The following is a 57671-nucleotide window of genomic DNA, read 5'->3' as shown; positions in this document are numbered from 1 at the left end:
AAAGCCCGGAACCAGACTCAGTTCTTGTCTTTATCGACGATCTTGTTCGCAGCGATCCACGGCATCATCGAGCGCAGTTGCTCGCCAATGATTTCGATACCGTGAGCAGCGTTGTTGCGGCGCTTGGCGGTCATCGATGGATAGCCAGTAGCACCTTCGCTGATGAACATCTTGGCGTATTCACCATCCTGGATGCGCTTCAGAGCGTTGCGCATGGCCTGGCGGGATTCAGCGTTGATAACTTCAGGGCCGGTCACGTACTCACCGTATTCGGCGTTGTTGGAGATCGAGTAGTTCATGTTGGCGATGCCGCCTTCGTACATGAGGTCAACGATCAGCTTCAGCTCGTGCAAGCACTCGAAGTAAGCCATTTCTGGCGCGTAGCCTGCTTCAACCAGAGTCTCGAAACCAGCTTTGACCAACTCGACAGTACCACCGCACAGTACGGCTTGCTCGCCGAACAGGTCAGTTTCGGTTTCGTCTTTGAACGTGGTTTCGATGATGCCGGTACGACCGCCGCCAACGCCCGACGCGTAAGACAGTGCAACGTTTTTGGCGTTGCCCGACGCATCCTGGTAGATAGCGATCAGGTCAGGGATACCGCCGCCCTTCACGAACTCGGTACGTACGGTGTGGCCCGGTGCTTTAGGCGCGATCATGATCACGTCAAGGTCAGCGCGGGGAACAACCTGGTTGTAGTGAATCGCGAAGCCGTGGGAGAACGCCAGTGTTGCGCCCTTCTTCAGGTTTGGCTCGACTTCGTTCTTGTAGAGGGCGGACTGGAATTCGTCCGGGGTCAGAATCATGACCAGGTCAGCAGCAGCGACAGCGGAAGCAACGTCAGTCACTTTCAAGCCATGAGCTTCAGCCTTGGCGACAGTGGCAGAACCTTTGCGCAGGCCGACAGTGACATCAACGCCGGAGTCTTTCAGGTTGCACGCCTGAGCGTGGCCTTGGGAGCCGTAACCGATGATGGCAACTTTTTTGCCTTGGATGATCGAAAGGTCGCAGTCTTTGTCGTAATAAACTTTCATGAAATACCCCTGTTATCTTGGCCATTCAGGCCATTCGCAAAATTTAAGTTAGATACTCAGCACTTTGTCGCCGCGGGCAATGCCCGTCACGCCGCTGCGGACTGTTTCCAGGATGGCAGCAGTGCCAATGGCCTGAATAAAGCTGTCGAGCTTGTCGCTTGTACCGGTCAATTGAACGGTATAGACGGTGGCGGAAACATCAACGATCTGCCCGCGGAAAATATCCGTGGTGCGTTTTATTTCCGCACGTTGCGCGCCAGTTGCTTTCACCTTGATCAGCATCAGCTCACGCTCGATATGCGCGCTCTCCGACAGGTCGACCAGCTTGACCACTTCCACCAGCTTGTTGAGGTTTTTGGTGATCTGCTCGATCACCTCATCCTGCCCCACTGTGGTCAACGTCAGGCGCGACAGGGTCGGGTCTTCGGTGGGTGCCACGGTCAGGCTTTCGATGTTGTAGTTGCGCTGCGAAAAAAGACCAACGACACGAGACAAGGCGCCCGGCTCGTTTTCCAGCAACAGCGAAATGATATGCCGCATGATTAAGTCCGCTCCGTCTTGCTCAGCCACATATCGCGCATGGAGCCGTCTTTGATCTGCATCGGGTAAACGTGCTCGGTGACATCAACCTGAATATCCAGGAACACCAGCCGATCGGTCATGGCAAAGGCCTCTTCCATCTTCGGCTTCAAGTCTTTCAGATCCGTGATCTTCATGCCGACGTGACCATACGCTTCGACCAGCTTCACGAAGTCAGGCAGCGATTCCATATAGGAATGCGAGTGACGACCGCTGTAGCTCATGTCCTGCCATTGGCGAACCATGCCAAGCACACCGTTGTTAAGCAGAATGATCTTGACCGGCAAACCGTATTGCAGACAGGTCGACAGCTCCTGGATGTTCATCTGGATGCTGCCTTCGCCGGTCACGCAGGCAACGTCAGCATTCGGGAAGCTCAACTTCACACCCATCGCAGCAGGAAAGCCGAAGCCCATCGTGCCCAGACCGCCTGAGTTGATCCAACGGTTCGGCTTGTTGAAGCGGTAATACTGCGCGGCAAACATCTGATGCTGGCCGACGTCGGAAGTGACGTATGCGTCGCCCTTGGTCACTTCGCACAAGGTTTCGATTACGGTCTGCGGCTTGATGACACTGCCATCGCCATGGTTGTACGGGAACATTTCCCGATCGCCACGCCATTCATCGATCTGCTTCCACCAGCTGGCGACCAATTCCTTATTTGGCGTCTCGCCAATCTCTTTGAGCGTGGCGACCATTTCGGTGAGTACGCTTTCCACCGGACCCACGATTGGCACGTCTGCCTTGATGGTCTTGGAGATCGAAGCAGGGTCAATGTCGATGTGAATCACTTTGGCGTTAGGGCAGAACTTCGCCGCGCCGTTGATCACTCGGTCATCGAAGCGCGCACCAACGGCCAGAATCACATCGGCATGGTGCATCGTCAGGTTGGCGGTGTAACTGCCGTGCATACCGAGCATGCCCACGAACTGGCGATCGCTGCCCGGGTAGCAACCCAGGCCCATCAGCGTGTTGGTCACGGGAGCATTCAGCGCTTGAGCCAACTCGGTCAACGGCACAGAACCATTGCCCATGATCACACCACCACCGGCGTAGATGATGGGGCGCTTTGCAGCCAGCAACATTTCCACAGCCTTGCGGATCTGGCCCGAGTGCCCACGAACGGCCGGACTGTAAGAGCGCAGTTTGGCTTTTTTGGGAAATACGTACTCGAACTTCTCGGCCGGATTGGTCATGTCTTTCGGGATATCCACCACGACAGGACCGGGGCGGCCGGACTGTGCCAGGTAGAACGCCTTTTTCAAGACGTCCGGGATCTCCGATGGATGCTTGATCATGAAGCTGTGCTTCACGATCGGACGGGAGATCCCGATCATGTCGGTCTCCTGGAACGCATCGGTGCCCACAAGTGTGCTTGCGACCTGACCGGACAGCACCACCATCGGAATGGAGTCCATGTAGGCAGTGGCAATACCGGTAATAGCGTTAGTTGCACCCGGTCCGGACGTGACCAGGACGACGCCGGCTCGACCGGTTGCGCGTGCATAACCGTCCGCCATGTGAGTAGCAGCCTGTTCATGACGAACAAGGATGTGGCTCAGTGACGGCTCTTTGTAAAGGGCATCGTAAATATGCAGGAGGGCACCACCGGGGTACCCGTAGATGTGCTCAACGCCTTCGTCACGCAAAAAGCGGACGACCATTTCTGCGCCAGATAAAAGCTCCACGTTGTTCACCTCTAAAACGCCAGAATACCGTCCACACTTGGGGAGACGGGTCTTAATAGGTTTACTGCAAAGCAGAGCATGAGCGACGGTGGTCGCCGACTACGTCAGCACTGACTGAGCAAGTATTGGGATCCCCCCATAAGTGTTTCGGGGCTTTCCCACCCAGCGCGAGGTAACGCGTTGCGGGTGTTACAGGTCGGCGCGGGTGTGCGCCTCATGATCTACCGAGATGGCCTGCTTCTGGCAGTCCCTCCACAGCGAACTTTGGATTGTTGTGATTCGACCCTCTCAAGTCAAGTCATCCGTGAGGTTTCTTATCCGCAGGCGCATGAATAAGTACCCAATGGCGACCGTTTCGGCAGGCTTGTGATAGCGTGGCCCGGCAACTCATTGACATCGAAGTTAAGGAAGCAGTATGCGCTGGATGATTTTAGCCGCCGCACTGACGCTTGGCGTCAGCCCCATGACTCAGGCTGCGCAGATCTATAAATGGGTGGATGCTCAAGGCGTCACTCACTTTGATGCCCTGCCACCGGCAGACCAGCAAGCACAGGAGATCGACACGCAAAAGCCTGTCCCGCCACCAGGACGCGAAACCGCGCCACTGCCGGACCCGAACGGTGCGCAACGCGCAATCAATGAGCGGGTAAAAAAACAGGTTGCCGACCAAGAGGAACGACGCGCCGAGTACTGCACCGCGGCGCGGACTAACCTGGCCTTGTTTCAGAACAATGCGCGCGTCCGCGAGCAGGTGAATGGCGAGTACAGGCGCTTTACCGAAGAAGAGCGCCAGGCCCGTATCATGGACCTCAAACGCGCTATTACCGACAACTGCCTTTAAAGGGTCAGGTGGTTTCAGTGATGAGCCGGTCGAACTCTGCCAGCAATGCTTGAAGGTTACGGGTTTCAGCGGCTCGGCCGGCATAGACCATCTGTGCCATCTCCAGAATGCCCGATGCATTCGGCAGTTGAAGATCATGTTCAAGAATGATTTTCATGCGGGGCAGAAAAATCCACTGCAGCCATTGATCAAAGTCCAGCGTATCGACACAAAACGGTTCACGACTGGATAAATCTTCATCGCTTGGCGGGACCGCTTTCCACAACCCCAGCAGCCGCAGCTCGCGTTCGATCAGCAACAACTGCTCAGCAATTTGAGGAAACCGTTGATCCATCAGAGGCTGACCTTGGCTTTTTGGCGTGCAGATGCAGCACCCGCTGCATCACCTTGCTTCTCGCGGGACTGTGCGATCAGGTTCCAAAGGCTGGCTTGCAAGCTGGCGCGACCATTGGCGAACGTCAGACCACGACGAGCCAACTGCTCAGCCTGAGGCGCATCGCCCTGTGCCAATCGGACCTGCGCCAGGCGGTAAAGCACCTGCGGCTCGCGGGGTGCTACACGTTGAGCACGCTCAAGGCTCGATGACGCGCCATTTAGGTCGCCGCTACTTTGCTGCTGCTGAGCGGTCGTCAACAGTGCCAGCACCGGACCGTCAAGCTGTTCATCTGCCGACAAGCCTCCCGATGAAGGGATGCCGCTTGGCGCTGTCTGAACCGGGGCGCTGTACGGGGCATTAACTGGCGCTGGCATGTTGTAACTGTTGCTCGCCGGGGCCTGATTGACCGGAGACGTATCGATCGGCGCAGTATTGATTGGCGGCGTAAACGGTTGAATCGGCGCAGCGCTGGTCGTGGCTCCGCCGCCCGGCACCATCACTACCACACCTGAGTCCTCGGTAATCGACTGCGGCTGAGCCCGATTTTGCACAGCGGCAGGATAGGTGTTGTTACGCGTCGCAGACACACGCTCCCCGTTTGAAACACGAGAGCCGGAATCCACCACCGGAATCGAACTGCGCGTCTGACTTGCGCAACCGTTGAGCAAAGCCAGAGCCGTTAAAGCTGGAATCCACCACTTGTTCACTTCACTTCCTCTTCGCTTAGTTCAACCAGCCCTTGACCCAATCCATCACTTCGGCCGGCGCAGAATTACCGCCACACGCAGGACCGGGCTGGGGCTCACTGCCGCGAATATACGGCATCTGCACCGCATTCGGGCATCCAGCATCACTGCCCTGCCCGGTACTGGCATCAACCCACGCCTGCACCACATTGTCAGGCAGCGCCATGTCCAGCGGCAGCGGATCGGCTTTCTTCATGAAGCTGGTCCATACCTGCAACGCGCCGGTTGCGCCGGTGAACGGCGTTTTGCCGTTATCGTCGCGCCCCAACCACACCACCGCCAACAGATCCTGACTGAAACCTGCAAACCAGCTGTCGCGCGAATCATTGGTAGTCCCGGACTTGCCCGCAAGATTCAAATTGGCCGAAAGCGTGTTGTAAACCGACTTGCCTGTGCCTTCACGCATCACGCGCTGCATGGCGTTTTGCAACAGATAGATGGAGCCCGGATCGAAGCGCTGCTGAATCTGAAACGGATACCGCTTGAGCGGCTCGCCTTCAGCGGTCAGTACGCTGCGAATACCGCGCATTGGCGTGTTGAAACCGCCATTGGCGATGGTCTGGTACATCACGGCGACTTCCATGGGGCTGAGCGCGCCGGCCCCCAATAACATCGAAGGATAGGCTGGCCATTCGCGCGTGACCCCAAGTTTGTTCAGGGTTTTGAAAACCGTTGGCACGCCCAGGTCCAGCCCCAGTTTGGCGCTGGAAAGGTTGTAGGAATGCGCCAGTCCCTGGTAAAGGAAAATATTGCCATGGGCCTTGTGATCGAAGTTCTGTGGTTTCCAGATCTGGCCATCAGCACCCTTTACCGAGAACGGCTCGTCAGCCACCCAACTGGTCAGCGTGTACTTGTTGGGCTGTTCGAGCGCCGTCAGATAAATAGCTGGCTTGACCAGTGAACCAATAGGCCGAACGGCGTCGATTGCACGGTTGAAGCCAGCAAAGCCAGCCTGACGACTGCCAATAAGCGCCTGAACCTCGCCAGTCTCCGGGTTGGTCACGACCATGGCGCCTTCCATCTCGTCCGAGCCTTTTCGCCCTGCGAGCCGACTGAAGGTTTCTTTCATCGCCGACTCTGACTTCATCTGCAGGATCGGATCGAAACTGGTGAAAATCCTCAGCCCCTCTTCGGTCAAATCCTCATCGCGATAGTCTTCGCGCAACTGACGTTTGACCAGATCAAGAAACCCGGGGAACGAGCTGTCAGCAAGCGAACCTGTTTTGGTCACACCCAGTGGCATCTTCTTGGCTGCCGCAACAGCTTCGGGTGTGGCGACCCCTTGCTGCTCAAGCAGATCGAGCACCAGATTTCGGCGCTCAAGCGAGCGCTCCGGGTTTCGGCGCGGGTTGTAATAGGAAGGCCCCTTTACAAGTCCGACCAGCAATGCGACTTGGTGCAGCTTGAGTTCAGACAAAGGCTGGCTGAAGAAATACTGACTCGCCAGGCCGAAACCATGAACGGCGCGCTGCCCGTCTTGGCCGACGAATACCTCATTGAGGTAAGCCTCCAGGATTTCCTGCTTGCTGTAATGGATCTCCAGCAGGACAGCCATCATCGCTTCAGTCAGTTTGCGGGTAAGACTGCGCTCGTTGGTCAGGTAGAAGTTTTTGACCAGCTGTTGCGTGAGGGTACTGCCGCCCTGGCGCATTTGCCCAGCCGATGCGTTTACCCAGAAGGCCCGCGCAATCGACTTCGGCGAAACACCAAAGTGGTGATAGAAGTCGCGGTCTTCGACGGTGACCAATGTATCCAGCAAGTAAGGCGGCGCCTGATCGAGCTTGATCAGAATGCGGTCTTCGAGATTTTTAGGATACAGGCCGCCAATGAGTAGCGGCTCAAGCCGTGCGACTGCCAGCTTGGAACCGTTGGCGGCTGTCAGGTCGGCGACGTAATCGCCAGAAAATCGAACGCGAATTTGCTGGGCAGGATCGGCGCCCTCGTAAAACTGAAAGCCACGGGTGTTCAGGTCGACCGTGTTGCCGCTTACCGCAGCAGCACCAGGACCATTGGCTACGGCTTCACGGCGATAGCCCAGCGCATCGAGTTCAACGAGAAAGTCATCGCGGGACAGTTTTTGACCGACGAACAGTTCAAGTGGCCGCGCGTAAACCTTCGCCGGGATGGTCCAGCGCTTGCCGGAGAACTTCTCCTGGACAATGGAATCCAGGTAGACGGCAAAACAGGCGAGTATCACCAGGCCGACGAGACTGAGCTTCAGCGCCCAGCCCAGTAAGGAGCGGAGGCGGCCGTTGGCGGGTTTGGGGGATTTCTTGGGGGTGCGGGTACGAGTCATGGCGGCGGATTATACGCACTTTCCCCTGGTTCGGCAGACCGCCCTCATAGCGGTTTGCAGTGCTGCGCCGAGCGGCCATAATGACCCTCTTTTTTTAGCCGTTCGTAATCGACTTTTACTCTTTGAAGGATCGCCCGTGAGCCAGTCACTGATCGCCGCTCTGCAGAACCCTGCCCTTTTTCCTCATCCAGTCGAGCATTTTCAGGTCATCGAAACGCATATTTCATGGGTATTGCTGACGGGCGCCTATGTTTACAAAATGAAAAAGCCTGTCAATTTCGGCTTTCTGGACTTCACCAGTTTGCCGGCGCGCGAACACTTTTGTAACGAGGAGCTGCGCCTTAACCAGCGTCTGACCCAGGATTTGTATCTGGAAGTACTCCCCATCACCGGCAGCGTCGAGGCGCCGCAGATAGGCGGCACCGGTGAGGCGATCGAATATGTGCTGAAGATGCGCCAGTTCCCGCAGGACGGTTTGCTGAGCACGCTCCAGGCCAATGGCGAGCTGACCACGGCACAAATTGATGAAATGGCCAGGCAAATCGCGGAGTTTCATCTTCATGCTCCGCGCGTGCCTGTCGATCATCCACTGGGCACGCCCGACGCAGTAATGGCCCCGGTGACGCAAAACTTCGAGCAGATCAGTCCCTTCCTCACTGAAAAAACCGACATTATTCAGCTCGAAGCCCTCCAGGCCTGGGCCGACGCCAGCTTCGAGCGCCTCAAGCCACTGCTCGAAGAGCGCAAAAAAGACGGATTCATTCGCGAGTGTCATGGCGATATCCACTTGGGCAACGCGACCCTGATCGATGGCAAGGTCGTTATTTTCGACTGCATCGAGTTCAACGAGCCGTTTCGCAAGACGGATGTTTACGCCGATATCGCATTCCTGGCGATGGACCTGGAAGACCGCGGCCTGAGAGTTCACTCACGTCGCCTGATCAGTCAGTACCTTGAGCAAACCGGCGACTATTCGGGCCTGGAACTGCTGAACTTCTACAAGGCTTACCGCGCATTGGTTCGCGCGAAAGTAGCGCTTTTCAGCCTGAGCCCCGACGCGGATGCCGTGCACCGCGGCACGACCATGCGTCAGTATCGCAACTACGCAAATCTGGCCGAAAGCTACAGTGCCATTCCTTCACAGTTCCTGGCGATCACTCATGGCGTGTCTGCGGTCGGCAAAAGCCATGTCGCGATGCGTCTGGTGGAAGCACTGGGCGCGATTCGTTTGCGCTCCGACGTCGAGCGCAAGCGGCAATTTGCCGACAAGGCAGATCTCTACGCAGATGATGTCAGTGTCGCGACCTACGACCGTCTTCACCAATTGGCAAGCGTGGTGCTGCATGCGGGTCTTCCAGTGGTAATCGATGCCACTTACCTCAAGCGTGCCCAGCGCGAAGGCGCTGCCAACGTTGCTGAGGCCACTGGCACACCGCTACTGATCCTGGACTGCAGCGCCCCGCAGGCCGTGATCGAAGGTTGGCTGGAACAGCGACAGGCAGAAAATCAGGACCCATCCGACGCAACGCTTGCGGTCATCGAAGCCCAGCAGACCAGTCGCGAACCGCTGACCGCTGAGGAGTTGTTGAGCAGCAAGCACGTTGAAACCAATATCAGCTCGGATCTGGATGGGTTGGTGGCGCACATACGTCAGTGCCTTCCAGGACTCTGATTCCACCGCGTTACCGGCAGTCGAGTTGTGAAGCCTTACTCTTCACAGCTCGACGATAGTGGCATCATACTGGCGCCAGAATCCCAACAACGGAGACGTGTCATGAGCCAGCCAAGACAGCTTGATTCCGCGCTTTATGCCTTGCTTCATAAAGAAGACATCGCCAGCTTCAATCTCCAGCGCCCAGCGTCAGGAACCGTCGACATGCTCAAAGGCGACTTCAGAGGGCTGGACCTGCGTGAACTTAACGCAGAAGGCATTGATTTCACGGATGCTTACTTTCGTTCTGCTGACTTGCGTGGAATCGATTTCCGGACCTCCTCGCTGGAGGGCGCCAGCATTAGCCATGCGCAGATATCAGGGGCCTACTTTCCGCCTGAACTGAGCGCAGACGAAATCCTGATGTCGGTGAACTTCGGCACTCGACTGCGCTACCGAACTCGCTAACTACCGCCTGGCATTTAAATAAGCCAGAGCCCCATGTTCACGTGGGAGTTTTCCTGCAGCCGCTACAATGAGGTCAGACTTGCTTGCGCTGTTCGTCACAAGTCTTCACGTTTACTGGAGCGTTATCCCCCATGGAAGATGAACTGCGACAAATGAAGAACCTCGGAAAAACCTCCGCCCAATGGTTACACGCCTCGGGCATCCACAACATTGCTGATCTACGCAGACTTGGCGCCGCCAACGCGTATCGTGCGGTCAAGGCACGAGGCTTCAAAGCATCCAGGTCGCTGTTGTATGCAATTGAAGGCGCACTTGAGGATCAGCACTGGAGCGACATCCCACCTGCACGCAAAAAGGTGCTCAATCTGCAGATAGAGACGTGCCAGCGGTATGCCTCGTTGAGCGCCTGAAAATAGTTTTATTCTGCCTGTTTACTTACAAATGAGAATCACTATGATTATCACATCCGGTCGCGAGACCGGCCGGTAACCTGAAAGGCTCCTTGGTTCGGACCTTCAGATTATCTCCTCATCAGGCTAATCACGGTTTTTGACCCGGCTCTTTGCCGGGTCTTTTTTTGCCCATGGAAAAGCAGCAGTATTAAACGGTGGCCCTTTCCTCACCCGCACATCCCCAATCGCAGCAACAGGTCGTCCAGCAGACTCGCGGCCCCGATTCGCACCTTGTCCGGCCCAAACCAGAGCGGGCCGAAGCGAGAAAGCGCCATGTCGAGATAGAGATTCGCCTGGGCCAACGTGTGAACCCCGCCCGCCGCTTTGAAGCCCACCTGCCCCCCCAACTCGGCAATCGCCTCAATCATGATGCGGGCGGCTTGAGGCGTGACGTTGACGCAGACCTTGCCCGTGCTGGTCTTGATGAACGCCGGCCCCACCTCAATCACCCGGCGACACACATCATGAATAATCTGGGGATCGCGCAGTACGCCTGTTTCGAGCGTGACGGTAAGTCCCGCCCGCCCCTCGCATATCGCTTTGCAGGCAGTCAACATCTGCGCCCCTGCCAGCCGGTTCCCTGCCATAAGGGCACGAAACGGATACACCAGGTCGATTTCATCGGCGCCGGCCATCAGCGCTGCCTGGGTTTGAGACTCGACCGTCTGGGTGCTCGCTGTCCCGCCAGGAAAATTCACAGCGGCTACAACCTTGATCTCACGCGCTTGCCAATCATCAAGCGTGCGCCTCGCCAGCCCGGCGAACCGGGGAGCGACACACACCGCAGCAACCGGACCGAACGGCGTCATCGCTCGGTGGCAGAGCGCAATGATGCGTTCAACTGTGTCGTCGTTGTTGAGCGATGTCAGCTCAAGCAACCCGATTGCCCGCTGCGCGAGCTCTTCATCGCTACCCGTTATCCCTGTCATCAGTCATCCCAAGGGGTTGTACATCGAAGGACGAACCTTAAACGAGCCAACGCCTTCAAGAATGGACATGCGGTTACAAAAGAAGGAGACGACAGCATTGCAGGAAATGTCCTAAGGCAACTTCCTGCAAATAGCCGCTTAACGGATAGCCAGTGAAGATGCGAGCGTCAAAGTCCGGTCGTTAAGCAACAAAACCTCAGGGGTTAGCCCCAGGCTTTTTCTAATCAGCCACCCCGCCGCAAGAGCTGCGAAACTACGCCCTCGGCGATCACCTAAAATTCGATAACTTTTTTTTGTAGTTGCGCATCACGCGCCCAGGAGACGTATCTGAGATACCTGTGCGAAAGCAGCGATATTCCCGAAGGACACAGTCGCGGATTTGAAGTCGACGGCATGAAGATGTTGGTCGTGAGGCGCGCCGGGCAGGTTTACGCGTATCAAAACCGCTGCCCGCATCGCGGCGTACCACTGGAATGGCTTCCCGATCAGTTTCTGGACACCAGCGCCAGCCTGATCCGGTGCGCGACGCACGGTGCCTTGTTTCTGATCGAAGACGGTCAATGCATCGCCGGGCCTTGTGAAGGAAAATCCCTCACCCCCGTTGCCTGTTACGAAGACGCCGAGGCTCTCTGGATCAGCTCACCGGACGTTGAATGAGCGTGGATATCTCCCCGATGTGCACTTCCAGACGCCGATCGATATGCACCTCCTCAGGGTTTAGTTGCACACCGTAAGCCAGCACCTCAACTCCGGCGGCGACAGCTTCACGCAGTGCAGCGGCGTAGGCGGCGTCTACTTCTTCAGCAGGACGTACTGCCTCAATGCCGGTCAGGTTGACGCAGTACAGCAAAACTGCACGTACGCCGTTCCGGGCCAAAGCGGCCAGTTCACGTAAATGCCTGGCTCCGCGCTGAGTAACAGCATCAGGAAAAGCCGCCACCTCCGAGCCGTCAAAGCCCAACGTGACGCTTTTGACTTCCAGGAACAAAGGGCCATCCGGGTAATCCAGCCGAAAATCAACCCGACTGTTTTCCAGCCCGTAGGCGACTTCGCGCTTGATTGAGGTGAAGCCGTTGAGCTCTGTGATGATGCCCGCAAGCAGCGCCTCCTCGACCAACCTGTTGGCTCGCCCGGTGTTGACGCACGCGAATCGGCCTTGCGGTGTTTCGCTGATTTCCCAGGTCCCTGGCAGCTTGCGCTTGGGGTCGTTGGATCGACTGAACCACACGCGCCCGCCAGGCATCATGCAATTGAACATAGACCCTGTGTTGGGGCAGTGAATGGTCAATCGCTCTCCGCTGGCGGTTTCAATATCAGCCAGAAATCGCTTGTAGCGAACCAGCAATCGACCTTCTTCGAGCTCTGGAGAAAAACGCATCAGCCTTGCCAGCTCCGCAAACCACGGCCAATACGCTCGACGGCTTCCTGCAAGCGCGGAAGGCTTTGCGTGTAAGCGAATCGCACGTGATGAGCTGATTGGTAGCGCCCAAAATCAAGCCCCGGGGTGAACGCTACGTGCTCGGTTTCCAGAAAGTGGCGACAGAATGCGAAGGCATCGCCGCCAAACGCGCTGATGTCGGCGTAAAGATAGAACGCGCCTTCAGGCTCAACTGCAATCGAGAAGCCCAGCTCACGCAGCGCCGGCAGCAGGAAGTCCCGGCGACGTCCGAATTCGGCACGGCGCGCCTCAAGAATCTCAAGCGTCTCTGGTTCAAAACAGGCCAAGGCCGCGCTCTGCGCCATGCTGGGTGCGCTGATGTAAAGGTTTTGCGCCAGCTTTTCGAGATCGCCAACGGCATCGGCTGGCGCCACCAGCCACCCGAGACGCCATCCGGTCATGCCGAAATACTTTGAAAAACTGTTGAGCACAAAAGCATCGTCATCAACTTCCAGCACACTTGAGGCATCAATTCCGTACGTCAGGCCATGATAGATCTCGTCTACCACCAGATGACCATTACGAGCTTTGAGCGATGCAGAAAGCGCTGCCAGTTCATCGCGATGCAGCAACGTGCCTGTTGGGTTTGCGGGGGAGGCGACCAGCGCACCGACGCTGTCTTCGTTCCAATGCCCTGCAACCAACTCAGGCGTCAATTGATAACGCGCCTCTGGCCCAACGGGCACCAGTTGCGCAGCACCTTCTACCAAGCGCAAAAAGTGACGATTGCACGGATACCCTGGGTCCGCGAGGAGCCAATGCTTGCCGGGGTCCACCAGCAAACTGGCGGCCAGCAGCAGCGCGCCAGAACCGCCAGGCGTGATGAGAATCCGGCCGGGGTCAACATCGACGCCATACCGCTGAGCATAAAACCCCGCAATCGCTTCGCGCAGTTCCGGCAGGCCGCGCGCAGCGGTGTAGCGGGTCTTGCCCGCAGCCAGCGCCGCCTGCCCCGCTTTTATGATGGGCTCAGCCGTAGTGAAGTCGGGTTCGCCGATCTCCAGATGGATGACGTCATGCCCCGCCGCCTGCAGCTCATTCGCCCGCGCCAGCAGCGCCATCACATGAAAGGGTTCAATCGCGCGGCTGCGTGCACTGTAGGGCTGAGGCATTGGTCTTCCTTTAAGGAGGGCGGGAGCAATGCCGGGATTCTACCCAACCGATCGCCCCGAATCAGGTTTAAAAACATTGATAGCCAGCTGACACCATTCCGTCCACAGACACAATTCCAGCGCCGTATTTAGTCTGGACTCGCCCCCACTCTACTGTTTTCGAGCCGACGCGCTCATGGCGGTGTCATAGGCACACGCACGCCGTAAAGACACGCTCGACAACCGGGAGTGGCGCGCTCTGATTTGATCTGGTAAGTTCGCCCGCTTGCAGCCGCAGGGCCGGCAGGTGTCGGCGATGGAACCAAACCCTGCGCAATGGATAGATGAGTGAGAGGCGGTCCCTTCATGCCCACCCAAGAAAAGCAAAAAAGCAGTCAACTGATCAGTGGTTTCGAACCCTACGTTGCATCGAAGGGTGAGGAATACATGGGCAAGCCCATGCGCGCGCATTTCACCAAGATCCTCAACAAGTGGAAGCATGACTTGATGCAGGAAGTTGACCGGACAGTCGACCACATGAAGGACGAAGCGGCCAACTTCCCTGACCCGGCGGATCGCGCCAGTCAGGAAGAAGAATTCAGCCTCGAACTGCGTGCCCGTGATCGCGAACGCAAGCTGATCAAGAAGATCGACAAAACGCTGCAGCTGATTGAAGACGAAGACTATGGCTGGTGCGAGTCGTGCGGCATCGAGATAGGCCTGCGTCGTCTGGAAGCCCGTCCAACAGCCGATCTGTGCATCGACTGCAAGACACTGGCTGAAATCAAGGAAAAACAGGTCGGTAAGTAATCTGACTTTTTCCCACAACAAAGGCGCTCCGGCGCCTTTTGTTTTTTCAGGCTGAGCAGTGCGCTTTTGGCCCTTTCATTTCCTGTAGCATCCGCCCCCATGAAATCCCCTTCGTATATAGGGCGCTTTGCGCCAACTCCCAGCGGTTATCTGCACTTCGGCTCATTGGTCGCGGCGTTGGCGTCCTATCTGGACGCGCGAGCGGCAGGCGGGAAATGGCTGATGCGCATCGAAGACTTAGACCCGCCGCGCGAAGTCGATGGGGCGCAATCGGCCATTCTCAACACCCTCGAACGCTATGGATTCGAGTGGGACGGGCAACTGGTCAGACAAAGCGAACGCCATGAGGCGTACCAAGAGGTGATCAACCGCTGGTTCAGCCACGGCCTCGCCTACGCCTGCACCTGCTCTCGCAAACAACTGGAAGAGTTCTGCGGCGTTTACCCAGGCTTTTGTCGTGACGCGGGCCACTCCCCGGAGAATGCCGCGATACGGATTCGCGTGCCTGAGCTGGAGTACCGTTTCACCGACCGCGTTCAGGGTCAGTTCGACCAACACTTGGGACGCGAGGTGGGCGATTTCATCATCCGTCGTCGTGATGGTCTTTACGCCTACCAACTGGCCGTGGTGCTGGATGACGCCTGGCAAGGCGTGACGGATATAGTGCGCGGCGCCGATCTGCTCGACTCCACACCCCGCCAGTTGTACCTGCAAGAACTGCTCGGCCTGCCGCAACCGCGCTACCTGCATGTCCCGCTGATTACCCAGCCCGATGGTCACAAGCTCGGAAAGTCCTACCGCTCCCCACCGCTGCCCGCCGATCAGGCCAATGCCTTGCTGCTTCGGGCACTGCGAGCGCTGGGCCAGCCTGCACCCGACGAGCTGAAATCAGCCAACGCAACCGAGGTATTGAGTTGGGGCGTCGCGCACTGGAATTCAGAATCCATCCCCAGCGTCGGCACCCTTGAAGAAGCTCGAATAGACTGATCCAGAGCGCTTGCCCCACACTGCGTAGCAACGGTGGCCGAAACGCCACTTGCAGCCTTAACGGCATCCGTTACCATGCCGCTCCTGCGCTGCTTAGTCCGCGTCATTCACTGTAGGAGGCCAAATGTACATATACCGATTGGTCCTGCTTCTGGTGGTAGGTATCTATCTCTTTTCCCCGGCGATCATGGACTGGTGGATCGATGCAACGGGCGCCTGGTACAGGCCGTACATGCTGTGGCTGATCCTCATTGTCGTGACGTTTATCCTGCAGAGCCAACGAGATGCCGATGAGCTTTAGCCTGACCCAGATGATTCTGATCAGCGCCGCGTACCTGATGGTGCTGTTCAGCGTTGCCTGGATCAGTGAGCGCGGGCTGATTCCGCGCTGGATCATCCGTCATCCGCTGACCTACACGTTATCGCTGGGCGTTTATGCCAGCGCGTGGGCTTTTTACGGCACCGTTGGCCTGGCGTATGAATATGGCTACGGGTTTCTGTCCAGCTACCTCGGTGTATCGGGCGCATTCTTGCTGGCACCCGTGCTGCTTTACCCGATCCTGAAAATAACCCGCACCTATCAGTTGTCCTCTCTGGCCGACCTGTTTGCCTTCCGATTTCGCAGCACGTGGGCCGGGGCGCTGACCACGATCTTCATGCTGATCGGCGTACTGCCGCTGCTGGCGTTACAGATCCAGGCCGTCGCCGACTCCATCGGCATTCTGACGCGCGAGCCCGTACAGAACCGTGTCGCACTAGCCTTCTGCGCCCTGATCACCTTATTCACCATTTTCTTCGGCTCCCGCCATATCGCCACGCGAGAGAAACACGAAGGCCTGGTGTTCGCGATCGCGTTTGAATCAGTCATCAAACTGATCGCCATTGGCGGTATCGGCCTCTATGCGCTGTACGGCGTATTCGACGGCCCGCAGCAACTGGAGCAATGGCTGCTGCAAAACCAGAGCGCCCTCGCTGCGCTGCATACGCCATTGCAGGAAGGCCCTTGGCGCACGCTGCTGCTGGTGTTCTTCGCCTCGGCAATCGTCATGCCGCACATGTACCACATGACGTTCACCGAAAACCTCAACCCGCGCGCGCTGGTCAGTGCCAGTTGGGGTCTGCCGTTGTTTCTGCTGCTGATGAGCCTGGCAGTGCCGCTGATTCTATGGGCCGGACTCAAGCTGGGTGCCACCACCAGCCCGGAATATTTCACTCTCGGCATTGGCATCGCCGCCAATAGCAAGACCCTGGCGCTTCTGGCTTACGTTGGCGGGCTGTCAGCGGCCAGCGGCCTGATCATCGTGACGACGCTTGCGCTGTCCGGCATGGCCCTCAACCACTTGGTGCTGCCGCTTTACCAGCCGCCCGCCGAGGGCAACATTTATCGCTGGCTGAAGTGGACACGCCGCGCGCTGATCGTCGCCATCATCATGGCCGGCTATGGCTTTTATCTGCTGCTTGGCGCGCAACAGAATCTCGCCAACCTGGGCATCGTCGCGTTCGTCGCCACCCTGCAATTTTTGCCCGGCGTACTGTCGGTCCTGTACTGGCCTGCCGCCAACCGCCGCGGCTTTATGGCCGGGCTGCTCGCAGGCATGGCGGTATGGCTGATCAGCATGTTGCTGCCGTTGATAGGCAATCTGCAGGGCTTCTACATTCCCCTGCTCAACATGATCTACGTGCTGGACGACACCAGTTGGCACATGGCCGCAATCGCATCGCTGGCTGCCAACGTACTGATGTTCACGCTGATATCACTGTTCAGCAATCCGAGCCCCGAAGAAGCGAGCGCCGCGGAGGCCTGCGCGGTAGACAACGTAAGGCGTCCGCAACGTCGCGAGCTGCACGCGGTATCTCCTCAAGAATTCGCCACGCAACTGGCAAAACCCTTGGGTGCCAAGGCGGCCCAGAAAGAAGTCGAACAGGCGCTGCGTGATTTGTACCTGCCGTTCGACGAGCGCCGCCCTTACGCGCTGCGCCGTTTGCGGGACCGCATCGAGGCCAACCTCTCCGGGCTGATGGGGCCAAGCGTTGCCCAGGACATGGTCGAAACCTTCCTGCCATATAAGTCCGGCAGTGAAAACTACGTCACCGAAGACATCCACTTCATCGAAAGCCGTCTTGAGGATTACCACTCGCGGCTGACAGGGCTTGCCGCCGAGCTCGATGCGCTGCGTCGCTACCACCGCCAGACGCTTCAAGAACTGCCGATGGGCGTCTGCTCGCTGGCCAAGGATCAGGAGATCCTGATGTGGAACAAGGCCATGGAAGAACTCACCGGGATCGGAGCACAGCGAGTCGTGGGGTCACGGCTGGAGACCATCGCCGATCCATGGAAAGAGCTGCTGCTGGGCTTCATCAATCTGCCCGACGAGCATTTACACAAACAACGCCTGGGGCTGGATGGACAGACGCGCTGGCTGAACCTGCACAAAGCCGCCATCGATGAGCCTCTTGCACCGGGCAATAGTGGCCTGGTGTTGCTGGTCGAAGACTTGACCGACACCCAGATGCTCGAAGACAAACTGGTGCATTCCGAACGGCTGGCAAGCATCGGCAGGCTGGCGGCAGGGGTTGCGCACGAGATCGGCAACCCCATTACCGGCATCGCCTGTCTGGCGCAAAACCTGCGCGAAGAGCGCGAAGACGACAGCGAGCTGACTGAAATCAGCAGCCAGATCATCGAACAGACCAAACGCGTTTCGCGCATCGTTCAGTCGCTGATGAGCTTTGCCCATGCCGGCGGCCATCAACACAGCGACGAGGCGGTTTGTCTGGCCGAGGTCGCTCAGGATGCCATTGGTCTGCTCGCGCTGAACCGACGCAACTTCGAAGTGCAGTTCTATAACCTGTGCAACCCCGAGCATTGGGTCGATGGCGATCCGCAACGGCTGGCTCAGGTTCTGATCAATCTGCTGTCCAACGCTCGTGACGCCTCCCCCGCAGGCAGCGCGGTGCGGGTGAAAAGCGAAGTCAGCGAACACACGGTCGATTTGATCGTCGAAGATGAAGGCACAGGAATTCCGAAAGCAATCATGGACCGCTTGTTCGAACCGTTCTTCACCACCAAGGATCCGGGGGAAGGGACAGGGCTGGGCCTTGCGCTGGTCTATTCCATCGTTGAAGAGCATTATGGACAAATCACCATCGACAGCCCGGCTGACCCCGAGCACCAGCGCGGAACCCGTATCCGGGTGACCTTACCGCGACATGTCGAAGCGACGTCCGCCGTGAACTGAGACCGTCGAGAGAATCGAATCAATGCCCCATATTTTGATCGTCGAAGACGAAACCATCATCCGCTCCGCCCTGCGTCGCCTGCTGGAACGCAATCAATACCAGGTCAGCGAAGCTGGCTCGGTGCAAGAGGCACAGGAGCGGTTCAGCATTCCCTCGTTCGACCTTATCGTCAGCGATCTGCGCCTTCCCGGAGCGCCCGGCACCGAGCTGATCAAGCTTGGCCAAGGCAAACCGGTGCTGATCATGACCAGTTATGCCAGTCTGAGATCAGCCGTCGACTCGATGAAAATGGGCGCTGTGGATTACATCGCCAAACCCTTCGACCATGACGAAATGCTGCAAGCGGTCTCCAGGATCCTTCGTGATCGTCAGACCGTCGTGAGCATGCAGGCCGAACGTGCTGCCACCGCAAAATTGCCCGGCGGCGACAAATCCGGCGCTGACAACAGCAACGGCGAAATCGGCATTATCGGGTCATGCCCACCGATGCAGGATCTTTACAGCAAGATCCGCAAAGTCGCACCAACCGACTCAAACGTCCTGATTCAGGGCGAATCCGGTACGGGCAAAGAACTGGTCGCCCGCGCCCTGCACAACCTTTCCCGCCGTGCCAAGGCGCCGATGATATCGGTCAACTGCGCGGCAATCCCTGAAACCCTGATTGAATCCGAACTGTTCGGCCATGAAAAAGGTGCCTTCACCGGTGCCAGCGCTGGCCGTGCGGGTCTGGTCGAAGCGGCGGACGGTGGCACCCTGTTTCTTGATGAAATCGGTGAGTTGCCTCTTGAAGCTCAAGCCCGACTGCTGCGCGTGCTTCAGGAAGGCGAAATACGCCGCGTAGGTTCGGTGCAGTCGCAAAAGGTCGACGTGCGCCTTATCGCAGCCACTCACAGGGACCTTAAAGGACTTGCCAAGATTGGCCAGTTCCGTGAAGACCTTTATTACCGCTTGCATGTTATTGCCCTCAAGCTTCCGGCCTTGCGTGAGCGCGGCCCGGACGTGAACGAGATTGCCCACGCGTTTCTTGCCAGACAGAGCGCGAAGGTCGGCCGCACTGATTTGCGGTTTGCACCAGATGCCGAGCAGGCAATCCGTCACTACTCCTGGCCAGGGAACGTGCGTGAACTTGAGAACGCTGTCGAGCGCGCGGTGATTCTGTGCGAGAGCCCGGAAATTTCCGCAGATCTGTTGGGGATCGACATCGAGCTGAGCGACATTGACGTCGATGAGTTCATCGGCCTGGCACCACAGCAATCGTCTGCCAGCTCCACCGCACACGAGCCGACTGAAGATCTATCGCTTGAGGATTACTTTCAGCACTTCGTTCTGGAACATCAGGACCACATGACTGAGACCGAGCTGGCCCGCAAGCTGGGCGTCAGTCGTAAATGCCTGTGGGAACGACGCCAACGCCTGGGCATACCTCGCCGCAAAACGGGTGTTGCCAGCGAAACGTAAAATCCGTTCGCCGCGCAAGGCTCTGGCCCGGGCGTAACAGACAATGTGAAAAAACTGTTACCTCGATAGCAGCACGTAACAAGAGCCGGGGCTTACGGTAACGAAGCCCCGGTTTTTTTGGGTGTGCGAAAAGTAGCGTCGTTTTGCCATCCTGCCGGTTTTAAAGGGCTGCAAGAGGTTTAGCAAAAGTTGGCACAGCTTCTGCTATATCTATTCGTACAAGAACAACAAAAACCAGTTACCCGCAAAGCACCACAATAAAAATAATACGAATCGACTCACGCATAATAAAAACAACACGGCGGAGGCGCAGCTAACTGATTCTTTTGGAGAGGCGTTGCATTTGGGACTTGTCCCGCGACCAGGCCGAGAACAACAAAAACTACCCTTAGGTAGAGCCTGAACTGGTTGGATCGATTGATCACTGCCGCACAGCGACCAAAGCAATCCGTTTGCTCTTGACTCCCGATTGGGAGGTTTCACTGGCGAAAGCCGTGAATTGGGCACTCAACAAAAATAAAAAGCCCGACAGACAATAAAAATAAGAGCACGCACTTTGGGGGAGCTTCGGCTCCCCCAGTAGCATCCGCAACAAAATCGCTTCAGCCCCTACTCCTGCGCCATATCTGCTGCTTTTCGCAGCGTCCTACACCATCCCTCGACTAAATGCTAGAATCCCCGCCCATCGTGCGGTCATTCTTTGAAATTGGCCGAATATCCCTTCAAACAGTGCATCCCATGCTGAAGAAGCTGTTCCAGTCATTCCGTTCCCCACTGCGCAAGCCGCAGCAACACGTGCGCACCACGCCCGAAGTGCTCAGCAGTAGCCAGCATTCGTTGCAGCGCAATCAATTCAGCCGCTACGCCGTCAACATCGTCGAGCGTTTGCAAACAGCCGGTTACCAGGCCTATCTGGTGGGCGGATGCGTTCGCGACCTGATGTTGAACATCGAACCCAAGGATTTCGACGTCGCCACCAGCGCCACGCCGGAGCAGGTTCGGGCCGAGTTTCGTAACGCACGCATCATCGGCCGTCGTTTCAAGCTGGTTCACATCCACTTCGGTCGCGAGATCATCGAAGTCGCCACATTCCGCGCCAATCATCCTATTGATGATGAAGACGAGGACAGCAATCAATCCTCGCGCAACGAGAGCGGCCGCATCCTGCGTGACAATGTCTACGGCACTCTGGAAGAGGACGCGCAACGCCGCGACTTCACCATCAACGCGCTGTATTACGACCCTGTCACCGAACGCGTGCTCGACTTCGCCAACGGCGTACACGACATCCGCAATCGGCTGATCCGCCTGATTGGCGATCCGCAACAGCGGTATAAAGAAGACCCGGTGCGGATGCTGCGTGCCGTGCGATTCGCCGCCAAGCTCGACTTCGGTATCGAAAAGCACAGTGCCACGCCGATTCGCCCGCTGGCGCCGATGCTGCGCGATATTCCGTCCGCTCGTCTTTTCGAAGAAGTCCTCAAGCTGTTCCTGTCCGGGTACGCCGAGCCCACCTTCGAAATGCTGGTCGACCTCGAACTGTTCGAGCCGCTGTTCCCCGCCAGCAACAAGGCGCTGGAATACAACCCGACTTACACCCACACGCTGATCAGCGATGCGCTCGCCAACACCGACTCGCGCGTCAAGCAGAACAAGCCGGTAACACCGGCGTTCCTGTTTGCCGCGCTGTTGTGGCCGGCACTGCCCGCTCGGGTGCTGCGCTTGCAGGAGCGCGGCATGCCGCCAATCCCCGCCATGCAGGAAGCTGCTCATGAGCTGATTACTGAACAGTGCCAGCGGATTGCGATTCCCAAGCGCTTTACCATGCCGATTCGCGAGATATGGGACATGCAGGAACGACTGCCACGTCGCTCCGGCAAGCGCGCCGACCTCCTGCTGGACAATCCCCGTTTCCGCGCCGGTTACGACTTCCTGCTGCTTCGCGAGTCTGCGGGCGAAGAGACCGAAGGCCTGGGCGACTGGTGGACCGAGTACCAGGAAGCCAATGACAGCGGGCGCCGCGACATGATTCGCGATCTGGGCAGCAAGTCCGAAACCGGCCAGGGCCCGCGCAAGCGTCGCCGCAGTGGCAGCACCAAGCGCAAACGCACGGGTGCCGACTCGTCCGCTTCCGGCGAATGATCGAAAGGACGCTGAGCATGGAGCGCGTCTATATAGGACTGGGCAGCAACCTTGCCGACCCCGCCGAGCAATTGCGTGGCGCGATCAAGTCGCTGGGGCAATTGCCCCAGACCCACCTGTGGGAAGTCTCTTCTTTTTATGTGAGCGACTCTTTGCTGCCAGGTCAGCCGCGCTATACCAATGCGGTAGCAGGCGTGGACACCGGCCTTGAGCCTTTGGCGCTGCTGGATGCGCTGCAAGCCATCGAAACCGGTCAAGGCCGCGAGCGGCATGAGCGCTGGGGGCCGCGCACGCTGGACCTGGATATTCTGACGTTCGGTGACCGCCTGATAGACGAGCCCCGCCTGAAAGTGCCGCACTACCACATGCAAGCACGCGCATTCGTGCTGTATCCGCTGGGAGAAGTGGCGCCAGGGCTGATGTTGGCCGACGGTCGAACGCTGGATCAACTGCTCGCCGAGTGTGCTTTCCAGGGGTTGGAACGTCTCCCAGGCTGAGGTCCGCACCGCACGCCGCCGCGCTCCCGGTAACATCCGCTCAAAACCGGTAACACCCGGAATTGACTTCCCGCCCCCTCCTCACGAATATAAGCGACCCAAAGCCGGAGTACCGGCCAAAAGGCGCGAAACAGGCCTTTGCAAACATCGCGAAACGACGATGTGCCTGCGTTTTCAGAATGAATCACGCGTTGCTCGCCGTCGTGTTCACTGCGCCTGAATGAGGACTTTTTGATGCCCGATATCACCGTTACGTCCCTGCAGGCCTTGAAGCAGCGTGGTGAAAAAATCACCATGCTCACCTGCTACGACGCAACATTTGCCCACACAGCCAGCCTGGCGGGTGTTGAGGTGCTGCTGGTCGGCGATTCGCTGGGCATGGTCCTTCAGGGCCATGACAGCACGCTGCCGGTGACAAACGCAGACATGGCTTATCACGTCGCCAGCGTCAAACGTGGCAACCGGGGAGCGTTGATCCTCGCAGACCTTCCTTTCATGGCGTACGCCACCCTCGAACAGACCTTTGCCAACAGTGGGGCCTTGATGCAGGCCGGTGCGCACATGGTCAAGATCGAGGGCGCGGCGTGGCTGGCCGAGTCGATTCGGTTGCTGGCAGAGCGAGGGATTCCGGTGTGCGCGCACATGGGGCTCACACCGCAATCGGTCAACGTGCTTGGCGGTTACAAAGTGCAAGGCCGTCTTGAAACGCAGGCGCGGCAGATGCGTGCCGACGCCATTGCACTGGAACAGGCTGGCGCGGCGATGATTTTGCTGGAGTGCGTGCCCAGCGAACTGGCGATCGAAATCTCCAGCGCCGTGAAGATTCCGGTGATCGGGATTGGCGCCGGCAGTGGCACAGACGGCCAGGTACTGGTGATACACGACATGCTGGGCTTGTCGATTACCGGCCGCGTACCCAAGTTCGTGAAAAACTTCATGGTCGGCCAGCCCGACATCCAGTCAGCAATTAGCGCGTATGTCGCCGCCGTCAAAGACGTCAGCTTTCCGGCCATCGAACATGGATTTTCGGCATGAACACAGTCAAGACCGTCCGTGAACTGCGCGCAGCCGTAGCGCGCGCGCGCAGTGAAGGCAAACGTATTGCCTTGGTTCCGACTATGGGAAACCTGCACAGCGGACACATTGCGCTGGTGACCAAGGCCGCTCAGCGGGCTGACTTCGTGGTGGCAAGCCTCTTCGTCAACCCTCTGCAGTTCGGGCCAAATGAAGACCTGGCCAGCTACCCGCGCACGCTGGCAGCCGATCAGGAAAAGCTTCTGCAGGCCGGTTGCCACTTGCTGTTCACCCCCACGGTCGAGGAGATGTACCCGCACGGCATGGCAGACCAGACCATCGTTCGTGTGCCCGTGGTTTCGGAAGGTTTGTGTGGTGGCAGTCGCCCCGGGCATTTCGATGGCGTTTCCACAGTGGTCAGCAAGTTTTTCAACATGGTGCAGCCCGACATCGCCGTGTTCGGTCAAAAAGACTTCCAGCAGCTGGCGGTGGTAAGCGCACTGGTGCGCGATCTCAACATGCCCATCCAGATCATCGGCGAACCGACCGTTCGTGCCACTGACGGCCTGGCGCTATCGTCGCGCAATGGCTATCTGAGCGAGTCACAACGCGCCGCCGCGCCTGCGCTTTATCAGGTGATCAACACCGTGGCCGACGCGATTCGCAACGGCGAGAAAGACCTCGAACAACTCCTGGTCAAAGGCAAGCACGATCTTGAAGCCGCAGGCTTTCGTCCCGACTACCTGGAAATACGCCAGGCTGTCACGCTCCGACCAGCAACACCGGATGACAACGATCTGGTGATTCTCGCCGCAGCGTGGCTCGGCACCACACGCCTCATCGATAATCTGCACCTGAACAGAAGCTGATCCAAGCAGTTCAGTCAGCGGTCTCCGGGCTCAGGTAAGTAGCCGCAGTCGCGGCAAGTGGCCCCGAGCAGTGAACTTAGCCATAGCGGCAATGCCATACCCGTACAGTTCGCCTGAAAAGCGGCAGTACTTTGTAAGAAAGAGCTGTGTAAGAGAAGGCTGTGTAAGAACAAGCTGTGTGAGAAAAAGTACCGATTAAAGGAAAAGCGAGGCGCAGACAGCAGGGCCTCCGGGGCGTAGTCTCCGTTGCACGTATTCGAGTCTGTGTTCAACCTGGCTTTTGTGTCCAAAAGGCAGTTCAAGTACAAGGAAACCCGCAGCGATGGCGCACTACCGCACTCCTCATGACGTCACCACCCTGCCCGCTTGGCAGGCGCTCAAACAACATCGCGAGACCATGCAGAATTTCAGCATGCGCGAGGCGTTCAATGCAGATCCAAAGCGCTTCAGTGAGTTCACGCTCAGCAGCTGCGGTCTGTTTCTCGACTATTCGAAAAACCTGATTACCCCTGAAACCCGTACCTTGCTGGTCAATCTGGCCAACGAAGTGGGTCTGAAGGACGCGATCAAAGCCCAATATGACGGCGAGTTGGTCAACTCGTCCGAAGGTCGCCCGGCACTGCACACAGCGCTGCGTCGTCCGGTTGGCGACAAACTGTCGGTCAACGGTAACAACGTGATGCCGGAAGTGCACAAAGTGCTGAACCAGATGACCGATCTGGTCGGGCGCATTCACGACGGTCTCTGGCGCGGCTACACCGAAAAGCCGATCACCGACGTGGTCAACATCGGCATTGGCGGGTCCTTCCTCGGGCCTGAACTGGTTTCGGAAGCTCTGTTGTCCTACGCGCAGAAAGGCGTTCGCTGTCACTACCTGGCGAACATTGACGGCAGTGAGTTTCACGAACTGACCATGAAGCTGCGCGCCGAGACCACGTTGTTCATCGTCTCGTCCAAAACGTTCAGTACGCTGGAAACCCTGAAGAACGCGACCGCTGCCCGCGCCTGGTATCTGGCACAAGGCGGTTCCGAGGCAGAGCTGTATCGTCACTTCATCGCCGTGTCGAGCAACAACGCCGCCGCAGTGGCCTTCGGTATTCGTGAAGAGAACATCTTCCCGATGTGGGACTGGGTTGGCGGTCGTTACTCGCTGTGGTCGGCCATTGGTTTGCCGATTGCGCTGGCGATCGGCATGTCCAACTTCAAGGAACTGCTGTCCGGTGCCTACTCCATGGACCAGCATTTCCAGAACGCCTCGTTTGAACAGAACATGCCGGTACTGCTGGCGTTGCTCGGTGTCTGGTACGGCAATTTCTGGGGCGCGCAGAGTCACGCGATCCTGCCTTACGACCATTACCTGCGCAACATCACCAAACACTTGCAACAGCTGGACATGGAGTCCAACGGCAAGAGCGTTCGTCAGGACGGTACGCCCGTCAACACGGACACTGGCCCGGTCATCTGGGGCGGCGTAGGTTGCAACGGTCAGCACGCTTACCACCAGTTGCTGCACCAGGGTACCCAACTGATCCCGGCTGACTTCATCGTGCCGATCGTCAGCTTCAACCCTGTGTCTGACCACCACCAATGGCTGTTTGCCAACTGCCTGTCGCAGAGCCAGGCATTGATGTTGGGCAAGACCCGCGCCGAAGCCGAAGCCGAACTGCGCGAAAAAGGCGTTTCCGAGGAAGAAGTGCAGCGCGTCGCGCCGCATAAAGTCATCCCCGGCAACCGTCCGAGCAACACGCTTGTGGTCGAACGTATAAGCCCGCGTCGTCTTGGCGCGCTGGTGGCCATGTACGAGCACAAGGTGTTCGTGCAGAGCGTGGTCTGGGGGACTAACGCCTTCGATCAATGGGGCGTGGAGTTGGGCAAGGAGTTGGGCAAGGGCGTCTACTCACGCCTCACCGGTGAGAACGAGGAAACGGCAGAAGACCCGTCGACTCAAGGCCTGATCAATTATTTCCGTGGTCGTCACCGCGGCTGATCCAGCCTCGCAGCACCCTGAGAAACCCGCTGTCTCGCAAGAGGCGGCGGGTTTTTTGCTTTCCCGTAGACCTAATCGATCTCGGGCAAGACCGTCGGGTCGAGGGTAATAGTGTGCTGCCGAGGGTTACGCTCGCAGATGAAGAGATCATCGCGTGGACCTTCTTTCGGCCCTACGTGACGTAAATGCATACGTGAGCCGCACCATGGGCATGTCGCCGTGAAGCGATTGACGTACAACCGCCCGTTGACGCCCATTTCGAGGTAATGCCTGGACCCGAAGAAGTGGTCGAAGCGGCGCCGTCGCAGCAAGGCCGAAAAAACCACTGCCATCAAACCGATGATGAACGAGAACATAAACAGCGACGCCCATGAGCTTTGCCAACCGGTGACGGGTTGAAACAAAGAGACGTAAAGACCTATCAGGCTCGCGATGCCCGTGATGTAGCCGAAGACCGAGACGCGTTCGCTCCTGACACCTAGCCCGCCGAAAGCCGGGTGACGTTGAATGTCCATCTGCTCGGGCGTAAAGGTGGGTCGATCGCTCTGATTGATGCTGACATTGGCACCCCTGAAATCGCCGACACCGACGTTGAGGCTGCTGTCGCCATTCTGTGAACCGTGATTGTCGTTCGGCACAACCGTCCTCCTGCTGCGCTTAAGCCGCAAAAAATGGAAGACGATTATTCAGGTCGTGCCACATTGAGAACATCAGCCCAATCCGGCAGGTCGGTGGGATCACTCGTCATTACTTGTCATACATAACTGACAACGCCAATTGATTCGCGGGGCGTCGGCGATGGGCGACTCTTACGGACCAATGCGCCTGACCCCTCGCCGTTTCGGACTACTCTCATGGAATGTGATACCAGAAGAATAAGGAGACGCCATGATCAATCTCAGCGATTTCCCACACGCCGACGCGGTTCGCAAAGCGGCTCAATTGAGTACGGATGATTACAGCCGCTTGTACCGGCAATCCGTCGAGCAGCCCGACGTATTCTGGGCGGAACAAGCGAACAGGTTCATCGACTGGTTTTCTCAGTGGGATCAGGTACAACAGTCCGACATGCTCACCGGCAAAGCGCAGTGGTTCAAGGGCGCCACACTCAACGTCAGTTACAACTGCATCGACCGTCATCTGAATGATCGCGGCGACCAGGTTGCCCTCATCTGGGAGGGTGACAGCCCTAAAGAATCCGCTGAAATCACCTACAGAAAACTTCACGACAATGTTTCGCGCCTCGCCAACGTGCTTAAAGGCCGAGGCGTGAAAAAGGGTGATCGTGTGTGCATCTACATGCCGATGGTGCCAGAGGCTGCTTACGCGATGCTCGCGTGTGCACGCATAGGTGCTGTGCATTCGGTGGTATTCGGCGGGTTTTCACCGGATGCATTGCGAGATCGCATTCTCGATGCGGACTGTCGCACCGTGATCACCGCCGATGAAGGCGTACGTGGCGGTAAGTATGTGCCGCTCAAGCAGAACGTCGACAAGGCGCTGGTGGGCTGCCCTGACGTCAGTACGGTGCTTGTCGTGCAGCGCACGCAAGGTGAGGTCGATTGGGTCGAAGGCCGCGATATCTGGTACCACGAAGCGCGGCACGGCATCAGTGACGATTGTCCGCCAGAGCCGATGGACGCCGAAGATCCGCTGTTCATCCTCTATACCTCGGGCAGCACTGGCAAACCCAAAGGCGTGCTTCACACCACCGGCGGTTATCTGCTGCAGGCTGCCATGACGCATCAATACGTGTTCGATTATCGCGATGGCGAGGTTTTCTGGTGCACCGCCGATGTGGGCTGGGTCACGGGGCACAGTTACATCGTCTACGGCCCCTTGGCCAACGGTGCCACGACACTGATCTTCGAAGGGGTGCCCAACTATCCGGACAGCTCACGGTTCTGGAAAGTGATCGACAAGCACCGCGTCAATATTTTCTACACGGCGCCCACTGTATTGCGCGCACTGATGCGTGAAGGGCTAAAGCCGTTGCAGAACACATCGCGTGAAAGCCTGCGATTGCTAGCCACAGCGGGTGAGCCGATTAACCCCGAAGCGTGGGAATGGTATTTCCATCACGTAGGTAAAGAACGCTGCCCCATTGTCGATACATGGTGGCAGACCGAAACCGGCGGCATCATGCTGACGCCCCTGTTGAGCACCAACCCTTTGAAACCCGGTTGCGCGACGCAGCCCATGTTTGGCGTGCAACCGGTCTTGCTGGACGAAAAAGGCAACGAGCTCGACGGCGCGAACAGCGGCCTGCTGGCGATAAAGGCCTGCTGGCCGGGGCAGATACGTAGCGTGTATGGCGACCCGAAGCGCATGTTCGATACCTACTTTGCGCCCTACCCTGGTTATTACTTCACGGGGGATGGAGCAAGGCGCGATGAGGATGGTCATTACTGGATCACCGGTCGCGTGGACGACGTGATCAACGTGTCCGGTCACAGGATTGGCACTGCGGAGGTGGAAAGCGCACTCGTGCTGCACGGCAGCATTGCCGAAGCCGCGGTGGTGGGTTACCCGCACGATGTAAAGGGCATGGGCATCTATGCGTTCGTCACGGTGATGGACGGCGTGGAGCCGAGCAACGACTTGAAAAAAGAGCTGCTCGCGCACGTCAGTAAAGAGATTGGCAGCTTTGCCAGGCCTGAGCTGATTCAATGGGCGCCTGCGCTGCCGAAGACTCGCTCGGGCAAAATCATGCGCCGCATCCTGCGCAAGATCGCCTGCAACGAACTGGACAGCCTCGGCGACATTTCGACGCTGGCGGACTCGAGCGTCGTCGAGGGCCTGATCGAGAAACGCCTGAATCAATGAGCCGAAACGGCCACCTGAATGGTAAGAGCGCGCCTGCAACGAAGTGCGTCAAACTGATCCGCCCCATACGATAGGCGCCCATGGAATTCATCCGCACACGCATTGAAACTCAAGTCATGAGCATGACCGGTCTGTCCTTGGGCCAACTGGACATGGAGAACCCAAAGGGCGACCCCGGACTGTTCGGTCCTGACGCCGTGTGCTGGCGGGTACATGGGGATTTTCCAAGCATGTTGATCGGTGGCGTATGCGCGTTGATGCTGCAAATGCTTCACCCTCGAGTGCTGGCAGGCGTCTGGGATCATTCCAATTTTCGCGAGGACATGCTCGGGCGTCTGCGCAGGACCGGGCAGTTCATCTCCGGCACCACCTTCGGCTCGACCCGCGACGCCAACTGGCTGATCGATAAAGTGCGCGGTATTCACTCGCACGTTACCGGGATCGCGCCGGATGGCAGCACCTACGCTGCCAGCGATCCGGAATTGCTCACGTGGGTGCATGTCACGGAAGTCAGCAGCTTCATGAGTGCCCATCAGCGCTACCTGGACCCGTCGATTTCGTCCGCAGACAAAGACCGGTATTACGCCGAAACGGCGATTGTGGCCCAAAGGCTCGGCGCTACAGACGTGCCGACTTCACAAAGCGCTATTGACGACTATTCACGAAGCATGCGTTCACAGCTCGAATGCAGTGAGCGCACTCGTGAAGTGCTGCGGGTGCTCAAGGGTGCTCCCGCGCCGAGTCGTCTGGCAAAGCCTGTGGGCAGTTTGATGATGCAGGCCAGCGTCGATTTGCTGCCGGGTTGGGCGAGCACGATGCTGGATATTCAGCAGACCGATCTTGCCCGCACGATGATCCGCGCCGGGGTCAACCGCAGCGCGCCAGTGCTACGCTGGGCCGTGCGCAATGCGTCGGTCCACCGCGCGAAACGGCGGATGGGCGTTGTGTAAAGGAGCTCCGATCTGCGGGCAACTTAGCGTTAACGGCTGGTGTAGCCGCCATCAATCGGCAGTGACACACCGCTGATCATCGACGCTGCGGTGCTCAACAGGAACAGGATCGGCGCGGCGACTTCCGCTGTTTCAGCAAAACGCCCAAGTGGAATGGCCGCCAGTGCCGGGTCACGTTTGCTCGGCTCGCTCCAGGCCATGATCGCCATTGGCGTCAGGGTTACGGTCGGGTTCACGCTGTTGACCCGAATCCCGAACCTGCCCCACTCCGCACACTGCACGCGAGTCATGGCGTCCATCGCGCCCTTGGATGCGCAGTAACTCAAATGGTCGTCCAGCGCCACCAACGAGGCCTGGCTCGACACGTTGACGATGCTGCCCGCGACGTTCGCTTCGATCATTGACCGGGCGACTGCGCCCGCCACCAGCGCCGCCGCTCGCACGTTGACCGACATGACGTGATCAAACGCCTGTGCGCTGACCTCGGTCGCCGCCTCCAGCACCGAAACCCCGGCGCAGTTGACCAGCCCGTGCATCACCGGTAACGCCTGCAACGCGGCTGCAAGCTGGGCGTTATCGGCCATGTCCACTCGCAGCACCGTGCAGCCCTGCGCTGCGAGTGTTTCCAGCGCCGCAACATCACGGCCCATGGCGTAAACCTCGGCCCCGCTGCGTAACAGATGCTGAGTCACTTCCCAGCCAATCCCGCTGCTGGCGCCCGTGACCAGCATTCGCTGGCCGCTGAAATCGAATGCAGCATTACTCAAGATGACGCTCCTTGCAGGCGATGCATGATCGGTTTAAGCGCGGGATACAGCGCCACGTAATCGGCAAACATGCGCGAGTACAGTTCTACGTTCGCGGCCTGCGGCTCTGCGCGCTTTTCGAGTTCCACCCAGCCTTTTCGCACCTGCGCTTCGTCTACCAGACCGACCGCCTGCGCCGCCAGCAATGCGGCGCCCAGTGCGGCCTCCACCTCTTGAACGATGGTATAGACGGGGTAGCCCGTGACGTCGGCGATGATCTGCATCCACAAGTCCGAATGACTCGCGCCGCCCACCACAATCAAGCGTGGATCAAGCGACTGCGCGCCACGCGTACCCGCTTCGATGTTGTGGCGCAGAGCGAAGGTCACGCCCTCAAGCACCGCGCGATAAAGATGGGTGCGGGTGTGATACAGGTTCAGCCCGACAAAACTGCCGCTGGCCTTGGCATCCCACACCGGGCTGCGCTCGCCCATCAGGTAGGGCAAGAACAGCAGGCCATCGCTGCCCGCCGGAATCTTGTTGGCGGCGCGTTCGAGAATGACGTGGCTGTCCTCACCCGTCTCGCGTGACTGCTGCTCTTCGCCTTGGCAAAACTGCTCGCGAAACCAGCTCACCGATGCGCCGGCCGTGATCGCGCCGCCGAAGATGTAGAGGTCTTCGGCGCCGTTGAACACATGCGGGAAGCTGACCAGACCGTGACGCGCGTCCACGTGCTGATTCAAATACCCCCAGCACATGCTGGTGCCGATCATTGCCACATGGTTGCCCGCCTCGGTGACGCCTGCCGCGAACGTCGCCATGGCCGCATCGACACCGCCGCCAAGTAAAGGGATACCGGCCTGAAGCCCCAGCCTGTCGGCCCACGCTTCAAGCAGGCCGCCCACCACATCGCCTGAATGCACAAGGCGCTCGGGCATCATCGACAACGGGATTCCCAACGCATCGAGCATCTCAGGCGACCACTGTCGCTTGGCGACGTCATACACGCCGCCGATGTTGCCCGCCGAGCTGTGATCCACCGCCACTTCGCCTGTCAGGCAATAGTTGATGTAGCTGTTGGGCGGCAGCAGATAGCGAGTCTGCTCCCAGATTCGCGGCTGTTTGTCTTTGAGCCATAGCATTTTGGTGAAGCCGTAATAGCTGTCCACCGAGTTGCCGGTGATGTCGTAAAGGCGCTCAAGATCAACGTGCTGGTTGACCCATTCCACTTGCTCCCCCGCTCGCCGATCCATCCAGATCAGGCACGGATAAAGCGGTTTGATCTGCGCGTCGACGGCAATCCCCGAACCGCCATACAAGCTGCTGACGCAGAGGGATTTGACGCTGTCTTTGGCTACGCCGGCTTTGCGCATGCACCCGGCGATGCAGACTTCCACCGCGTCCAGCCAAACCTGCGGCCACTGCTCGGCCCATCGCGGTTTGGGCGTGTCGACTTTATAGCTGTGGCTGTGCTGAGCGACGATGCGTCCCTCGGCGTCTACCAATAGGGCTTTGGTACTCTGGGTGCCGATGTCGACGCCGATGACGTAGTCCATCTGAGTGGTCTCTCTTGTTATAGGGTTTGTCCTGAAGACGTATACGGCGCAAGGGCCTCTCGCGAACACGTTCGCTCCTACAGAGAACGCGTCAAAGCTGTAGGAGCGAATTCATTCGCGAAAGGCCATACGCGGTCACCTGTAGGCGCAATCGGAAGTAACGACGGTCGCGATGCGGTTTGTCTGACAATCCGCATCGGTCGCCCACGACCCCGGAGCTTTCGTACCTGGGCAGCTCCTACAGGGTTCGGGGTTAGCCTATGACCGGTTTTAGCAGCACTTTGATCGACTTGGTCGAGTCCGCCAGCGCGAAGGCTTCGGCGTAGTCGTCCAGGCCGAAGTCGTGGGTAACGATGCCTTTGGAGGTGACAAGGCCGCGTTCGAACAGGTCGATGGCCACCGGATAGCAATACGGCCCCAGATGCGCGCCGCGCACGTCGAGTTCTTTGCGGTCGCCAATGATCGACCAGTCGGCACTGGTTTCTGCCCCGAACACACTGAACTCCACAAAACGTCCCAGCTTGCGAATCAGGTCCAGCCCTTGGGTAACGCCGATCGGTACGCCAGTGGTTTCGATGTAAACGTCACAGCCGTAGCCATCGGTCAGGCCGTTGATGATTGCCTTGGCGTCGTCGCGGCTTGGGTTGATCACCACGTCAGCGCCGTATTTCTTCGCCAGCTCCAGACGCTCGTCGACCATGTCGATGACCACCAGTTTTTTCGGCGTTTTCAGGGCCGCGACTTGCACCATGCACAGCCCCAACGTCCCGGCACCCGCAATCACCAGCACGTCGTCGAGCTGCACGTCGCCACGGTTGACGGTATGAATGGAGCACGCCATCGGCTCGATCAGCGCCGAGTCTTCCAGTGAAACGGATTCCGGGATCTTGTGCACGATGGCGGTCTTGGGAATACGCATGAACTGCGCCATGCCGCCTTCAGCGACGTCTTTCTGGAAGCCGAAAATGTTGTGCACTTCGCACATCCAGTACTTGCCGGTTTTGCAGAACTTGCACTTCTCGCACGGCACGATCTGCTCGGCGATCACCTTGTCGCCAACCTTCACGCCGAAGTGTTCCTCTGCGCCCTCACCCAGTTGTTCCACGTAACCGAAAAACTCGTGACCGGGAATGACCGGGGCCTTCACCCACGGGCTCTCGCCGCCCCAGAACATCGCCGCGCCGGAGTGGCATTTGCAATCGCTGGCGCAGATGCCGCAGGCGCCGATGCGGATCACCAGCTCATTGGCCCGGGCCTGAGGCATGCCGACACGCTCCAGACGGTAATCTTTGGGCGCATGGCAGACGACGGCTTGCATGGTGTTTTGTGTGTTTTGTTCCATGACTGGTTACCTGTGTGAAGTTCTTTAGATGAGCTGTACGAGCGCGCTTGCCCGCGATGCAATCGACCAGACGATACGATGGCGTCTGAAAAACCAAATCGCGGGCAAGCGCGCGCCTACAAGGTGTTGTTCCATCCCTACTTATGCCGCTGCCGGCTGATGAAAATCGCCAGCAAAATAATCCCGCCCTTGATCACGCTCTGCACATAGGGCGAGACGCCGAGCATGTTCAATCCGTTGTTGAGCACACCTAAAAGCATGGCACCCACCAACGTTCCGACAATCACGCCGCGACCACCGGCAATCGAGGCGCCGCCAAGCACCACGGCTGCAATGGCGTCCAGCTCAAAACCGACGCCGGCATTGGGCTGTCCGCTCATCAGTCGGGACGACAGCACCAGCCCGGCAATCGCAGCGGTCAGGCCGCTGATCGAATACACCAGCAGCTTGAATCGTGACGCCCGGACGCCTGACAGACGCACCGCTTCCTCGTTGCCGCCAATGGCGTACACGTAACGCCCGATGCGGGTGTGTTGCAGCAGCACCCAGGCCACGAAGTACGTCGCCAGCATGATCAGGATCGGCACCTGAATCCCGAACAGCGTTCCGCGACCGAACCAGGAGAACCAGTCGGGCATGCCGGAAATCGGGTAGCCATCGGTGTACATCAAGCCCAGCCCCCGCGCGATGCCCATGGTCGCGAGGGTGACAATGATCGGCGGCATTTTCAGGTACGCCACGAAGATCCCGTTGCCAACGCCAAAACCCACGCCAATCAGCAAACCGATGAGGATCGCAATCGGTGGTGGAACGCCCGCAACCATCAAACCGGTGGTCAAGGTGCCGGATAACGCCATCACCGGCCCGACCGACAAATCGATGCCACCTGTGAGAATCACGCAGGTCATGCCGACCGCGATGATCGCGTTGATCGACACCTGCCGGGCAATGTTCTCCAGGTTCGCGCCGGTCAGGAATTTGTCGCTGGCGAAGATCATGAAGACCGTCACCACCAACAGCCCGACAAACGGATAAAACGCCGGCGAGCGGATCAGTTGGGCGAAGTTGAGTTTCATCCGGCCGGGTTGAGTGTTCATGGTTTTAATGGACGTATTCACTGTTCAGACTCCCGGTGGCATGGCGCATCACCTCTTGCGGGTTGATGTTCGATGTCTCCAGCACGTTGACGATTGCGCCCTTGTGAAACACCGCCACGCGATCGCACATGCCGATGATTTCCGGCAATTCCGAGGAGATCATGATGATCGCGAAGCCTTGCTCAGTGAGTTTGCGCATCAGGGTATAGATTTCGGCCTTGGCACCAACGTCGATGCCTCGGGTCGGTTCGTCGAAAATCAGAATGTCGCAGTGGTGATTGATCCAGCGTGCGATCACCACCTTCTGCTGGTTGCCACCGCTGAGGTTCAGCACCCGGCTTTCGCAGGTCGGCGCCTTGATCGACAGCTGCTTCATCAAGTCAGCGGTGGTGTCGTTTTCCTTGCGCCGGTCCAGCAGATGGCTGTGGCCTTCGTACTTGCCGAGGTTGTTCAGGGAAATGTTCTCGCGAATGCTGAAATCCACAATCAGCCCTTCGCTTTTGCGGCTCTCGGGCAACAGGCCGATGCCATTGGCGAGTGCGTCAGCAGGGTCGCTCAGACTGACCGGCTGCCCGCGCAGCAAGACGTCCTTGCTGACCACCGACAATGCGCCGATGACGCCAAGCGCCAGCTCCGTGCGCCCCGAGCCCACCAGCCCGGCAAAACCAAGAATCTCGCCCTTGTGCAATTTGAAGCTGTTGTGCGGGCCGTTTTTTGTCAGCTGAATGTCGCGCACCTCCAGCAGCACTTCACTGACGGCGGTGGAAGTTTTGGGCGGAAAGCTGGCTTCCAGACGCCGCCCGACCATCATTTCGACCAAGGTGTCGATGTCGCTGTCAGCCACCGTCAGCGCGCCGACATTGCTGCCATCGCGCAACACACTGATGCGGTCGCACACCTGGAAGATTTCTTCCAGATGGTGCGAGATAAAGATCACCGCCACGCCCTGGCTTTTCAGCTCGCGCATGATGTCGAACAACAGCTCGGCTTCGGACGGTGTAAGCGTGGCAGTGGGTTCATCGAGGATCAGCAAGCGCGCTTCGAGGGCCAGGGCCTTGGCGATCTCCACAAACTGCTGCTCGGCGACGCTCAAATGCTGCACCGAACAGTCCAGGTTGATACTCACGCCCAGGCGATCAAACAGCGCGATTGCTTTTTCGCGCATCTCGTTTTTGCGCAGCAGGCCGAAGCCGTTGACGATCTCGTGACCGAGGAAAATATTTTCCACTGCATTGAGGTACGGGATCAGGCTGAATTCCTGAAACACGATGCCGATGCCAGCCGCGATGGCTTCGTTGTAGGTCGCAAAATGCTGCACGGCGCCATCGATCAGAATGCTGCCCTGATCCTGATGTTCGACGCCTGCGAGGATCTTCATGAGGGTCGATTTGCCCGCACCGTTTTCACCCAGCAACGCATGAATCTCGCCACGCTCGACCTGCAGGTTGATCGACTTGAGTGCGTGCACGCCGGGATAGCTTTTACAGATGTTTTCCAATTGCAGAAGGCTGCTCATGCGCACCTCGTCAAACCAGAAATCGCTCGGTCGGTGAACCCCCGTCAAGCAGAATAGCTGCTCGACGGAGGCTCACAGGCGTGTCACCAGGAGAAGGTTTTGGCCTTGGCCTGATCCACCAGCAAGATATCGACGGGGATAGCCTTGGGCACTTGCGAGCCCCACTTCTTGGCCAATGCGATACCGAGCGCCAGCCGCACCTGATCGCGCGGGTACTGGGCGGAAGTGGCGATGAACTTGCTGCCCGGTTTCTGGATTTCCTTGATGGCTTCCGGCGCGCCATCGACGCTGGTCAGCTTGACGTCCATGCCGCTGGACTCGATGGCAGCCAACGCGCCTAGCGATCCGTTGTCGTTGACGCTGAACAGCCCTTTGAGGTTGGGCTGCGCCTGCAGCATGTTTTCAGTCACGCTGAGCGCCTGATCACGTTCCTGCTTGCCGTTCTGAATGCTGACGATCTTGATTTCGGGGTGCTTGGCCAGCGCGTCCTTGCAACCGCGAACGCGCTCAAGGATTGGCACCACAGCGATGCCGTCGAGGATCCCTACATCGCCTTTACCGCCGATGTTCTTGGCCAGGTATTCACACGCCTGAACGCCTGCGTCGTAGTTTTTCGAGCCGACGAAGGAATCCAGCGGGCCGTCAGCCTGTGCGTCTACCGCGACAACGACCACGCCTTTGTCATGCGCCTGTTTTACGGCGGACTGCACACCTACTGAATCAGTCGGGTTGATGATCAGAATATCGATGCCCTTTTGCAGCATGTCTTCGATATCACTGAGCTGCTTGGAGACGTCGTGACGGGCGTCGGTGACCAGCAGTTCGGCACCAATGCTTTTGGTGGCGTCCTCAAGGGCGGCCTTCATGGTCACGAAATAGGGGTTGTTGATTTCCTGGAACGAAGCACCGATTTTCATCGGGCCTGTCTTGGCTGCATCAGCGGCCTGAGCAGTGACGGCACTGCCGCACGCGATGGCTAAAGCGAGGGAGCACACGACCGTTGATAAGCCTTTTTTGGCGCGAGTTGTCATAGCGAAAATCCCGTTGTTTTTATTTTTAAGGCGAAAATGTCATCGTTAACATTTTCGAAATTATCAGAAAACATTGAGCTTGGCAACTGGCTTCCTTCAGCACAAATGCACTCACGGAAGACCGGCATTGATGGTCACCGGCAAGGTCTTCAAGACGGTTGAAAAGCCTACGTCAATTTAAATGAGAGGTTCGCGTTGACAGCCAAGGAAATGCTGCCAATAATCCTGCACGTTGTACGACAACGTATAACGGCATAACAACAATAAAAAAGGTACTCGCACCATGACGAACGCCGTCAATGCACCCGTGTTGCGCTCAAAACACGCCTCGCACTATTCCCGATTCCCCCTGACCGCCACTGCGTTGCGTCAGCGCTCGACTCCACTTCTGATCCCTCACCGAATGCTCTGACGGCAAGCCCGTCAGCACCACTTCGCCAATGCCTGCTGCTCGGTCCAGAGCGCGGGACAGGGGAATCACCGGTCCCGCCAGCAAATGCCGATCATTGATGATGGGCGCAGGGATCGTCATGTCGAGAAAAGGGAGAACAACCATCATGGCAACCTTCAACACCCGCACACTTGTCCTCTGGAGCACCGCCAGCGCCGCTCTCGCGCTTCCCGTATTGGGTCAGGCCGAAGGCTTTGTCGAAGACACCAAAGCGTCGCTCAACCTGCGCAACGCGTACTTCAATCGCAACTTCACCAACCCCGACTACCCGAACGCTGCGGCACCGCAAGGCAAGGCCGAAGAGTGGACGCAGAACTTCATTCTCGACGTTAAATCCGGCTTCACTCAGGGCACTGTCGGCTTCGGTGTGGACGTGCTGGGGCTGTATTCGCAGAAGCTCGACGGCGGCAAAGGCACGGGGGGAACGCAGTTGTTGCCGATCCACGATGACGGCCGGCCCGCCGATAACTTCGGCCGCTTTGGTGTAGCCGGCAAGGCGCGCATTTCCAAGACCGAACTGAAAGTCGGTGAATGGATGCCCGTGTTGCCCATCCTGCGCTCGGACGATGGCCGCTCTTTGCCACAGACCTTTCGCGGAGGCCAGGTCACCTCCCGAGAGTTCTCGGGTTTGAGCCTCTACGGCGGTCAGTTTCGCGGCAACAGCCCGCGCAACGATGCGAGCATGGAAGACATGTCGCTCAACGGTCGCGGTGCGTTTACCTCGGACCGCTTCAACTTCGGTGGCGGTGAATACCAGTTCAACGAGAAACGCACGCAAGTCGGCGTGTGGTACGCGCAACTCGAAGACATCTACAACCAGAAGTTCATCAATGTCATACACGCCCAGCCCATTGGCGATGTCACGCTGGCTGCCAACCTCGGTTATTTCTGGGGCGAAGAAGACGGCAGCAAACTGGCGGGCGACCTCGACAACAAGACCGCCTACGCGCTGCTTTCGGCCAAGTATCTGGGCAACACTTTTTACGTCGGGCTGCAAAAGGTCAGCGGCGATAACGGCTGGTTCCGTGTCAATGGCACCAGCGGTGGCACTCTCGCCAACGACAGCTACAACGCCAGCTACGACAACGCAAAAGAGCGCTCGTGGCAACTGCGTCACGACCTGGATTTTGCCGTCCTGGGTGTGCCCGGCCTGACCCTGATGAACCGCTACATCAGCGGCGACAACGTGCACACCGGCGCGATCACCGACGGCAAGGAATGGGGACGGGAATCGGAACTGGCCTATACCGTGCAGAGCGGCGCGTTCAAAACCCTGAACGTCAGGTGGCGCAATTCGAGCATTCGTCGAGACTTCAGCACCAATGAGTTCGACGAAAACCGGCTGTTCATCAGCTATCCGATCTCACTGCTGTAGCGCCTTGGCCTCTTTCGACACGCGCAATCTGAAAACGGCCGGTCTTGTACTTTGGTCCCGTTGACAAATTTTGCCAGGCCTGCCGATAATTCCGCGCATGTCATACGACGACAGATGACACCACATAACAACAACACCTGAATCAGGGCTCCTCATGACCAATACCACGCCTGCCCAGACTCCCTTCAATCGGCTGCTGCTCACCGGCGCCGCAGGTGGTTTGGGCAAAGTCTTGCGCGAAACCCTGCGCCCCTACACCCATATTCTCCGTCTGTCCGATATATCGGAAATGGCCCCCGCCACGGGCAGCCACGAAGAAATCCAGACCTGCGATCTGTCCGACAAGGCCGCCGTTCACCAACTGGTCGAAGGCGTCGACGCCATCGTGCATTTCGGCGGTGTGTCGGTTGAGCGCCCGTTCGAAGAAATTCTCGGCGCCAACATCAGCGGTACTTTCCACATTTACGAAGCGGCGCGCAGGCACGGTGTGAAGCGGGTGATCTTCGCCAGCTCCAACCATGTCATCGGCTTCTATCGCCAGGATGAAAAAATCGACGCCAGCGCGGCCAAACGCCCCGACAGTTACTACGGGCTGTCCAAGTCCTATGGCGAAGACATGGCCAGCTTCTACTTTGATCGCTACGGCATCGAAACCGTCAGCATCCGCATCGGCTCCTCATTCCCGGAACCGCAAAACCGTCGAATGATGAGCACCTGGCTCAGCTACGACGACCTCACGCAGTTGATCTATCGCGGGCTGACCGCGCCGAACGTCGGACACACCGTGGTTTACGGGGCTTCCGACAATCGCGATCTCTGGTGGGACAACCGCCTCGCCAGCTATTTGGGCTACTCGCCGAAGGACACTTCCGAAGGTTTTCGTGCGCAAGTCGAGGCGCAGCCAATGCCGGCAGCCAACGACCCGACGATGGTTTATCAGGGCGGTGCGTTTGTGGAAGCAGGACCGTTCGGCGACGACTGACCCTGCAACATCCCGACTAGCCAGCACCGGCTGAAAATGCCGGCCAGACCACAATCACGGAATGATTGCCATGCCAGCTCAACTGATAGTCGACGCGCGCAATGCCACCGGTGAAAGCCCGGTGTGGCGCCCTGAGGAGCAGGCGCTTTACTGGGTCGATATTCCAGCCCAACGCCTGCACCGCTGGAGCCCGCTGGACAACCTGACGCTCACTTGGGAGGCGCCGCAAATGATCGCCTGCATTGCCCGATACGGCGATGGCAGCTGGATCGCCGGGATGCAGACCGGCTTGTTTCGTGTGCATCCCAATGCAGATGGAACGCTCGCTGCAAGCCTGTTGATCGATGTCGAACATGCCCGCGACGGCATGCGCTTCAACGACGGCCGATGCGACCGGCAAGGGCGTTTCTGGGCGGGCACCATGTTCATGGACATGGCCGCCAACGCGGTGGTCGGCGCGATGTACCGCTACGACGCCGGGCAGACCACTCCTCTGACGCCGCAACTGACGGACTTCATCGTCCCCAACGGCCTGGGTTTCAGCCCCGACGGCACGATCATGTACCTCTCGGATTCCCACCCGACCGTTCAGAAAATCTGGGCGTTCGATTACGACATCGACACCGGCACACCCAGCAATCGCCGAGTATTCGTGGACATGAACCAGTTCCCTGGCCGCCCCGATGGCGGTGCGGTAGACGCCGACGGCTGTTACTGGATCTGCGGCAACGACGCCGGCCTGATCCATCGCTTTACCCCGGCGGGCAAGCTGGACCGCTCTCTCGCCGTACCGGTCAAGAAACCGGCCATGTGCGCGTTCGGCGGCAAAGACCTGGACACCCTCTTCGTCACCTCGATCCGCCCGGGCGGCGACATCAGCGATCAACCGCTGGCCGGTGGCGTTTTCGCTTTGCAGCCTGGCGTCAAAGGGCTCGAAGAACCGTCTTTCAAGGGCTGAACCACCCTCTGCACCCTCATCACACAGCGTCACCTTGCACCTAAAAAAATAACAACACTGGAGATATCCATGGACTTCAAACGCACGTTGCTCGCCGTCGCACTTCCGCTGGCCTTTGGTCTCTCGGGCATGGCCCAGGCTGAAATCAAGATCAAGTTCGCCGAGGTCCATCCAGCGGGTTATCCGCCCGTGGTGGCCGAACAGCAGATGGGCAAGAAGCTTGAAGAACAAAGCAAAGGCGAGATCACCTTCAAGATGTTTGCCGGCGGCGTGCTCGGCTCCGAGAAAGAAGTGGTCGAGCAAGTTCAGACCAACGCCGTGCAGATGACCCGCGTCAGCCTCGGTATCGTTGGCCCCGTGGTTCCAGACGTGAACGTGTTCAACCTGCCCTTCGTGTTCCGTGATCAGGCCCACATGCGCAAGATCATCGACGGCGAAATCGGCCAGGAAATCCTCGATAAAATCACCAACTCCGAATTCAATCTGGTCGCGCTGGCGTGGATGGATGGCGGCACGCGCAACCTGTACACCAAGAAGCCGGTCCGCGACATCGCCGACCTCAAAGGCATGAAGATCCGCGTGCAAGGCAACCCGGTGTTTATCGACACCATCAACGACATGGGCGGCAACGGCATCGCCATGGCCACCGGCGAAATCTTCAGCGCCCTGCAAACCGGCGTAATCGATGGCGCCGAAAACAACCCGCCCACCCTCCTCGAACACAACCACTACCAGAGCGCCAAGTTCTACACCCTGACCGAGCACCTGATCCTGCCGGAACCGGTGGTGATGTCGAAAATCACCTGGAAAAAGCTCAGCGCCGACCAACAGAAACTGGTGCAGACCCTGGCACGTGAAGCACAGATGGAAGAGCGCGTGCTGTGGGACAAAAAGTCAGCCGAAGCCGAGACCACACTCAAGGCCGCCGGCGTGGAATTCATCACCCTCAGCCCTGCGCAGAAGAAGGCGTTTTTTGACGCCACCCAGCCAGTGCGCGACAAGTACGGAGCGCCGTACAAAGACCTGATCAGCCGTATCGAAGCCGTTCAGTAAGCCCTTCTCTGTCTGATAAGACTGCGGTGACAGGCCTGGCCTGCTCATCGCCGTCGGCGTGGTGATTCCCATGAAAAATACGCTGTTGCGCATCAACGACAGGATCTACCAGCTCTGCATCGGCATCGCCGGGCTGTCCGTGCTGACCATGACCCTGATCATCCCGTGGGGCATTTTTACACGCTACGTACTGGGCAGCGGATCAAGCTGGCCGGAACCCACCTCGATCCTGCTGATGGTGGTGTTTACCTTCTTTGGCGCCGCCGCCAGTTACCGGGCCGGCGCACACATGGCGGTGGCGATGGCGGTCGAGCGCATGCCCGCCCCCGTACGCACATTGGCAGCGGTGCTGGTGCAGGTGCTGATGGCCGTGGTGTGCCTGTTCATGATCACCAAAGGTTTCAAGCTCAGCTTCAACACCTGGAATCAGTTCCTCGGGGAAATGCCTGGGTTGCGGGTGGGCATTTCTTATCTGCCTATTCCGATTGGCGGCGTGCTGACGCTGATCTTCGTGCTGGAAAAGCTGTTGCTGGGCGATCAAAGCCACCGCCGCGTGGTGCGCTTCGACGTGCTCGAAGAAAGCGAAGGAGCGGCATAAATGGACGCATTCATTCTGTTGGGCAGTTTTATCGCGCTGATCCTGCTGGGCATGCCGGTGGCCTACGCGCTCGGCTTGTCGGCCTTGGTCGGCGCGTGGTGGATCGACATTCCGTTCGATGCGCTGATGATTCAAGTGGCGGGGGGCGTCAACAAATTCTCGCTGCTGGCAATTCCGTTCTTCGTGCTGGCGGGCGCGATCATGGCTGAAGGTGGCATGTCTCGCAGGCTGGTAGCGTTCGCGGGGGTGCTGGTTGGGTTTGTCCGCGGTGGCTTGTCGTTGGTGAACATCGTGGCATCGACCTTCTTCGGCGCGATCTCGGGCTCCTCGGTGGCGGACACCGCCTCAGTCGGCTCGGTGCTGATCCCGGAAATGGAACGCAACGGTTATCCACGGGATTTTTCGACTGCAGTCACCGTGAGCGGCTCGGTGCAGGCGCTGCTGACCCCGCCCAGCCATAACTCGGTGCTGTATTCGCTGGCAGCCGGGGGCACTGTATCGATTGCGTCGCTGTTCATGGCCGGGATCATGCCGGGCTTGCTGCTCAGCGCAGTGATGATGGGCCTGTGCATGATCTTCGCGCGTCGTCGCAACTACCCAAAAGGTGAGGTGATTCCGCTGCGCCAGGCGCTGAAAATCGCGGGCGAAGCGCTGTGGGGGTTGATGGCGATGGTGATCATCCTCGGCGGGATTCTGTCCGGGATATTCACCGCCACCGAGTCCGCCGCAATTGCGGTGCTGTGGTCGTTTTTCGTGACGATGTTCATCTACCGCGACTACAAGTGGCGCGATCTGCCCAAGCTGATGCATCGGGCGGTGCGCACCATTTCCATCGTGATGATCCTGATCGGTTTCGCTGCCAGCTTCGGTTACATCCTGACGCTGATGGAAATCCCGATGAAGATCACCACCGCGTTCCTGACACTGTCGGACAATCGCTACGTGATCCTAATGTGCATCAACGTGATGTTGCTGCTGCTGGGCACGGTGATGGACATGGCGCCATTGATCCTGATTCTGACGCCGATCCTGCTTCCTGTGATCATCGGCATCGGCGTCGATCCGGTGCATTTCGGCATGATCATGCTGGTGAACCTGGGCATCGGATTGATCACGCCACCGGTGGGCGCGGTGCTATTTGTCGGCGCTGCGGTCGGCAAAGTGACCATCGAAGCCACTGTAAAGGCACTGCTGCCGTTCTATGTCGCGCTGTTAGCCGTACTGATGGCCGTGACCTACATCCCCGCCATTTCGCTGTGGCTGCCTAACCTGGTGCTGTAATCGCCAGCGCTTTCGCCTTCACAAAACCCGCCCCTTGCCGGGCGGTTTTGTTTGTCTGACAGACCGCATCGCGGCCCCGCCCTGGCCCGTCAGCTCGCACATGTCGGGCCTGTGTTCACGCGAATGAATTCGCACCTACAGTCAACCGCTCAGCCGACTCGACGCAACACACACGCCGGTTCACGAACTGAGTCTTCAGAAAGTTCTACCCATAGAAGAAAAGGTGATTGTCGGATCTGCCCTTCATATCTTTAGGATCTGAGCCGTACCAACCGGGCCCAAGCGTTCAGACATGGGCGGATAAACGGCAGCGAGGATGTTTGTGGCGTGCCGCCCCGCTCATCACTCACCACAGGATCGAGACATGCCCCACGCACTCAACCCAGCGCCTACCCCTTCTTTAAGTGGCGAGTTACAAGAGAGAAACGGGCTGCGGCTGGAAAACATCAGCAAGCGCTTCAGCTCATCATCGGGCGATGGCGCGCAGCTACAGGTTCTGGATAACGTGCGCCTGGACATCGAGCCAGGCGAATTCATCACCATCGTGGGCGCCAGCGGCTGCGGCAAATCCACACTGCTGCGGCTGATCCTGGGGCTGGACGAAGATTACGATGGCCGCATTCTGCTTGGTGAAACGCCCATTCGTGGCACCGGGCTTGAGCGCGGGATCGTGTTTCAGGATCACCGGTTGTTCCCGTGGCTGACGGTGGAGCAAAACGTCGCTGTAGGCTTGAAGAATGCGCCCCTGAGCGCTGCGCAGAAACGCGAGGCGGTCACCGAGCACATTGAACTGGTGGGGCTGCAGGATTTTACCGGGTCGTTCCCGCACCAGATTTCCGGTGGCATGGCGCAGCGCGTGGCCATAGCCCGCGCACTGGTGAATCGGCCCAGCGTGTTGCTGCTGGATGAGCCGTTCGGCGCGCTCGACGCTTTGACCCGTACGCGCCTGCAACGTGAGTTGCAACACATCTGGCAGCACGAAAAAATCACCGTGGTGCACGTCACGCACGACGTTGATGAGGCGATTTACCTAGGCGACCGGGTGGTGGTAATGCAGCCCAATCCAGGACGTGTTCGCCGCGTCGTCGACATCGATCTGCCCCGACCGAGAAATCGCAGCGACGCCCGATTCATCGCCCTGCGTGATGACGTGTTGAGTGATTTTGCGGAGCTGTCGTGAAGGGGTAAAAACAGACTGCTGTGCCTTATAAGCGTAAGGCGAGCCTTGGCGAGACCGCGAATGCGCTGCGCCAGATAAATCGCATCGCGGCCCCGCCTGGGCTCGTCAACTCCTACACGATAGCGTCGGCTGTCGGTAAGGTGCCAACCTCACCGCGAGCAAGCTCCCTCCCACGGGATCGTGGTCGCTGCGGTGTGCGGCGGTCGTCATCGGTAGACGCGAATTCATTCGACGCGTACAGCGCTTGATCGGTCCTGCGAATCACATATATGCCCGCCAAAACCTGTAGGAGCGAACTCATTCGCGAGGCGGCGGTTCTGGTTCAACTCGGACGACGCCTCGCCAACAAGTTGGCTCCTACAGAGTCGGCGTCAGCCAGCGTCAGCCATCGGCACGTTTCAGGGCCGGATCAGCGTCAGCCAACGGCACGTTTCAGGGCCGTGTCAGCGTCAGCGATCGGCACGTTTCAGGGCCGGGTCAGCGTCAGCCCTCGGCGCGTTGTCAGGGCCGGAGCCGCGTCAGCAATCCGCCATATTGGCTGTTACAGCGGCTCGTATACGGACACTTGATTTCGTCCGTTTTTCTTCGATGCATACAGCCCTTGATCAGCCGATTCGATCAGGGCTTTGTGGTCGTCGAGCGGCAGGTACAGGTCGGCCACACCGAAGCTGATAGTGCAGCGCACGGTTTGTCCCTCATGCTGGATTTCCAGCGCTTGAACAGAGATGCGCAAACGCTCGGCGAGCATCGCACCACCGTGTTTATCGCTGTCAGGCAACAGCATGGCAAACGCCTCGCCACCGTATCGGCCTGCGATATCGGCGTCGCGAATGTGCTCACGGATGATGTCGGCGACGCGCTGGATCACACGGTCACCGCACTGATGACCAAATGTATCGTTGACCCGCTTGAAGTGATCGATGTCGAACATCACCAGCGCGGCCGCGGCGCCGTAGCGAGTGTGCCGGGCGTACTCAAGGCGTAGTGCTTCTTACCAGTGCGCCCGGTTTTACAACCCGGTCAGCACGTCGGTGCTGGAGAGCTTCTGCAATTGCTGATTCGCTGCCTGCAACTGCAGACGGTTGGTCGCCACATCAGTGACGTCGTAGATCACCAGACACACATGCGTGATCTCACCGGTGGTGGAACGCAGCGCAAACATCGTGGTGTTCTGATACATGAAATCTTCTTGCCCGGTGATCGGCTGGTAGCTCTTGAAGCGCACCAGATAAGGCCGTTGCTCCCAGATGGTGAAAGCAGGTGTGCCAAGGGTAACGACGTTATCGATCTTGCGCATGAACCACGGCGCATTGACCTCGGGAAACAGCTCGAAGAACGACCGGTTGGCCGCCTCGTAAGGCACTACGCCCGAGCGATTCTCCATGAACGTGTTCCAGACCTGCACGCGATATTCCCGGTCCAGCACCACAATGCCGACGTCGATGCTCTGCGTGATGGTCAGCAGCCAGTGGAGTTCTCTGATATCGATACGATCAGTCATACATCAGCTCATCAAGTAGGCGAGTTTGCGCGAAAGCAGCTCTACCGAATCCTCGGTGAACAACATCAGCAAATCGAAATGAATGTTGTGGCCTTCCAGGCTGTAGCTGATTTCCACCGCGAGGGTCTTCTTCCAGCGCTGCTCGTTGATGCGGATCAGTTCATCGATACCGCCCTGAGTGCCGAGGACCTGCGGATGGCTTTGCGAGAAGGCGATGTCCAATTGCTCGGCGATACTACTCAGACAGGCGCCAATGAGGATCGACGACAAATCCAGCAGCATCTCCATGTCCGAGCTTTCGCCCCCGCTGCCATGGGCGTCGAGTTTCATCAACTGCGCCATGTCGGCGATCTCGGAATCATGAAACAGCAGCAAGGCCTCCCCTGCGATCCCGCCGCCGATGTAGCCCTGACAGACCGCCGTCAGCCGGTCTCTGCTCTGCGCATCCGCCAGCGCCATATGCAGCTCACCGACCTCAAGCATGTTGACGTTGGGCACTGGCAGTTGCACGAACACGCCAAGCACACGCGCCAGCAACGCTGCGGCCCGGCCCATGGCGACGTTGACGGTTTCGCGTAAAGCGTCCTGAAGACTGATAGCGGCGTGCGCGGTTTGCGGCGGGGTGGCAACAGACTGGCTTGGTTCGCCCAACAACCCCAGCCGCTCAAGGGTCTGCTGCAACTGGACCGGATCGGCTGGCTTTTTGAGAAACGCCAGCGCGCCCAATTCCAGGACTCGCCGCACAGCCTCTTCCTGCACGTCTGCGGAGACCACGATGACACGGGTGTCGAGACTTTCGGCACGTATCGCCGCCAAGGTCTGATAGCCATCCATGTCGGGCATGGTCAGGTCCAGCAGCACAATCTGCCCCAGCCCCTCACGAATAGCCGCAAGACCTTCACGACCATTGGTCGCCGTGGTGATTGAAACGCCCCAATCGGCGGGTAAAGCCCTTATCAGCTGCTTGCGCGCCATATTGGAGTCGTCGCAAATCAGCAGGGGAATCATGGGCATTGCTGTCTTCTCACTGCAAAAGAGTTTCAGGCCGGACCCGCTGTCTCGAGGTCGCTCATCAGAAGCCGACAAGGCGTCGCGCGATTATCACAGGAAATTCTTTCAGATCGGTAACGACAATGAGTCGTTTCTCCACCTCAAGACTTACGTGACGGTCACTATGCAATATTTGTGCTCAGCGGTGGAGATCTTTGCGTGGGGATTACACGTCAACCACTCAGCCAATAACGTGCAACACACAAAAATGCCCGGCACCTGAATGGTGCTCATCGCGAGCAAGCGCCCCCCACGTTTATTTGCGAGCGTCTCGACATCTGAGCGCAGCGACACGTCTCTAGACTCGATGGCGGTGGGTCAGGTGAACCGCATCGCAGCTTCGTAAACCCGTCAGCTCCATAAGCGGCATCGTTTCTGCCTGTCGGACACCAATATGTAGGCGCGAATTCATTCGCGTGGGCGAAGGATTTACAGGCTATTGCAAATAACTTCTGTAGGAGATTCCCCGTCGTCCAGACGCCGCGCTTTCGCGCAGCAAACATTGGCAGCACGCGCTTCTTTTTTTGATTCTGTCCGAAGGGCGTGGGAGCTGGCCGGGCGGCGTTCCGTTTGCCTGCGATTTGCCGCAAAGCGGCAACAAATCCTGACAACTCAGCGTGTCAGGAACGACTAGGGCATCTGATTTCAGGACTGCTGCGCAGTCCATCGCTGGCAAGCCGAGCTCCCACGCCTGCGGCAGAAGCGAAATACTGGGGCCTTTTAAATCAGTGACATATCTGATGTTTAATGCGAGTTGACGAGCCAACGCGAGGCCGCGATTGCGGTGTGTCAGGCACATGGCATCGCGGCCTCGCCAAGGCTCGTCAGGGCTCGTCAGCTCCAGGGGATTTTCAGTGAGCAGCCGAAGGTAACTCCGGCCGCCAACCCCAACTATCAACGCTCGTGCAATGCCTCGGCGCGGGCTTTGAGGACGGGTTTGAGCAAGTAGCTCAGGACGCTTTTTTTGCCGGTGATGATATCCACCGTGGCGACCATCCCCGGGATGATCAACAGCGGATGCTCATCAGTCCCCAAGTGGCTGCGGTCGGTGCGCAGTTTGATCACGTAAAACGTGTTCTTCTTTTCTTCGTCCTGGATCGTGTCAGCACCAATCTGTTCAAGCTTGCCTTTGAGGCCGCCGTAGATGGTGTAGTCGTAGGCCGAAAACTTGATCATCGCTTCCTGCCCTGGGTGCAGAAACGCAATGTCCTGCGGGCGAATCCGCGCCTCCACCAGCAACGTGTCATCCAGCGGGACGATTTCAGCAATGTCACTGCCCGGCTGAATAACGCCACCCACGGTGTTGACCAGCATCTGCTTGACGATACCGCGCACCGGGGACGTAACCATTGTCCGGTTGACCCTATCCTCCAGTCCTTTGGCGGTCGATTGCGCCTTGCTCAGGTTGGTGCGTGCTTCGTTCAATTGGGTCAGTGCATCGCTACGGAATTTGCCGCGGGTTTCATCGATCTTGCGTTGCACTTCGTTGATCGCAGCCTGAGCGCGAGGAATGGCCAGCGTGGTGCCGTCGAGCTGACCGCGTGTTTCCACTTCCGAGCGCTTCAGGCGCAGCACTTCAACCGGCGACACGGCGCCCTGCTTCACCAAAGGCTCGGACATACCGATTTCCTGGCGCAACAAACTCAGGCTGTTACGGTACTGCTCTTGCTTAGAAGCGAACTCGCGCAGCTCTTGCTGACGCTGAATCAACTGCTGCTGCAAACCACCCAGTTCGTCGGCCAGTTGCTGGCGACGGCTCAGGTAAAGCGATTCTTCGTTGGCCGCCTGATTCGGTGCGGTCTTGCGCGCGTCGGCCGAGATGTTCAGAGGCCGCGCATCCACTTCTGCACTGAGGCGCTCGACGCGTAATTCCATCGACACCCGGTCCGCTTCCGTCTCCCCGACGTTCGAAGCAAAGCGCGTGTCGTCAAGACGAATCAACGGCGCGCCGGTTTCGACGATCTGGCCATCATGCACGTAAATCTGCGCAACGATGCCGCCCTCAAGGTTTTGGATCTTCTGCACTTTGGTCGAAGGAATTGCCTTGCCCTCGCCCTTGGTGACTTCGTCGATAACCGCGTAGTTGGCCCACACCACCAGAAACGCGAAAAACAGAATCACGGCCCAGATGGTCAGCCGCACGATGCGTGGGGCGTCGTCGACCAGGGCCTTCTCGACTTCAGGCAACGGCTGCCCTTCAAGTGAAGAAGTGCCACGGAAGTAGCGCATGATCCCGCCGCCGGATTGCCCGGAACCTGACTTAAGCAACACTGATCTGCCCCTTCTTCAACGCTTCCATCACAGCGGCCTTAGGGCCATCAGCGAGAATCTGGCCCCGGTCGATCACGATCAAGCGATCCACCAGACTGAGCAGCGAAGCTCGGTGAGTCACCAGGATCATGGTCTTGGTTTCGATAACCGCCTGCAGACGTTGCTTGAGGCGTTCTTCACCGGTGTTGTCCATCGCGCTGGTGGGTTCGTCCAGCAGCAAAATAGGCGGGTTGAGCAACAGCGCCCGCGCCAGGGCAACGTTCTGCCGCTGACCGCCCGACAGGTTTTGCCCACGCTCGCCCACTTGCAGCTCGTAGCCCTGTGGATGCAGACGCGCGAACTCATGCACGCCGGCCAGCTCAGCGGCTTGCAGCACCGTTTCGTCATCGACGTAACGCGCGCCCGACACCAGATTGTCGCGCAGGGTGCCGGACAACAGCTGAATGTCCTGCGCCACGTAACCAATGTTATGGCGCAACTCGCTCACGTCGATCTGACGGATATCCACGCCATCCACCAGCAACGAGCCAGCGTCTGGCTGATACAGGCCGACCAGCAGTTTGGCCAGCGAGCTTTTGCCCGAGCCGCTACGGCCAATGATGCCGATTTTCTCGCCAGGGCGAATCATCAGACTGATGCCCTTGAGCGCCAGGGTCTGCTGGTTAGGATAGGTGAAATCAAGCCCACGAAACTCCATGGCGCCCTGCAAAACCTGGCGGCTGAGCGGGCGTTCATCGAAGTTGCGCTCCTGCGGCAGCTCCATCATCTGGTCTACCGACACCATCGTCACTTTGGCTTGTTGATAGCGCGTCAGCAGCCCGGACAACTGCGCCAACGGTGCCAGTGCGCGACCGCTCAGCATGTAGCACGCCACCAGGCCGCCCATGCTCAAGTTGCCGTCGATGATCTGGTACACGCCAAAGCAAATCATCGCGACGCCAGCCAGTTGCTGGATCATCAGCGTGATGTTCATGGCCAGACCGGACAACACTTTGACGCGTAACTCGAGGCGGCTCAGCGTGCCGATTGTCTGTTCCCACTGATATTGACGTTCGCTCTCGGCGTTATTGACCTTTACCGCATCAAGCCCTGCGAGGGTTTCGATCAGGCTCGACTGCCGCTCTGCACCCAACGCCATGGTGCGCTCAAGCGTGGCAGTCAATGGTTTTTGCAGGAAGTGGCCGATACCCAGCGCCAGCGGGAACGCAATGATCGGGATCCACACGAGGTGGCCACCAAGCAGCGCGATCACCAACAGAATGATGAGGGTGAACGGCAGGTCGATCAGGCTGGTCAGGGTCAGCGACGTCAAGAAGTCGCGCATGCCCTGAAACTCATGGATGTTCTGGGCGAAGCTGCCGACCCTGGCCGGACGCACTTTCATGGCCATGCCAACGATCCGCTCGAACAATGTGGCGGAGATGATCAGGTCGGTTTTCTTGCCCGCCAGGTCCAGGCACAAACTGCGCAGGCCCTTGAGCAGCAGGTCAAAAACGTAGGCGCCACAGATACCCGCCGCCAAAACCCACAACGTGGCGGTGGCCTGGTTGGGAACCACGCGGTCGTAGACGTTCATGACGAAAAGTGGCGCAGCCAGTGCGATCAGGTTGATCACAAAGCTTGCTGCGATCGCATCGGCATACAGCCAGCGCGAGCGCTTGAGGGTGTCTTTGAACCAGGACTTCGCGCGTGGGATCAGCGAGCCTTTGGTCACATCAAATTTGTGTTGCGGCTGTGCGAAGAAAACCTTGCCGCCGTAATCTTTGGCCAGCACCTCGCGGGCCACCTCCACTTCGCCGCCGTCGCTCTCGCTCAGCAGCAGCCGCGCATTGTCGTCATTCCAGCTCAGCAGAACGGCACTGCGGCCGTCCTTGAGCATCAACAACGCAGGCAAGGCAATGGAAGGGATCTGATCGAGCTTGCGTTGCAGCAAACGACCCTGCAAACCGGCGCGCGCCGCGGCACGTGACAGTAAATCGGCGCTCAAGCGCTGATCGGGCAATGGCAGACCGGTGGTCAGCATTGCCCGACTGGCGGGCTTATGGTGCAGGGCGCAGAGTGTCAGCAAGCCGTCCAGCAACGGATCATCATGCTGGCTGCGGGGATCATGGCCCAGTTGAACCGACGGTAATTCCAAATCCACGCTGACACTCTCTTTATATCGCTAGCTGTTTAAGACCCTGATTAAGACCCTGATTACGTCAAGAATCAGTTCATTCCCGGCAACTGAACTGTCGGTTTCGTATCGTTCTGCACAACTGATGCCATCGGCGCCATCACACCCTGACTTTTCAACAGCACGCCCATGTCGGCCTTGATGCGGTACTGCGTGTACACCTTCAGGTTCTGCAGTTGAACCAGACGCTGGGAAGCGGTGAACAGCTCGTTTTCGCTGTCCAGCAAGTCGAGCAAGGTGCGCTCGCCAAGGCCGAATTGCTGCTGATAAGAAGTGCGAACGCTGGTGGTGCGATCAACGTACTGCTGCGCGATAGGGATTTGCGCATTGGCGTTGTTGTAGGCGTTCCAGGCCAGGCCCAGTTCTTCGTTCAACTGACGCAGTGCGTTGTTGCGGATGTCCAGCGCTTGCGAGGCGAGATAAGACTTGGACTGCAAGTCGGCCTTGGTGCTGCCACCCGAATACAGGTTCATGCGCATGCGAACCATCGCTTCCCAGCCATTGTTGTGGCCTTCGTCGCCGCCGACGTTGTTGTCGGCGTTGCGGCCCAGCTCTGCATCAAAGCGTGGGTAGTAGGACGATTGAGCAGAGCTGTACTGCTTTTCAGCGGCAGCGATGTCGGCTTCAGCGGAACGCAGCACCGGGCTGTTCTCAAGCATTTGCTGACGCGCTTCCTGAAGCGTGGCCGGCATCATGGTCATGTAAGCCTGTGGCGCTTCCAGTTGATCAGGCACCTGACCGACTGCGCTGAGGTAGTTGGTCTCGGCGTCCGCCAGATTCGTCTTTTCGGTCATCAGGTTGTTTTGTGCCTGAGCCAGACGCGCGTCGGCCTGGTCCATGTCTGCCATTCGGCCTACACCGCGAGTGGTGCGCAACTTGATCTGGTCATAAATGCGCTCGTGACTTTTCAAGTTTTGCTCGGCCAGGCGGACCATTTCACGCTGAGTTAGAACATCCAGATAAACCTGAGCAACCATCAAACCGGTGCGTTCGGAAGTATTAAGCAAAGAGTAACCACGGGAATTAGCGGTTGCTTGTTGACGCGCTACTTCGTTGGAGGTTTGAAAACCATCAAAAAGCATTTGTTGCAAACGCACGGCCGACTCGCCGCGATTGAGCGTTTGCCAGTCGTGATTGCCATTGATGGCGCGGGTGCTTGGGGTATCGGAACCGGCACGACCATAACCTGCGGTAACGTCTACGCGCGGCAAGTATCCGCCCTTGGCAGCACGAACGGCGTAGTCCTGAGCGATGCGTGCATTAACGCCGGCCTGAACTTCGGGGTGCACGTCCATCGCCTTCTGCATGGCCTGCGGCAGGCTTTCTGCATGGGCCAGGGTGGCGGTGAGGGCGAAAGGAATAACGGTAAGGAAGTGCGCGCGCATGTGATTGGGTCCCGAGAACGTTCTTGTTCAAAACGCAGCTAAGCAGCCGCTGCATCATAAAATGGCTATTGAATGGGACCGGTTTGGAGTGTTCTGAATGGGACTTGAGGATCACACAGCAGAAATACGCGATTCCATCGAATATCAATGTGACATTACGGGGGGGATTGTTTAGGATGTCGCTGAATAGGTCAATAGTTTGACTAAAAGTTAATTCCCAAACTTCAAAACCTGCGTAAATAAGCTGGCGTCAAAAATACAATTTTAACTAATTCAGACAGTTATTAATTTGACGCCAGATAACAGTGTAAAAAATACGTACTCCAGTATGAAGCGGCTCACAGAAAAGCCAGTCGGCATCATGGATACCCCTGAACGGTAAATGCGGAGAGTCCCCCTAATGAGCAGTGTTGTTGCCATCGTCAAAAGCATTGTTGGCCAAGTAGTCGCAGTCTCCCCGGAAGGGATTCGCCGTGTGCTGATCGAGGGGGACCGGTTGTTTGCCGGTGAACAGGTGCTGACTGGTCCGGCAGGTGCCGTCACGCTCGAACTGCCTGATGGCCGTCAGCTCGACATGGGCCGTGACAGCCAGTGGAGTTCGGAAATCCCGACGTCCACGGTCAATCTTTCGGAAGCCACCGCGCAAGCTGCGCCGTCGGTTGCGGAATTGCAGCAAGCCATCGCTGCGGGCGCTGACCCTACCAAAGACCTTGAAGCAACCGCAGCTGGCCAGAACGCCCCAGGCGGCGGTGATGCCGGCGGCGGGCACAGTTTCGTGCTGTTGAGCGAAACCGCTGGCGCGGTCGCCCCGACCATTGGCTTCCCGACAGCAGGCCCGGCCAACGCAGCTCAAGCCCCGCTACTGCAAACTGCTGGTGTCAATGACACCAACAACATAATACAGACTCAATCGACGCTTACGGTCACCGGAACGCCGACGTTGACTGAAAACGGCGGCACGCTGGTTTACACCGCGACCGTGACCCAGGCCCCGCAGACTGACCTCATTGTTACTCTCTCAAACGGCCAGACCATCGTCATCGCTGGCGGTCAGACCACCGGAACTGTCTCCGTTCAGATTCCGAACGGTAATACCCCTTATATCGATCCCACCCAGATTTCCACCACTATCACCGGGACCAGCGGCGGCGCAGGCATTGTGGTCACCACTGACCCGACGCCCGCTGTCACGCAGATTACCGACACCATCGATACCACGACTGCCAGCATCACCGGCACCGCGTCTGTAGTCGAAGGCCAAAGCGCGACGTATACCATCACGTTGAGCAACCCGGCGCAGACTGAAGTCACCATCAACCTGACCTACAGTGGCACCGCGGCGGATGGCAGCGATTACACCCAAGTGGTCAGCGTCAAAGTGCCTGCCAACTCCAGCAGCGTGACCTTTGACATTGCCACGATCAATGACACCATCCCCGAAGGCGTTGAAAACCTGACCGTCGCCATTGGCGCCATCACCGGCGGCAACTTCGAGCAAATCGTTGTCAGCCCGACCCAGGGTAGCGTCACCACGACCATCATCGACAACGATGCGTTGCCAGTGGTTGATCTGGACAACAACACCAATGGTGCCAACTTCGCCACGACCTTCACAGAAGGCGACAAGGGCGTGCCAATCGTTGGCGACCTGCGCATCACCGACGTAGACAGCCCGACCGTGACCGGCGCAACCGTCAGTCTCGGTAACCCGCAAGCCGGCGATAGCGTGGTGGTCGGCAGTAACAACCCGGCAATCACTGTTACCACCGCTACCGTCAATGGCGCGCTGGTCGTGACACTGAGCGGCGCCGCGAGCGCTGCGCAATACGAAGCTGTGATCAAGTCGATCACCTTCAGCAACAGCAGCGAAGACCCGAGCGCGATTGATCGCAACATCACGATCACCGTAAACGATGGCCAGAACAACTCCGTACCCGTCAATGCGGTTGTGAGCGTTGTTCCAGTCAACGACGCACCGACAGCAGCGATCGAAGGCTCAATTTCCTTCACTGAAGGTCAGAGCGGCGTATCCCTGGACGGCAAAGTCACTCTTGCTGACGTCGACAACGCTACGTTGAAAGGTGGCTCCGTCACCCTTAACGGGGCGCAAACGGGCGACAGCCTGGTTGTCGGCAGCCCGAACACCAACATCAACGTCACGACATCCGTCGTTGACGGAAAAATTGTCCTGACCCTTACGGGCGAGGCGACCAAAGCCGAATACCAGGCGCTGATCAATTCGGTTACCTACGGCAACAACAGCGAGAACCCAGGCACCCTCCCGCGCGACATTTCGGTGGTGGTCAATGACGGTCAGCTGGATTCAGTGGCGGTCAACACGCCGGTCAACGTGATTCCGGTCAACGACGCACCTACCGTCGGCAACACCTCGGCTGCCGGTGACGAAGACAACACCATCGCTGTCGTGCTTCAAGGCGGTGACGTTGATGGTTCAGTTGATCACTTCAACCTGGTCACCATGGCTGAACACGGCAAGTTCTACAGCGACGCGGCTGGCACTACAGAACTGACCAACCTGAGCGACATCCGGGCCTCGGGCAACACTGCGACCATTTACTTCAAGCCTGATCCGGACTGGAGCGGCAGCACGCAGTTCACTTACAACGCTGTGGATAACGGCGGTCTGGTCAGTGTCGGCAATGCCACGGGCAGCATCGTCGTTGCTCCTGTTACCGATATTCCGGAATTGTCCCTGGGCGCCAACACTACCGTGGCCTCGCTAACGGCCAATGGCTCGACCACCACTGTGGCCGGCGACATCGGTAGCGGCGCATGGCACACCGATAACAGCGGCGACATCCTGGAAATCCGCAATCCGGGCACCTACGGTGTGGACGGCAGCGTGCGCAACAGCAAGGTGATCGAGCTTGAGCGTGACGCAGGCGATCCGGCAAACCTGTATACCAACATCGACGCCAAGGCCGGCGCCACCTACACCATCTCGGTCGACTACTCGCCGCGTCAAGGTGCGGAAAGCAACTCCCTGATCAACGTTTTCTGGGGCGGCGCTCTGGTCGGCACATTGAACGCAAGCCAGACCGGCATGCAGACTTACACCTTCAATGTGCCGGTCACCTCCGACGGCTCGGCGAAACTGGAATTCAAGGCTGGCGACAGCAACTCGTTCGGCGGCGTGATCAACAACATCAGCGTCACCCAGACCCTGAACAGCGGTCTGGAAGACAACGCCATCCTGCTCGCGCCAATCCAGGCCCGCGCCACTGACATCGACGGCTCGGAAACCCTGACGCTGAAAATGAGCGGCCTCCCGGTCGGTTCCACGCTGACTGACGGCACTCATACTTTCAGCGCAAGCGCTGGCAGCACCTCGACCGACATCACCGACTGGAACCTGAGCAACCTCAAGTTCACCGCGCCGAGCAACTTCAGCGGTACCGTGCCGTTGACCGTGACCGCCACGGCCCAGGACGGCGATGCCACGCCTGTGAGCAAGGACCTGAGCTTCGACGTTCAGGTCGGCGCCGTAGCCGATGCCCCGACTGTCGCGGCCACCTCCGCACAAGGCACAGAAGACACCGCGATCCAACTGACACTCAGCTCGGCGCTGGTCGACACCGACGGTTCGGAACGTCTGACCACCCAGATTGGCAACATCCCGCAGGGCGCTGTGTTGACTGACGGCGTCAACAGCTTCACCTCCACCGGGGGCGCTGGCGGCACTGTCATTATCAATGGCTGGGATCTGAGCAAGCTGACCATCACCCCGCCGAA

General features: G+C 58.4%; 49 protein-coding genes (1 of these 49 only partly in view). 26 read left to right on the top strand and 23 right to left on the bottom strand.

Annotated elements, in window-relative coordinates; translation table 11 throughout:
- Positions 1–17 precede the first annotated feature (17 nt).
- Genes ilvC through OYW20_RS04500 form a run of 3 tightly spaced genes read right to left on the bottom strand, consistent with a single transcriptional unit; the run spans position 18 to position 3301 of the window.
- Positions 18–1034, bottom strand: a complete 1017-nt coding sequence (gene ilvC / locus OYW20_RS04510) for a ketol-acid reductoisomerase (protein ID WP_268799538.1) — start codon at positions 1032–1034, stop codon at positions 18–20.
- Between the two features lie 48 nt (positions 1035–1082).
- Positions 1083–1574, bottom strand: coding sequence for an acetolactate synthase small subunit (gene ilvN / locus OYW20_RS04505; protein ID WP_268799537.1), 492 nt, complete (start codon positions 1572–1574; stop codon positions 1083–1085).
- 2 nt (positions 1575–1576) lie between these two features.
- Complete coding sequence (locus OYW20_RS04500; protein ID WP_268799536.1) at positions 1577–3301, bottom strand: acetolactate synthase 3 large subunit; 1725 nt, start codon at positions 3299–3301, stop codon at positions 1577–1579.
- Between the two features lie 415 nt (positions 3302–3716).
- Between OYW20_RS04500 and OYW20_RS04495 the strand changes: the two genes are divergently transcribed.
- A complete protein-coding gene (locus OYW20_RS04495; protein ID WP_268799535.1) occupies positions 3717–4142 on the top strand; it encodes a DUF4124 domain-containing protein in 426 nt (141 codons plus the stop codon).
- Positions 4143–4146: 4 nt separating this feature from the next.
- Here OYW20_RS04495 and OYW20_RS04490 read toward each other — a convergent pair whose 3' ends face one another.
- From OYW20_RS04490 to mrcB, 3 genes are read right to left on the bottom strand one after another with little or no spacing between them, the layout of a single operon-like run.
- Positions 4147–4476, bottom strand: a complete 330-nt coding sequence (locus tag OYW20_RS04490; protein WP_268799534.1) for a YqcC family protein — start codon at positions 4474–4476, stop codon at positions 4147–4149.
- Entirely contained in the window at positions 4476–5225 is a 750-nt protein-coding gene (locus OYW20_RS04485; protein WP_268799533.1) for a hypothetical protein, read from the bottom strand. Before OYW20_RS04485 ends, OYW20_RS04490 begins: the two co-directional genes overlap by 1 nt.
- Positions 5226–5241: 16 nt before the next feature.
- Positions 5242–7560: a penicillin-binding protein 1B gene (mrcB, locus tag OYW20_RS04480; RefSeq protein ID WP_268799532.1), complete on the bottom strand. Its 2319-nt coding sequence runs from the start codon at positions 7558–7560 to the stop codon at positions 5242–5244.
- A gap of 136 nt (positions 7561–7696) precedes the next feature.
- Between mrcB and OYW20_RS04475 the strand changes: the two genes are divergently transcribed.
- The 3 genes from OYW20_RS04475 (at position 7697) to OYW20_RS04465 (ending at position 10089) form a co-directional block, all read left to right on the top strand.
- Positions 7697–9232 carry a bifunctional aminoglycoside phosphotransferase/ATP-binding protein gene (locus OYW20_RS04475; RefSeq protein ID WP_268799531.1) on the top strand — a complete coding sequence of 512 codons (1536 nt, stop codon included), beginning with the start codon at positions 7697–7699 and terminating at the stop codon, positions 9230–9232.
- Between the two features lie 102 nt (positions 9233–9334).
- Positions 9335–9679, top strand: coding sequence for a pentapeptide repeat-containing protein (locus OYW20_RS04470; protein ID WP_268799530.1), 345 nt, complete (start codon positions 9335–9337; stop codon positions 9677–9679).
- 131 nt (positions 9680–9810) lie between these two features.
- Positions 9811–10089 carry a TfoX/Sxy family protein gene (locus tag OYW20_RS04465; RefSeq protein WP_268799529.1) on the top strand — a complete coding sequence of 93 codons (279 nt, stop codon included), beginning with the start codon at positions 9811–9813 and terminating at the stop codon, positions 10087–10089.
- A 209-nt stretch (positions 10090–10298) separates the two neighbouring features.
- Here the strand turns inward: OYW20_RS04465 and deoC are convergent, their stop codons facing one another.
- A complete protein-coding gene (gene deoC, locus OYW20_RS04460; protein ID WP_268799528.1) occupies positions 10299–11060 on the bottom strand; it encodes a deoxyribose-phosphate aldolase in 762 nt (253 codons plus the stop codon).
- A 393-nt stretch (positions 11061–11453) separates the two neighbouring features.
- On the opposite strand from deoC, the gene OYW20_RS04455 reads away from it, so the two are divergent.
- Positions 11454–11717, top strand: a complete 264-nt coding sequence (locus OYW20_RS04455; RefSeq protein ID WP_408005462.1) for a Rieske (2Fe-2S) protein — start codon at positions 11454–11456, stop codon at positions 11715–11717.
- Here the strand turns inward: OYW20_RS04455 and sfsA are convergent.
- Both sfsA and OYW20_RS04445 read right to left on the bottom strand, forming a co-directional pair.
- Positions 11695–12438 (bottom strand): DNA/RNA nuclease SfsA, encoded by a 744-nt coding sequence (gene sfsA / locus OYW20_RS04450; RefSeq protein WP_268799527.1) that lies wholly within the window; start codon positions 12436–12438, stop codon positions 11695–11697. The two genes, OYW20_RS04455 and sfsA, sit on opposite strands and share 23 nt — an antisense overlap.
- Entirely contained in the window at positions 12438–13610 is a 1173-nt protein-coding gene (locus tag OYW20_RS04445; RefSeq protein ID WP_268799526.1) for a pyridoxal phosphate-dependent aminotransferase, read from the bottom strand. The genes sfsA and OYW20_RS04445 overlap by 1 nt, the downstream gene beginning before the upstream one ends.
- 345 nt (positions 13611–13955) lie before the next feature.
- Here OYW20_RS04445 and dksA point away from each other — a divergent pair, with 345 nt between their 5' ends.
- The 10 genes from dksA (at position 13956) to pgi (ending at position 26593) form a co-directional block, all read left to right on the top strand.
- On the top strand, positions 13956–14399 hold the full coding sequence (gene dksA / locus OYW20_RS04440) for an RNA polymerase-binding protein DksA (RefSeq protein ID WP_268799525.1): 444 nt from the start codon (positions 13956–13958) through the stop codon (positions 14397–14399).
- A 99-nt stretch (positions 14400–14498) separates the two neighbouring features.
- Positions 14499–15386, top strand: coding sequence for a tRNA glutamyl-Q(34) synthetase GluQRS (gene gluQRS, locus OYW20_RS04435; RefSeq protein WP_268799524.1), 888 nt, complete (start codon positions 14499–14501; stop codon positions 15384–15386).
- 124 nt (positions 15387–15510) lie between these two features.
- The gene (locus OYW20_RS04430) at positions 15511–15687 is read left to right on the top strand and encodes a hypothetical protein (RefSeq protein ID WP_002552060.1); all 177 of its coding nucleotides are present in this window, start codon (positions 15511–15513) and stop codon (positions 15685–15687) included.
- Positions 15671–18625, top strand: coding sequence for a sensor histidine kinase (locus OYW20_RS04425; RefSeq protein WP_268799523.1), 2955 nt, complete (start codon positions 15671–15673; stop codon positions 18623–18625). Before OYW20_RS04430 ends, OYW20_RS04425 begins: the two co-directional genes overlap by 17 nt.
- Positions 18626–18647: 22 nt before the next feature.
- Positions 18648–20084 (top strand): sigma-54-dependent transcriptional regulator, encoded by a 1437-nt coding sequence (locus OYW20_RS04420; RefSeq protein ID WP_268799522.1) that lies wholly within the window; start codon positions 18648–18650, stop codon positions 20082–20084.
- Between the two features lie 738 nt (positions 20085–20822).
- Positions 20823–22226 carry a polynucleotide adenylyltransferase PcnB gene (locus OYW20_RS04415; RefSeq protein WP_268799521.1) on the top strand — a complete coding sequence of 468 codons (1404 nt, stop codon included), beginning with the start codon at positions 20823–20825 and terminating at the stop codon, positions 22224–22226.
- A gap of 17 nt (positions 22227–22243) precedes the next feature.
- The gene (gene folK / locus OYW20_RS04410) at positions 22244–22723 is read left to right on the top strand and encodes a 2-amino-4-hydroxy-6-hydroxymethyldihydropteridine diphosphokinase (protein WP_408005461.1); all 480 of its coding nucleotides are present in this window, start codon (positions 22244–22246) and stop codon (positions 22721–22723) included.
- A gap of 234 nt (positions 22724–22957) precedes the next feature.
- Positions 22958–23758, top strand: a complete 801-nt coding sequence (gene panB / locus OYW20_RS04405; RefSeq protein WP_268799519.1) for a 3-methyl-2-oxobutanoate hydroxymethyltransferase — start codon at positions 22958–22960, stop codon at positions 23756–23758.
- Complete coding sequence (gene panC, locus OYW20_RS04400; protein WP_268799518.1) at positions 23755–24606, top strand: pantoate--beta-alanine ligase; 852 nt, start codon at positions 23755–23757, stop codon at positions 24604–24606. Before panB ends, panC begins: the two co-directional genes overlap by 4 nt.
- A gap of 322 nt (positions 24607–24928) precedes the next feature.
- Positions 24929–26593, top strand: coding sequence for a glucose-6-phosphate isomerase (pgi, locus tag OYW20_RS04395; RefSeq protein WP_268799517.1), 1665 nt, complete (start codon positions 24929–24931; stop codon positions 26591–26593).
- A 71-nt stretch (positions 26594–26664) separates the two neighbouring features.
- Here the strand turns inward: pgi and OYW20_RS04390 are convergent, their stop codons facing one another.
- Entirely contained in the window at positions 26665–27231 is a 567-nt protein-coding gene (locus tag OYW20_RS04390) for a hypothetical protein (RefSeq protein ID WP_268799516.1), read from the bottom strand.
- Between the two features lie 250 nt (positions 27232–27481).
- Between OYW20_RS04390 and acs the strand changes: the two genes are divergently transcribed.
- Positions 27482–29419, top strand: coding sequence for an acetate--CoA ligase (gene acs / locus OYW20_RS04385; protein WP_268799515.1), 1938 nt, complete (start codon positions 27482–27484; stop codon positions 29417–29419).
- 80 nt (positions 29420–29499) lie between these two features.
- Positions 29500–30369: an oxygenase MpaB family protein gene (locus OYW20_RS04380; RefSeq protein WP_268799514.1), complete on the top strand. Its 870-nt coding sequence runs from the start codon at positions 29500–29502 to the stop codon at positions 30367–30369.
- A gap of 29 nt (positions 30370–30398) precedes the next feature.
- On the opposite strand, the gene OYW20_RS04375 is transcribed toward OYW20_RS04380, so the two are convergent.
- From OYW20_RS04375 to OYW20_RS04345, 7 genes are all read right to left on the bottom strand, one after another.
- On the bottom strand, positions 30399–31100 hold the full coding sequence (locus tag OYW20_RS04375) for an SDR family oxidoreductase (protein ID WP_328284819.1): 702 nt from the start codon (positions 31098–31100) through the stop codon (positions 30399–30401).
- A gap of 32 nt (positions 31101–31132) precedes the next feature.
- Positions 31133–32671, bottom strand: a complete 1539-nt coding sequence (locus tag OYW20_RS04370; protein WP_268799512.1) for an FGGY-family carbohydrate kinase — start codon at positions 32669–32671, stop codon at positions 31133–31135.
- A 253-nt stretch (positions 32672–32924) separates the two neighbouring features.
- Positions 32925–34013, bottom strand: coding sequence for an alcohol dehydrogenase catalytic domain-containing protein (locus OYW20_RS04365; RefSeq protein ID WP_268799511.1), 1089 nt, complete (start codon positions 34011–34013; stop codon positions 32925–32927).
- Positions 34014–34150: 137 nt separating this feature from the next.
- A complete protein-coding gene (locus tag OYW20_RS04360; protein WP_268801042.1) occupies positions 34151–35110 on the bottom strand; it encodes an ABC transporter permease in 960 nt (319 codons plus the stop codon).
- Between the two features lie 4 nt (positions 35111–35114).
- Positions 35115–36626, bottom strand: coding sequence for a sugar ABC transporter ATP-binding protein (locus tag OYW20_RS04355; RefSeq protein ID WP_268799510.1), 1512 nt, complete (start codon positions 36624–36626; stop codon positions 35115–35117).
- A gap of 83 nt (positions 36627–36709) precedes the next feature.
- Positions 36710–37657: a substrate-binding domain-containing protein gene (locus OYW20_RS04350; RefSeq protein WP_268799509.1), complete on the bottom strand. Its 948-nt coding sequence runs from the start codon at positions 37655–37657 to the stop codon at positions 36710–36712.
- Positions 37658–37973: 316 nt separating this feature from the next.
- Positions 37974–38213, bottom strand: coding sequence for a hypothetical protein (locus OYW20_RS04345; RefSeq protein WP_268799508.1), 240 nt, complete (start codon positions 38211–38213; stop codon positions 37974–37976).
- 1 nt (position 38214) lies between these two features.
- Between OYW20_RS04345 and OYW20_RS04340 the strand changes: the two genes are divergently transcribed.
- From OYW20_RS04340 to OYW20_RS04310, 7 genes are all read left to right on the top strand, one after another.
- Positions 38215–39483 carry an OprD family porin gene (locus OYW20_RS04340; RefSeq protein WP_268799507.1) on the top strand — a complete coding sequence of 423 codons (1269 nt, stop codon included), beginning with the start codon at positions 38215–38217 and terminating at the stop codon, positions 39481–39483.
- A 154-nt stretch (positions 39484–39637) separates the two neighbouring features.
- On the top strand, positions 39638–40465 hold the full coding sequence (locus OYW20_RS04335) for an NAD-dependent epimerase/dehydratase family protein (RefSeq protein ID WP_268799506.1): 828 nt from the start codon (positions 39638–39640) through the stop codon (positions 40463–40465).
- 70 nt (positions 40466–40535) lie between these two features.
- The gene (locus tag OYW20_RS04330) at positions 40536–41423 is read left to right on the top strand and encodes a glucurono-1,5-lactonase (protein ID WP_268799505.1); all 888 of its coding nucleotides are present in this window, start codon (positions 40536–40538) and stop codon (positions 41421–41423) included.
- 69 nt (positions 41424–41492) lie between these two features.
- Positions 41493–42476 carry a TRAP transporter substrate-binding protein gene (locus tag OYW20_RS04325; protein ID WP_268799504.1) on the top strand — a complete coding sequence of 328 codons (984 nt, stop codon included), beginning with the start codon at positions 41493–41495 and terminating at the stop codon, positions 42474–42476.
- Positions 42477–42546: 70 nt separating this feature from the next.
- Positions 42547–43074 carry a TRAP transporter small permease gene (locus OYW20_RS04320; protein ID WP_268799503.1) on the top strand — a complete coding sequence of 176 codons (528 nt, stop codon included), beginning with the start codon at positions 42547–42549 and terminating at the stop codon, positions 43072–43074.
- On the top strand, positions 43075–44355 hold the full coding sequence (locus tag OYW20_RS04315) for a TRAP transporter large permease (RefSeq protein WP_268799502.1): 1281 nt from the start codon (positions 43075–43077) through the stop codon (positions 44353–44355). It begins immediately after the preceding gene.
- Between the two features lie 364 nt (positions 44356–44719).
- Complete coding sequence (locus OYW20_RS04310; protein ID WP_268799501.1) at positions 44720–45535, top strand: ABC transporter ATP-binding protein; 816 nt, start codon at positions 44720–44722, stop codon at positions 45533–45535.
- Between the two features lie 541 nt (positions 45536–46076).
- Here the strand turns inward: OYW20_RS04310 and OYW20_RS04305 are convergent.
- The 3 genes from OYW20_RS04305 to OYW20_RS04295 all read right to left on the bottom strand — a co-directional run bounded on the left by OYW20_RS04305 (position 46077) and on the right by OYW20_RS04295 (position 48050).
- A complete protein-coding gene (locus OYW20_RS04305; RefSeq protein ID WP_268799500.1) occupies positions 46077–46466 on the bottom strand; it encodes a GGDEF domain-containing protein in 390 nt (129 codons plus the stop codon).
- Between the two features lie 78 nt (positions 46467–46544).
- Positions 46545–47036 carry a PAS domain-containing protein gene (locus OYW20_RS04300; protein WP_268799499.1) on the bottom strand — a complete coding sequence of 164 codons (492 nt, stop codon included), beginning with the start codon at positions 47034–47036 and terminating at the stop codon, positions 46545–46547.
- Positions 47037–47039: 3 nt separating this feature from the next.
- Positions 47040–48050, bottom strand: a complete 1011-nt coding sequence (locus tag OYW20_RS04295; RefSeq protein ID WP_268799498.1) for a response regulator — start codon at positions 48048–48050, stop codon at positions 47040–47042.
- Between OYW20_RS04295 and OYW20_RS04290 the strand changes: the two genes are divergently transcribed.
- Positions 48043–48309: a hypothetical protein gene (locus OYW20_RS04290; RefSeq protein WP_268799497.1), complete on the top strand. Its 267-nt coding sequence runs from the start codon at positions 48043–48045 to the stop codon at positions 48307–48309. The genes OYW20_RS04295 and OYW20_RS04290 overlap by 8 nt on opposite strands.
- 671 nt (positions 48310–48980) lie before the next feature.
- Here OYW20_RS04290 and OYW20_RS04285 read toward each other — a convergent pair.
- The 3 genes from OYW20_RS04285 to OYW20_RS04275 all read right to left on the bottom strand — a co-directional run bounded on the left by OYW20_RS04285 (position 48981) and on the right by OYW20_RS04275 (position 53918).
- Complete coding sequence (locus OYW20_RS04285; protein ID WP_268799496.1) at positions 48981–50357, bottom strand: HlyD family type I secretion periplasmic adaptor subunit; 1377 nt, start codon at positions 50355–50357, stop codon at positions 48981–48983.
- Positions 50347–52500: a type I secretion system permease/ATPase gene (locus OYW20_RS04280; protein ID WP_268799495.1), complete on the bottom strand. Its 2154-nt coding sequence runs from the start codon at positions 52498–52500 to the stop codon at positions 50347–50349. Before OYW20_RS04280 ends, OYW20_RS04285 begins: the two co-directional genes overlap by 11 nt.
- A gap of 65 nt (positions 52501–52565) precedes the next feature.
- Entirely contained in the window at positions 52566–53918 is a 1353-nt protein-coding gene (locus OYW20_RS04275) for a TolC family outer membrane protein (RefSeq protein ID WP_268799494.1), read from the bottom strand.
- Between the two features lie 400 nt (positions 53919–54318).
- Between OYW20_RS04275 and OYW20_RS04270 the strand changes: the two genes are divergently transcribed.
- Positions 54319–57671, top strand: the beginning of a protein-coding gene (locus OYW20_RS04270) for a retention module-containing protein (RefSeq protein ID WP_268799492.1). 6571 nt of this gene lie beyond the right edge of the window; 3353 of the gene's 9924 nt are visible here — the first part of the coding sequence; the start codon lies at positions 54319–54321; its stop codon lies off the right edge, out of view.

Source organism: Pseudomonas sp. BSw22131, from assembly GCF_026810445.1.
Classification (GTDB): domain Bacteria; phylum Pseudomonadota; class Gammaproteobacteria; order Pseudomonadales; family Pseudomonadaceae; genus Aquipseudomonas; species Aquipseudomonas huanghezhanensis.
The sequence above is the reverse complement of the archived record's forward strand: the minus strand, read 5'-3'. Positions and strand labels throughout refer to the sequence as shown.

Bases quoted from the DNA above. Each gene is read 5' to 3' on its own strand.
- OYW20_RS04445 (WP_268799526.1), bottom strand. From the start codon at position 13,610: ATGCCTCAGCCCTACAGTGCACGCAGCCGCGCGATTGAACCCTTTCAT.
- OYW20_RS04415 (WP_268799521.1), top strand. From the start codon at position 20,823: ATGCTGAAGAAGCTGTTCCAGTCATTCCGTTCCCCACTGCGCAAGCCG.
- OYW20_RS04350 (WP_268799509.1), bottom strand. From the start codon at position 37,657: ATGACAACTCGCGCCAAAAAAGGCTTATCAACGGTCGTGTGCTCCCTC.
- OYW20_RS04355 (WP_268799510.1), bottom strand. From the start codon at position 36,626: ATGAGCAGCCTTCTGCAATTGGAAAACATCTGTAAAAGCTATCCCGGC.
- OYW20_RS04345 (WP_268799508.1), bottom strand. From the start codon at position 38,213: ATGGTTGTTCTCCCTTTTCTCGACATGACGATCCCTGCGCCCATCATC.
- OYW20_RS04330 (WP_268799505.1), top strand. From the start codon at position 40,536: ATGCCAGCTCAACTGATAGTCGACGCGCGCAATGCCACCGGTGAAAGC.
- OYW20_RS04430 (WP_002552060.1), top strand. From the start codon at position 15,511: ATGTACATATACCGATTGGTCCTGCTTCTGGTGGTAGGTATCTATCTC.
- dksA (WP_268799525.1), top strand. From the start codon at position 13,956: ATGCCCACCCAAGAAAAGCAAAAAAGCAGTCAACTGATCAGTGGTTTC.
- OYW20_RS04275 (WP_268799494.1), bottom strand. From the start codon at position 53,918: ATGCGCGCGCACTTCCTTACCGTTATTCCTTTCGCCCTCACCGCCACC.
- mrcB (WP_268799532.1), bottom strand. From the start codon at position 7,560: ATGACTCGTACCCGCACCCCCAAGAAATCCCCCAAACCCGCCAACGGC.
- OYW20_RS04325 (WP_268799504.1), top strand. From the start codon at position 41,493: ATGGACTTCAAACGCACGTTGCTCGCCGTCGCACTTCCGCTGGCCTTT.
- acs (WP_268799515.1), top strand. From the start codon at position 27,482: ATGATCAATCTCAGCGATTTCCCACACGCCGACGCGGTTCGCAAAGCG.
- sfsA (WP_268799527.1), bottom strand. From the start codon at position 12,438: ATGCGTTTTTCTCCAGAGCTCGAAGAAGGTCGATTGCTGGTTCGCTAC.
- OYW20_RS04370 (WP_268799512.1), bottom strand. From the start codon at position 32,671: ATGGACTACGTCATCGGCGTCGACATCGGCACCCAGAGTACCAAAGCC.
- OYW20_RS04490 (WP_268799534.1), bottom strand. From the start codon at position 4,476: ATGGATCAACGGTTTCCTCAAATTGCTGAGCAGTTGTTGCTGATCGAA.
- OYW20_RS04310 (WP_268799501.1), top strand. From the start codon at position 44,720: ATGCCCCACGCACTCAACCCAGCGCCTACCCCTTCTTTAAGTGGCGAG.
- OYW20_RS04300 (WP_268799499.1), bottom strand. From the start codon at position 47,036: ATGACTGATCGTATCGATATCAGAGAACTCCACTGGCTGCTGACCATC.
- OYW20_RS04360 (WP_268801042.1), bottom strand. From the start codon at position 35,110: ATGAACACTCAACCCGGCCGGATGAAACTCAACTTCGCCCAACTGATC.
- pgi (WP_268799517.1), top strand. From the start codon at position 24,929: ATGGCGCACTACCGCACTCCTCATGACGTCACCACCCTGCCCGCTTGG.
- OYW20_RS04455 (WP_408005462.1), top strand. From the start codon at position 11,454: ATGAAGATGTTGGTCGTGAGGCGCGCCGGGCAGGTTTACGCGTATCAA.
- gluQRS (WP_268799524.1), top strand. From the start codon at position 14,499: ATGAAATCCCCTTCGTATATAGGGCGCTTTGCGCCAACTCCCAGCGGT.
- OYW20_RS04470 (WP_268799530.1), top strand. From the start codon at position 9,335: ATGAGCCAGCCAAGACAGCTTGATTCCGCGCTTTATGCCTTGCTTCAT.
- deoC (WP_268799528.1), bottom strand. From the start codon at position 11,060: ATGACAGGGATAACGGGTAGCGATGAAGAGCTCGCGCAGCGGGCAATC.
- panC (WP_268799518.1), top strand. From the start codon at position 23,755: ATGAACACAGTCAAGACCGTCCGTGAACTGCGCGCAGCCGTAGCGCGC.
- ilvC (WP_268799538.1), bottom strand. From the start codon at position 1,034: ATGAAAGTTTATTACGACAAAGACTGCGACCTTTCGATCATCCAAGGC.
- OYW20_RS04495 (WP_268799535.1), top strand. From the start codon at position 3,717: ATGCGCTGGATGATTTTAGCCGCCGCACTGACGCTTGGCGTCAGCCCC.
- OYW20_RS04320 (WP_268799503.1), top strand. From the start codon at position 42,547: ATGAAAAATACGCTGTTGCGCATCAACGACAGGATCTACCAGCTCTGC.
- OYW20_RS04335 (WP_268799506.1), top strand. From the start codon at position 39,638: ATGACCAATACCACGCCTGCCCAGACTCCCTTCAATCGGCTGCTGCTC.
- panB (WP_268799519.1), top strand. From the start codon at position 22,958: ATGCCCGATATCACCGTTACGTCCCTGCAGGCCTTGAAGCAGCGTGGT.
- OYW20_RS04375 (WP_328284819.1), bottom strand. From the start codon at position 31,100: ATGCTGGTCACGGGCGCCAGCAGCGGGATTGGCTGGGAAGTGACTCAG.
- OYW20_RS04465 (WP_268799529.1), top strand. From the start codon at position 9,811: ATGGAAGATGAACTGCGACAAATGAAGAACCTCGGAAAAACCTCCGCC.
- ilvN (WP_268799537.1), bottom strand. From the start codon at position 1,574: ATGCGGCATATCATTTCGCTGTTGCTGGAAAACGAGCCGGGCGCCTTG.
- OYW20_RS04305 (WP_268799500.1), bottom strand. From the start codon at position 46,466: ATGTTCGACATCGATCACTTCAAGCGGGTCAACGATACATTTGGTCAT.
- OYW20_RS04315 (WP_268799502.1), top strand. From the start codon at position 43,075: ATGGACGCATTCATTCTGTTGGGCAGTTTTATCGCGCTGATCCTGCTG.
- OYW20_RS04290 (WP_268799497.1), top strand. From the start codon at position 48,043: ATGGGCATTGCTGTCTTCTCACTGCAAAAGAGTTTCAGGCCGGACCCG.
- OYW20_RS04365 (WP_268799511.1), bottom strand. From the start codon at position 34,013: ATGGAACAAAACACACAAAACACCATGCAAGCCGTCGTCTGCCATGCG.
- folK (WP_408005461.1), top strand. From the start codon at position 22,244: ATGGAGCGCGTCTATATAGGACTGGGCAGCAACCTTGCCGACCCCGCC.
- OYW20_RS04420 (WP_268799522.1), top strand. From the start codon at position 18,648: ATGCCCCATATTTTGATCGTCGAAGACGAAACCATCATCCGCTCCGCC.
- OYW20_RS04340 (WP_268799507.1), top strand. From the start codon at position 38,215: ATGGCAACCTTCAACACCCGCACACTTGTCCTCTGGAGCACCGCCAGC.
- OYW20_RS04425 (WP_268799523.1), top strand. From the start codon at position 15,671: ATGCCGATGAGCTTTAGCCTGACCCAGATGATTCTGATCAGCGCCGCG.
- OYW20_RS04295 (WP_268799498.1), bottom strand. From the start codon at position 48,050: ATGCCCATGATTCCCCTGCTGATTTGCGACGACTCCAATATGGCGCGC.
- OYW20_RS04380 (WP_268799514.1), top strand. From the start codon at position 29,500: ATGGAATTCATCCGCACACGCATTGAAACTCAAGTCATGAGCATGACC.